This is a genomic window from Streptomyces platensis (genome assembly GCF_008704855.1).
In the GTDB taxonomy this organism is placed as follows: Bacteria; Actinomycetota; Actinomycetes; order Streptomycetales; family Streptomycetaceae; genus Streptomyces; species Streptomyces platensis.
In genome coordinates this window covers 518,266-575,936 of the sequence record NZ_CP023691.1, presented here as the reverse complement: position 1 = coordinate 575,936, position 57,671 = coordinate 518,266, and the positions used below count along the sequence as shown (strand labels likewise).

The window sequence follows — 57,671 nt, the reverse complement described above, 5'->3', positions numbered from 1 at the left end:
GGCGCTCGCCTGACGCGGGTATGGGTGGGGGCGGATGCGGGGGGCCTCAGCAGCACTGCCAGGTGAACATCGCGCGGTCGAAGCGGCGTTCGGCCAGGTCTTCGGGACGTATGAGCCAGTAGAGGGCACCGCAGTCGCCCCACATCATGTCCGCGTCGTTATCCGAGTCGAACTGCGCCAGCAGCACCCATCGGAGGGCCTCCTCCTTGATACGGGGGTCATTCCACGGCGGGTTCCCCAGCGCGCTGTGGGCGACCTCGGTCTCCACCTCGCCCTGCACCGGGTGCGCATGGCCACCGATACGGTGCTCCGTGCCCCCGAAGTGATCCCCCAGGGCCTCCTGGAAGTCCTCGTCCCACACCGGATGGTCGTCGGGCATCGGCGCGAACTCCCGGTAGACCACCGGGTGCCAGAGGTGCGGTGCCGTCGTCTCCACACGTGCCGTCAGCGGTACCTCGGGGTACGGCTGAATGTCCTCCGGCGCCGTCCGCTCGGCAACGGGCACACCCGCAGGTATGTACAGCACGCGCGCTCCCGCCCAACTGTCGGGCTCACCGGGATCGACCACCGCGCAGCCGTCGTCCAGCTGCCCGTCAAAGTAGAAGAAGACCAGCGTGCCGTCCGTCGGCATGGCGATATCGAGGGCGCCCGAGGGGAGCGCGGCACAGTCGAGCGAAGCAACAAAGGCAAGTGGCCCATGCCCCTCCCACACAGGCCACTCCTCACCCTCCGGCAGCCCCGGCAACCCACCGAGCCGACCGACGGCCGAGCCCGCCCCCTCGGCCTTCTCCAGGCGCAGCCCGGGCCGCAGCAGCCCGATCCATCGCTCGGCGATCTCCTGAGGCAAGTACTCGCGCGCGAGTGTGTGCAGTGCATCGACAGTGCTCTGTGTCATGCCAACCATGATGCCGGGGACCACTGACAACGGGCTGTGCTGCTCCTGCCGGCGGCGCCTGGACGCACAGTCATCGTTGTCAGCCTCGGGCGCCCGCGCACGAGGATGCGCCGGGGTGAGGATGAGGGCGAGAGTGGGGGCGCGATGAATACCGCGGAGGCGCCGTTCCTGCTGGTCGTCGAGGACGTCTTCCCCCTGAACCAGGGCAGGTTGGTCCGGGTGGCCGGCCGGATCGAGCGCGGGCGGGTCCGCACAGCCGACGAGGTGCAGATCGTGGGTTTCGGCGCCGGTGCCATCACCCGCGTCTCCCGTATCGACGGGTGCCGGCAACGCGTCGAGGAGGCGCATACGGGCATGAACGTAGGCCTGCTCCTGCCAGGCGCGACGACGGAAGCCATCGAACGGGGCCAGGTGCTCGCAGCCCCGGGCTCGATCGGCGCACACACCGCTTTCGATGCGGACATCGCGCTGCTGCCGGAGGACCAGGGCGGTGCGGAGCTGCGAACCGGCGGGAGCCTGGACTTCTACCTCCACGCCGGCGCCGTGCGGGACGCACAGCTTGGCGGCACCGAACCGCTCGGGCCAATGTCCACCGTCGTGTCACCTCACAACGGGACGAGGGTTCTGTGATGCGGCACTAGCGCCCGGTCGTCCCGTCGATCTGTTCCCGCAAGATATCGGCGTGGCCAGCATGCCGGGCGGTCTCGCTGGTCATGTGAGCAACGACCCACCGCACCGAGAGGAACGTGCCCTCGACCGGTATCGCGACAGGCTCTCCCAGGTCGCCGACGGAACGAATCACGGCGTCGCTGGCCGCGATCGCCGCGTCGTAATCGGCCAGCACCTGCCCGGCACTACGACCGGCCGGCACCTGCATGCCGACCTCCCCGGGATTGTCCGACTCCCGACCGGCCACGTGATACCCGAACCAGAACCGCTCCGCCAGAGTCAGATGATGGACCAGGCCCAGCAGCGTGGTCCCCGACTCCACCAAGCCCCGGCGTAGCTGCTCCTCTGTCAGTCCGTCGGTCTTCTTCACCACGCACTGCCTGGAGAACGACAGGAAAGCCATGGCGGTATCCAGTTCACTGCCGTCATTGCGGGGCACCGGGCGGCGCTGAGTCTCAGCCATGCAGGCGACTTTAGCGGCGCGTGTCCCGCCCGCGCCGCGAATTACCGGGCGAACGTTGCCTGATACGACACCCCCTAGGTGTCGCTCGCCCCCTCGTCAGGCACCCAGCGCAGTACATCGCCGGGCTGGCAGTCGAGTGTGCGGCAGATCGCGTCGAGTGTCGTGAAGCGTACGGCCTTTGCGCGGCCGTTCTTCAGTACGGCGATGTTGGCGGGGGTGATGCCGACGGCATCGGCGAACTCGCCCACCGAGAGGCCGCGTTTGGCGAGCTGGAGGTCGAGGTCGACGATGATCGCCATCAGACCACCTCGGCGATCTCGGTCTGTAGCTCCGTCGCCTTGTGCAAGAGGCTGCGCATGATGACGATGAGCATCGCGAACGCTGCCCCCACGCCGACGCTCGCGATCGCTGCGGCCAGTGCGCCGATGACCTCCATGCCGTCGCTGGGGGAGGGGATGTCGGTGACAGCCAGATGTCCGGTGACACCGATTGCCAGCAGCGTCGCCACGAGCGAGCACCCGATGATGGTGTCGACCCATCGGAACGCCCGCGGCGTGAAGATCGCGTCGCGTTGGACCATGGTGAGCAGCATCCACACGGCGGCGAGCGCCACTTGGATGCAGACGATCCCGACGATCGCCACCGTCACGTAGGGCGCGGCGAACGGGGCGTAGGGAGGGAAGCGGTCGACCTCATCGGCTGCCGTGGTCGGGATGACCACGATCTGGCCGAAGAGTCCGAACAAGATTGCTGCGGCGATGCCGACCCGGAGCGCGGCGATGTAGAAACGATGCATGTATCGATTATCGATTGGTTTCGATCGAAAATCAATCGATGGTGTTTCCGGGCGTGTGTGCGTTGCGCCCCGCCGGCGCCGCCGCCCCACCCCCGCTCCCGTCGGCTGCGCGACGCTTGGTGCGTTTCGGGTAGCGACGGCGGGCATCCGAGCCCCGGCGCCAGTCAGATGCGGCTCATTGCGTTTTCACGCAAGGGGTGACACCTGCGCCGGGCTCGGTGGAGGGAGGAACTTGGCTGCTTTGGCGGTGAGTTGCCGGCGGAGGTAGGGCGCGGCGTCGTCGGGGCGCATGCGGGCGAGGGCGACCAGGCCGGTGATGATGACGTCGGCGACCTCGGCGTGTACGTCCTGCCAGGTGTGGCTGTCGCCCTTGCGGGGGTTGGTGCCGCGGACACCGATGACGGCCTGGGAGGCTTCGCCGGTCTCCTCGGCGATTTTCAGCACCTGGAGGGTCCACTGCTGGGCGGCGTCCAGACCGCGTTGGTCGTCATGGGCGTTGAAGCGTCGGGCCAGGCGGGCGACGGTGTCCCAGGTGTCCCAGGGGTCGCTGTGCATGGTGGTGTCTCCTTTGGTGGGTGGGGGGCAGCGGGTAGGCGTCGTCGATGAAGCGGAGGCGTAGTGGCCGGTGTCGAGCAGTTCGGCGTGGCGGCGGAGCAGGTCGCGGGTCGACGGGGCCATCCGCAGGCGGGGCAGGACCTCTGGCCGGAACCAGTGCAGCATGATGCCCTCGGTCAGTTCCAGGTCAGCGGGGTCACCGGACCACTGACCTGCGAAGATCTGGATGGGGACGGTGGTGCCGTCGCTGCTCCGGGCCTGTTCCACGGTGAAGGGGGCGAGGTCCGGGATGTCGAGGCCGGCCTCTTCCCGTAACTCCCGTCTGATGGTCTCCTCCAGAGACCGGTCGCCCGGTTCCCGGCCGCCGCCGAGCAGGGACCACGATCCGGGCTCCCAGATGCCGGGGATGTCGTCCCGTAGGTGCAGGAGGTAGGCGCCGGACCCGTTGTAGATCAGGGCTGAGGCGTTCGCCCGCGGGAGCGGGAGCGGGAGCGGGAGCGGGAGCGGGAGCGGGGGCTGGGGCCGGCGCTGGTGCGGCGGGACTGAATCGGTCGGTGGAGTCTGGTCGTTCACGGGTGTGCCGTCCTTGGTTCGGGGGCGGAGGGTGCGGACGCGGCCTGGTAGCCGGCTGCCTGGAGGGTGAACATCTGGGCGTAGTCGCCGCCGAGGGACATGAGTTGCTGGTGCGAGCCGGCTTCGGTGATCCGGCCCCCGTCGAAGACGAAGATCCGGTCGCACTCCACGACGCTCGCCAGCCGGTGCGAGATCAGCACGGTGATCTGATCCGTCCGGTTCTTGTTCCGCAACACCGCCTGATATACGGCGTGTTCGGCCTTGGGGTCCATGCTCGCGGTCGGCTCGTCGAGCAGGAGCACAGGAGCGTTCTTGTACAGCCCCCGCGCGACGGCGATCTTGGCCCATTGGCCGGCCGACAGTTCCTGACCGCCCCGGAACCGTTTGGACAGCACCGCCTGCCAGGTTCCCGGCAGACCGGCGATGACCTGCTCGGCACCGGAGGCTCGCGCGGCGTCCCACGCCCGTTGAGGATCGGCCTCCGTGAGCGTGCCGCGCGAGACCGTGAGGTTCGCCAGCGCGCTGAAGGGAAAGTGCACCGGGTCCTGCAACACGGTGGCGACGCGCGCCTGCAGCGACTCGGCGTCCATGTCCCGCACGTCCACCCCGTCCCAGCGCACCGCACCTTCGCCCGCCTCGTACAGCCCGGCGATCAGCCGTGAACAGGTGCTCTTTCCCGAGCCGTTGACGCCCACGAAGGCGACGGTCTCCCCGGCGCGCAACGTCATCGAGATGCCGCTCAGCGCGGGAATCTCCTTGCCGGGGTAGGTGAAGCTGACGTCGTCGAGCGTGAGGGTGGCGACGGTGGCGGGAGCGGTCACCGCACGCCTGCGGGGCTGTAGGCCACGGCAGCGTTCCTGGAACGCCAGGAGGTCATCGACCCACATGGCGTGCTCATAGACCAGATGCGCCACATCCACGAAGCGCGTCAACGCGGTCTGTCCGGTCTGGATCGCCAGCACCGCGCCGGCGCCGGCCGCCAGCGGAAGCCACCCGGCGATCAGCATGGCTCCCAGCGCGATGTAGGTGACGCCGGTCCCGACGCCTCCCACGGCCCGGCCGGCCAGCGTCAGCAGCGCGGAACTCACCCCGAGGTGGGTGTCTTCCTCGGCGATCCGGGCGGTCAGCCGGCGGTGCTCGTCCAGGATGGCGTTCTGGGCGGTGTCGGAGCGCAGTTCGGCGGCGGCGTCCCGCTCCAGCAGCAGCCAGGAGAAGACCCGCACCCGGCGCTGGAGCGCGTTCCATCGCTTGAAGCTGTGGAATCGGGCCCGTGCCGTGCGTACGGCCGCGGCACCCACGGGCAGGACGGACAGCAGGAGCAGTGGGAGGAGAGCGGGGTGCAGAGCGGTGAGGACGCCGGCCGTCCCGATGAGCCCGAGGAGCGTGGAGGCCAGCGAGACGACCTGGCCGACGATCTGTCGGGCGTAGAACAGGCCGCGGTCGGAAGCGCGGTAGGCGTCGTCGTGCCAGTCGGCATCATCGACGACCTCCAGCCGGACGTGCGCGGTCAGCCGTAGGAAGTCACACTCCAGCGCGGTACGGATCTTCGGTGTCACCCGCGCCTGCGCGACGGCGACCCCGGCCTCAAGGAGTGCCCGTGCGGACAGGAAGCCCACCACGAGCAGGATCTGCGGCACCGCGTTGCGGACCTTGTCGGGTGTCGGCCCCTGGCCGAACAGCTCACGCAGCACGCCGACCGAGGCCACCAGCCCGAAGGCCGACATGGCTGCGGACACGAGCTGTAGCACCACAACGGCCAGCGTGGCCGAGCGGTCGGCCTGCCATGCCAGCCGGCCGATCTGCCGGACGATGCGCGGCAGCCGTACCAGGACTTCGCGGACCGTCGACTTGGCCGCGGCGCCGTCGTAGACCGACCAGTACGCCTCTTCCAACTCATCGGCCAGATCCCCGTCCCCCGGCCCCGTGGGCGCAGCCGTCGGTGGCAGTCCCAGTGATTCTCGGCGGGGGCCCGGCACGCCGGCTCGCTCATCCGGTGACGACGCAGCCCCTTGCGCCGCACTCATGCCCACCACCTCGTGGCCATACGGAACGAGCGGTCAACGGGCCATGCGGAAGCGTCAAGCGCGCGCCCGGGGCGAACGGTTGGCAAGAGCCCAGGCTGCCGCCGTTCGAACCCGGCGGGGCCATGCACGAGGAAGGGCACAGGATCCATGACTTCTCCAGGAGGGCGAGTCGTGGGCACAGGTGCTCTAAAGAACGGTCGGTTTGGCTCCCCGTAACGGGTGACGAGGGGGCAGATCGTGGATGCATGTTCTATTGGGTGGCGGAGGGCGGGTGCGGCCTTGATGGCGGGGTCGCGGGGCGGCTCGAACGGTGGTTGTCACCCGTTCGTGGGATTGCGTCGGCCTGGTGGTGGTCCGCCGACCCGGGAGGGTTGCGGGCAGCATGTGCGCTGTGACCAACGTCAGCTGGTGCGGCGTCAACTGCGAATCCCTCGTTCGGAATTCGACTGCACCAGGTGGAGTTGATTGCCCGACGGCATCGCAGTCGTCTCCCGCCATCGCATCGCACTTTTCCGAAGCATTGTTACGTTCTCATCATGTGGCGACAGAAAAACCATTACATGCGGTTCCAAGCATGACCTCATGACCACGCAAACCCCCCTCCGTGGCCCATATCCCCACACCTCTGCGCTCCGCGCTTCCCTCGCCTCGTTAACTGACGTCCGTGTGCTGGCGCCTGTCTCCCTGCGCGCTGGTGGCAATGGTGGCGTGAGGAGCGCAAGCTCCGCCTTCCTTTCCCGCGCTCCGCGCCCCGGCCGGTCCAAGGATCGTGCGGCCCTGAGCGAGGGCGCCTTGGGCGCAATGCTCGATGGACTCCAGCGAAAGCGTCGGTTAACAGGGACGGATGAGCGACAGACCGGATTCATACCCATGGTGAACAAGGGCCGACGAAAGGCCGATACGTGAACACGCTGTGCCTACGTCGTCTACAGATCTTCGTTGCTGTGGTGGAGTGCGGGGGATTTTCCGCCGCCGCGCGGAAGTTGTACATGAGTCAGCCGTCGGTCTCCAACCAGGTGCGGCGCCTGGAAGCCTCTCTTCAAACCACCCTCATCGACCGGTCGGGGGCGCGTATCCGGCTGACCGCCAAGGGTGAGACCTTCATGTCGTATGCCCAGCGCCTCATGCCCCTCGTCGAAGAAGCGCTGACCGCCGTACAACTGACGGTGCCTTCCTCTGAGCCCCGTCTGCGGGTGGCCACCACCAATGACGCGGCCGCCATTCTGGTTCCGGCCGTACTCGCCCGTCTCACCGCCCGGATTCCCGGACTGAGATGGGACATCCACACGGGTGGAATGGAGCAGGTGACGCAGCAGCTTATCGACGGGGTGGCCGGCATGGCGCTGCTCGATGGCGAGCCGAGTGCGCCGGGGCTGGTCATCGAGCCCATTCTGTCCGAACGGCTCGTCCTCGTTGTGGGCAGCGGACATCCGCTGGCCGGCCGTCAGGCCACGGCGGAGGACGTGGCAACGAAGCGGTTGCTGCTGCGGGAAAGCGGTTCCGCAACCCGTCACCTACAGAACACCGCCCTGCGACGCTGGAACATTCAGCCCGTCGACAAGGGAGAGGTGTGGGGGAACGAGGCACTCAAACTCGCGGTGTCCGCCGGACTGGGAGCAAGTCTCATGTCCTGGCACTGCGTGGCGCAAGAAGTGCGTGATGGACGACTTGCGCTGGTCGACCTGGTCCCCGCGCTGCCGAGCCACCCCATCGTGATGGCGCACCTCCTCGGCCGGAAATTCTCCTGTGTGGAAGAGACTTTCGCGCAGCTTCTCTTCGACCTCAAGGAATAGCTGACTCTCCATCCCGCCAAGGGGCCTGATGTGGAAGTGCATTGCGCACCACATGGCGAGGGGACAGGGGAACGCCGTCGGATGTCTCATGGCTTCGGCTATGGGGCCATAGCCAAAACAGGGGTTCTCGGTCAGGGATTGGCTGCTGACAATGGGAACTGTCACACCATCACTGATGACGCGAACACGAGGGGCGTCCCCGAAACGGGTTGTGCAGCGGACGGTGTCGCCTTCGTGAATTTTCGAGAAAGGATCGAGTCACATGAAGAGGCGTAGCAAGGTTCTGCTCGGCCTGGCCACAGTAGCCGGCGCCTGCCTGCCGCTGGGGGCGTTCGCCACCACTGCGTCCGCGGCGGAGGGCACTCACATCCAGATCAAGCAGAACGCCGCGATAGCCGCCACCACCTGCTACACGTTCGTGGGCGCGGAGGACAAGAACTACTGCAACATCTCCCGGCCGATGGGCGATTCGCTCACGGTGGGGGTTCCGGCGAACACCACCCAAGTGGTGATCGACCTCAAGAACTTCCCCTGGGAATCCCCCTCGGACAGCATCACCGTGACCCCCGACAAGAACCGCTGTGTCGAGGTGAGCGGGACCGCTTTCAACTCGAAGCTCCTGGAAGTCGGTTGCTGAAACCGGCAAGTGTCGGCACCTCACACAACCCTTGAGCCATAAGGCTCCCGTTGCCAGAGAAAGCGAAAGCCCCATGACCTTCCGTTACCGGGCAGGAATCGCCGCGGCCGCCTCCGCGATGGCGCTTGCCGTGGCTGCGCCGACGGCATCCGCGGCGTCCCTGCAAGAGATCAACGGCCACACCGACAACTGGCTGAACGAGGGAAGCGCGACCGTCACGTACGACAACGGCACCACGCTGACCCGACAGGCCGATGTTCTGGAAGCACTCCAGCAGTGCGGCAGCCTCTCCGTTTCGTGTGCCTCCACGACGACTCAGGATGCCGGCCAGGTCACCAAATGGTATGACGCGGAGAACCAGGACCTGGGTACCGGACCGATCGACAACTGTGCTCCGAACGGTAATGACATTACCCAGACGATCACCGCACTCCACACCTTCTCCTGGGGCTGGAACATCGGCGCCAGCGTCGACGTCACCCTGGTCAAGGACCGACTGGGAATTGGTGCCAGTGCGGGATTCACCCAGTCCCACACCGAAACCAGCTCCGGTGCTGTGGGAATCACTGTGAAGACCGGCCAAAAGGGAATGCTCAAGATGGGTTACGACATGGACCGCAAGGTCACCGACGTGTCGATCCAGGGCGGAAAGTTTGGCGGCGCAAAGATCACCGGCCTCCGTACCGAGACTCCCCTCCCGGGAGGGAAGCGGGTAGGCCAGGACATTGTCACGTGCGACCAGAAGCTGTTGAACGGTCGCTGAGTTTTCTCCCTCTCAGAAAGGTAATCCTGTGCCAAAGACAAAGCGATCCATGGCCTACGGTGTCGCCACGCTGCTGCTCGCCCTCGGTGGCACGGCCGTAACGGCGTCGCCTGCTGCTGCCCAGGACTCGGGCCACATCGGGTTCTCCAACAAGGGCTGGTTCCTCGCCAAGACCTGCTACAAGTGGCAGGGTTCGGCGACTCCGGACAGCTGCGACGACAACAAGGCCATCGGCCAGGACTGGGGCGTGGACATTCCCGCCGATGCCACCGGCGTCGAGGTCACGGTGCTCGTCCACGGTCAGCAGATCGGCGATCTCGAAGCACCGCAGATCACCGACTTGAAGAGTAACCACTGCTACGAGCTGAGCGGTTACACGTGGGGCCCGTCCATCACCGAGAAGAGCTGCTGACCCTTCTCGGAGACGAGGAAGGGACAAGGAAAGGAATTCCAGCGTGCGCGCTGTCAAGAAGTCGATGACGTTTGCTGCCATGGCGTGCCTGACCCTCATGGGTACGGTCGCCGCGGCACCCACCGCCTCCGCCAGCTCCGGCAACTACATCCAGTTCTCGAACAATTCGGGCTTCCTGGTCGACACCTGCTACCAGTGGAAGGGCCCGGACGGCATCGAGAGCAAGAACTACTGCCACACGTCCAAGCCGGTCGGACAGACGTGGAAGGCGTACTTCCCTGAAGAGGCAACGGGAGCCACGGCAACCGTGACCTTCGCCATGGGCAACGGTGGCGCCAAGGAGTACCTGTACGACCTCAGCGCCGACAAGAACCACTGCTACCAGACCACCGGCCTCTGGCCGAATGGCGGTGAGGTCCTCAGCACCAACTGCTGAGTTCCGAGCCCGGGGCCTGCCGAAACCCCTGTCGGCAGGCCCCATTTGGCATGTCCGGACCGCAGGACAACGCTTGCCCCAGCTCCTGCGCCACGGCAGAGCACGAGCGGTGCTGCAAAGGGTGCCGGAGCTACGTGAGATCACCGTGGACGGGTGCCCGGTCCGTGGCCGGACCGATGACATGGGCCTCCTTGCCACCCGGGCATTCCGGGCCTATCGGAAGTCGACATAGGTGACGTAGGAGATGTGGGAGTGGCGTGCCTGTCCCACCACGCCAGGCCCCGACTCCAGGCCCCGGCGCCCCTCCACGACAGCCATCACCCCGCACGCCGCCCCCCTGCCGAGCGGCCTCCCCGCCGTATATAGGCTCACGTCCCTAACGAGCCTGACGGGGGAGAAGCCGAGTGGAGAGGCTGCGGCAGGACGATCCTGCGCGGATCGGAGATTTTGTGGCGTTGGCACGTCTTGACGCCGAGGGGAGTCGGGGCGTTCCCGAGCGCCGTTATCTGGCCCGCGGTGTCGACGGCGAGCACACCGCCCTGGTCTGCCTGCCGCCGGCCAGTGGTGACCCGGCGCGGTGGGCGGATGAGATGCAGCAGGCGGCCCGGCTGACCCAGCCGGGGTTCTGGCCGGTGGCGCAGCTCGGGGGGACGCCGGCCTTCCCCTGGTATGCCTCCCCCTACCGGCCTGTGCTGCCGTTGCCCGCCGCCCTGGCCGCGTACGGCGGACCGCTGCCCGAACCGCTGGTCCGTACGCTCGGCGGCACCCTCGCCGAAGCCCTGGCCTCGGCCCATGTGCTGGGCCTCGTGCACGGCGGTGTCTGCCCGGCGGGCGTGCTGCTGACCGCCTGCGGGCCGCTGCTGGGCTGCTTCGGTGCGACCCGCGCGCATCCGGTGGCAGCGGCATCCCCCGCGCAGGCCACCGGGCTGGAGACCGGCTGCCTCGCTCCCGAACTCTCGGCGGGCGGTCCGGCGGACCGGTCCGGGGACGTCTACGCCCTGGGTGCCGTGCTGGCGTACGCGGCGACCGGGCACACCGTGCCCGAACGGCAGGAGATCCCGGCCGGACTGCGGGACATCGTCACGGCGTGCCGTTCGCGCGCCCCGGAGGACCGGCCCGAACCGGCAAGAGTATTGGCGGAGTTGCTGCCGGGCGCGGCATACGGCGCGCTGGCCGGTGCCACGGAGCCGGTGTCGCTGCCCGGCCGGATCGTCGAGGCGTTGTCCCGTCAGTCGGCGGAGGTCCTGGCCGCCGCACTCCCCACCCAAGAGCGCTGAGGCCATGATCTCCCCACTTCTGCACGACGACCCGCACGCCGTCGGGCCGTTCCGGATCCTCGCCCGCCTCGGCGGTGGCGGTATGGGCACCGTCTACCTGGCCCGCTCGGCGGGCGGCCGCACGGTCGCGGTGAAGACGCTGCACACCCGTCTCGTCGCGGACACCGCCCTGCGGACCCGCTTCCGGCTGGAGGCGGATGCGGCACGCGTCATCGGCTCCGCGCACGGGGCGGTGGTCGTCGACGCCGATCCGCAGGCACCGATCCCGTGGCTGGCGACGGAGTACGTCCTCGGACCGCCGCTGGACACGGCCGTCGAAGCGGGCGGGCCGCTGCCGGAGGCGGCCGTGCGTGCCCTCGGCGCGGGACTCGCCGCCGGGCTGGAGCAGCTGCACCGGTCGGAGGTGGTCCACCGCGACCTGAAGCCGTCCAACGTCCTGGTGACCGCGCAGGGCCCGCGGATCATCGACTTCGGTATCGCCCGGGCCTTCGGCGACGAGCATCTGACGAGCGTGGGCAGTGCCGTGGGAACGCCGGCGTTCATGTCGCCCGAGCAGGCGGGGGGCCAGGAACACGCCGTGGCGGGCGATGTGTTCGCGCTGGCCGGGGTGCTGGTCTTCGCCGCCACCGGTCGCGGCCCGTTCGGCGGCGGGGCCCCCACCGACCTGCTGTACCGCGTCCGGTTCGGCGAGCCGGACCTGGGCGGGGTGCCTGAGACGCTGCGCTCCCTGCTCGTCCGCTGCCTGGCAAAGGACCCCGCGCACCGCCCGTCCACCACCGAGCTGCGTACCGCGCTGGGCTCCAACGGGCTCGCTCCGGCCGACCGCGGCGGCTTCGCGGAGCTGCTGCCCGACGCGGTGCTGCGGGAGATCGCCCGGCGCAGCGACGAGGTGTGGCGCGAGCCGCCGCACCGCTTGCCGCCACCGGTCCCCGCCGAGATACCGCAGGCCGGGGCCGCCCCCGTGCCGGGCCTCTCGCGGCGGCGGCTGCTGTCCGTGGCCGGGGGCGCCCTCCTGGGCGGCGGACTCCTCGGCGGCGGGGGCTGGGCCCTGCTCGCGGGCTCCGGCGAAGGCGGCGGCGCTACGAAGAAGGACGCCGTCGACCGGCCGAAGCCGCCGGCACCGCTGTGGAGCGCCGGTCTGCGCTGCCCCGACTCCGGGGGCGAGGTGATGCGGGTGGGCCGCAACCTGGCCATGCGCGCGGGGATCGTGCTGTGCGGCATCAACGCCGAGTCGGGCGAGTCGACCTGGCAGGCGAACGTCGCCGACCCCTGGCGCTCGGCCACCGAAGGAAGCCGTATCTACGCCCTGCGGGGGTACAAGGAGGCGGGCGCGGCGCTGACGGTGTGCGAGGTCTCGCAGACCAACGGCGAACTGGGCAAACCCCTGGTGGAACTCTCCGCGTTCACCGGCAAGGAGCAGTACAACCAGCTGCTGTGTGTGGCCGACGGAACCGCCTACCTGGTGGCCCGGGCCGCCTCCGGCAAACGCTGGTACCTGGTCGCGGCCGACCTGGACTCGGGCAAGGAGCGCTGGCGCAGCCTGGTGGAAGGCCCACAGACCGTGGGCACTCCGCCCGCGCTGGGCGGCGCGGTGGCGGGCTCCCGGGTGGTGCTGTGCGGGAGCCCGGGGTTCGGCTCGAAGTTCATCCGCCTCTCCGTGCACGACAAGCGGCACGGCCGCGAACTGTGGAGGCTCTCCGAGACCTTCGCGGGCACCGTGCCGCCCCGGTTGGTCCTCGACGACCGGAACCTCTACATAGGCGCTGAGCACCTCACCGCCCGCCGGCTGGCCGACGGCGAGCTGGAGTGGCTCTTCGGGACCGGCCGTGACGCCGGTGACAGCGCGGGCGAGGAACGGCGCTACGGCGCGCCCACCGTCCACGAGGGAGTCGTCTACTGCACGGAGGCGGACCGCGGGCTGATCGCCGTCGACGCCGCCTCCGGCACGCTGAACTGGCAGGAGAAGGGGCTGTCCGGCAGGAAGAACAAGCGGGACGTGGCCCCGGCCGTCGGCAAGCGGTACGCCTACTGCGCCGACGACACGGGCCTGCGCGCCATCGACCTGCGCGCCCATGAAGCCGTCTGGACGTACGAGACCAACCCGATGGTCCTGACCGCCGACCCCAAGGGCGGCCGGCTGTACGTCCGCCAGGAACAGCGGACCATCGCCCTCCCGCTCGCCTGACGTCCGGCCCGGCCCCGACCCGCACCCTTCCACGCCACGATCCAGGAGACGACCGACTGTGAAACCCCTCGGCCAGGGAGATCCGCTGCGCCTGGGCCCCTACCGCCTGCACGGCGTCCTCGGAGAGGGCGGCATGGGCAAGGTCTACTTCGGCGCGGACGCCTCCGGAAGCCCCGCCGCGGTGAAGGTCCTGCTGCCGGAGCTCGCCCATGACGGGCACCTGGCCGAGCGCTTTCTCCGGGAGGCGCGGACCGCGCAGGCGGTGACCAGTGAGGGCGTGGCGCGCGTCCTGGCCGCCGAACTGGAGGGCGGCAGGCCGTGGATCGCCACGGAGTTCCTGGCCGGCCCGACGCTGGACGACGCCGTCGCGCGCTTCGGTCCCCTCGACGACGCAGCCGTACGGGAGCTGGCGCGGTCCCTGGCCCGCACGCTCCAGGATGTGCACGCCACGGGGCTCGTCCACCGGGACGTGAAGCCGCCCAACGTCGTCCTCACCTTGCGCGGTCCCCGCCTCATCGACTTCGGCATCGCCCGCCCTGAGCACGGCCTGACCCTCACCCGTACCGGGCAGATCCCGGTCACACCGGGGTACGGCGCGCCGGAACAGGTCCTCGGGCAGCGCGTCGGACCGGCGGCCGACGTCTTCTCCCTCGGCGCGGTCCTCGCCTACGCCGCGGGCGGGCGGCCGCCGTACACCGGCGCCGAGGTCACGGCCGTCCTGTACGAGGTCGTACACGGCAGCCCCGACCTGTCGGCCGTTCCGGAGGCCTTGCGCTACCTCATCACGCCCTGCTTCGCCAAGGACCCGGCGGCCCGCCCGCAGCCCACCCAGGTCGCCGACGCCGCGGCGGCCCCGCGGCAGCCCGAACGGCTATGGAAGTCCGGCCCACTGGGGCAGGAGATCCGGCAACGGGAAGCGACCGCCCGCCGCCTGACGGCCCGTCCGGCCGGACCCTCGGCCGTCCCCGACGGCGGCGCGGCACCCCGCCTCACCCGACGGCGGCTGCTGGTCGCGGCCGCCGGCGGCGGAGCGCTCCTGGCCGCGGGCGGCGGCACCGCTTGGTGGCTCACCCGTGCTGACGCCCCGTCCGACCCCTTCGACATCCCCCCGGCCGCGAAGGTGCGGGCCGCACCGCTCGGCTCCGCCGCAGGCTCCCCGGAACCGCTGTGGGGCCCCATCCAGGACGTGGCCGACGCCGCGTCGCCGGCCCCGCTGCCGGTGCGCGACGTGGTGGTGTACGCGGCCTCCGGCGGCGGCATCGCGGCCCGCCGGGTCACCGACGGCCGGGAGCGGTGGCGAGTCGGTGAGGCGAAAGCGGACGCCGGGTACCTGTCGATCGGCGACCGGCTGGTGGCCACCGCCGACGGCGAGGGGACGCTGCGCACCTGGGTGGCCGCCACCGGATCCCCCCGCTGGACGGTGGACGCGGAGGTCGGTGCCCTGCTGGCCGCCGACGCCCACGCCGTCTACCTGCTGACGTCCGACGGCCGGCTGCGCTGCGTGGGGACCGACGGCAAGGTGCGCTGGACCCGGCGGCCACCACTGACGCTGTCGGGCGGCCACCCCGCCGCGGCCCTCGGCGCCGGCCACCTGGTGCTCTGCACGGAGACGGGAGACGTGGCCGCGGTCCGTGCCGACGACGGCTCCCGCGCATGGATTCGCAAGGGGCAGGCCGCAGGACCGCTGCGGCCCGCCATCGACGGCGGAACCGTCTACCTCGGCGGCAACAGCCTGGCAGCGGTGAAGGCCACCGACGGCCACGAGCTATGGGCCCAGAACCCGTTGCGCCCGCCCAAACGGGGCACCGGCGGGTGGGGCCCGCCCACCGTGGCGGGCGGAGTGATCCACGCGCTGGACTGCGAGGCACTGCGCTCCCTGCACGCCGACGGCAGCCAGGCCGCCGACCCGGTGATGATCGCCGGCGTCGCCCCGCCCTGGCGGCCACCGGTCGTCCAGGGAAACAGCGTCTGGATAGTGGAGAGCGGCGACACCGGCGTGAGCGGCCTCCCGCGTGGGGGAGAGGGCCGCCCCCAGACCTACGCCCTCACCGGCGGCGAGGCCCGCTCCCTCGCCGCGGCCGCCAACCGCCTCTTCATCCTCAACCGGGCGACATTGCTGGCGCTGCCGGTTTATTAGGGGGCCGCGGAGTCCGTTTTTCCGGCTGGGGCGGGGCAAAGCCTCCCACCGGCCGAACAGGCAGGCCCATGTGGTGGGGAGCGCCGATGCCGCTGACGAGCCGGGAGTTGAGGCGTACGCGTGGGCCGCGCCTTGGACCTGCCCCGCCCCCGGCCCGTAGCCCGGCCTCCCGCTCACTTACGGCTCTGCCCACGGACCACGTCGAGGAGGTCCGTCGGCGTGAGCCGGGACCCGTACAGCAGACCGACCATGACGAGGCTGACGACGCCGACGACCTGGGCGATAGCGGCATCCGATACGCCAAGTGCGGAGGCTCCGACCGCCGACCCGATGACGGCAACACCGAGGATGACCATGCGTATCCACTCGCGATTGACCGCCCGGGAGGCGCCGCTGAGGTCTTCGGGGTCCAACAGCGCAAGGGTGCGGCCCTGCGCGTAACGCTCGGCGATCTTCGCCAGCATGCGCGCCATGTCCTCGAATACCCGCCCTCGATCGGCAGCAGTGTCCTGCCGGGTCTCCATCATGCGCAACGCCCCCACCACCTCTGCCGCGTGCTCTTTGTGCTGGGCCCGCAGCACACCGCGGATCGCCGTGTGCCGGGTCCGCCACGCCGACCACACCACCCGTTCCGCGTCCGCCAGATGTACCCGCGGCGCCGTCAGCGGGCTACGGATGCGGAGTGACCAGCGGTGATACGACTGGGCGGCCCCCACTCTGGCCAGACAGTTCACCAACACCACCACCGGGCGGTTCTCCCGGTTCGTCCCCACCCGCAGACTCAGCAGCCTCCGGGCCCACGTGAACCGGGTGCGGGGCTCGGCGTAATGCGGACCGTGATCCTGGTAGGAAGGTCTCGCTATCTGCCGGAGCGCGAGCCAGGCGACGCGCGACGCCAACAGCATCATGGCGAGCAGAACGAGGGCAGCGGCCGCAATGAGGGCCTCCATGGGCCTGCCCAATGGGTCGGTGAGTGCCGACAGATGGTGGCCCACCTTCTCCGTGATCGCCGCGCCCACCCTGCGCAGTGCCGCCATCAGCGCGAGGAGTGGGTCCGGCCGGTCGCTCGCACCGCCCTCGCTGGCAGGGTCCGCGGCCGAGCCCCCGGGCGCCCACCACGGCGCATTCGCCTGCTTGCTCTTCTCCCACAGGTGAGTCACTCCGGTCACCCCCTTGGTCACGATGACGCCGATGTTGACCGTGACCAGGAGGAGTACACATGCCTTGATGACATACGCGATGCCCGCCAGCGGCATGGTGCAGTACCAGTCCCACACCGCGGTTCGTACCGCATGGGAACGAGGAAACAGCCGCTCCGCGTCCTGACCGAACCCGCGCCGGGCCCATCGCAGATGACGCGTCGTCCCACGGGCGCCCCACCGCACATACCGGCGCACTGCCGGGCCGACCGTGTGGGCATGCACCCACAACACCAAGTGGAACGTCCGGTCCGCGAGGACGCGTACGCGGGAGCGCCCGGGGGATCGGACCCGCCAGCGGTCCTCGGGATCCATCCTCCGCAAAGTGATGAGCATCCAGAGGAGTCCCGTCAGTACCAAGGCGCCTCCCGCCAGCACCAAGGCGAGCACGATGACGGTCCACAACGTTTCGAGCATTCAGGAAGTCTCCTCGAACTGTCCGTGGGCGATAAACCGTTGCCCTGTGATGCTCCTCTCAGCTGGTGATCTTCAGGAAGTGCCGCCGATCCCGCCTCTGATCCGACGGACCTATGGGCCAGATGGGGACTATCGCGCCAACTTCGTGGAAATCAGTCATATTTACGGAGTTCGGTGCTGCCGCACGCCCGAGTTATATAGGTTCTGGATCGGCTCAGGTGACGCAGGTCACTCGTCCCACGTGGTTCTTTCATTGGAGAGCGGGCGCGTCTTGTCGGGTTTCACGCATGGAACGACGCGGCTGAAGCGCGGCAGGAAGGGGACGGCCCGCCGGAACTGGAGAGGAAGCCTCATGGCGGACATCGATCTCGGACTGGCGACGGACTGGACGGAAGGCGACACCCACGGCCGTATCAAGCTGCGGCAGAACCAGGTCTATCCCACCTCGCCCAAGAAGGACGTCCTGATCAGCTCACCGGTGAGCATCGAGCTGTCGGTGAACACGAACTGCTCCACCTCCCAGGAGGCGGACAAGATCTACTTCACGACCCATCACGGCTCCACGAAGAAGATCATCGCGGTGCTCGACTCCGACGGCAACCTGCACATCGCCGGTCGCCTGATCACGGACCAGAAGGACCTGTCGTACTAGAAGCGAGCCCCGTCCCACCCCGCAGGACAGGCAAACGCCGAGGTGGTCCGCAAGGAACGCCGTAGCTCCAAAGCGGGGCACCGGCCCTCAGGGCCTGCTGTGAAAGTGCTGGTCGCAGCCATTCGTTGAGGGCTGCGACCAGCGCGGTCGCGGCAAAGTGGACGGCGAGCTTGTCGTAACGTGTGGCTCGACGGCCCGGTGATCTGGGGGCTCATGCGCCCAGCACTGTTGGTGGATGTGGACGGACCACTGAATCCGTATCGCCGCGAAGCCGCAGCGACGGCCCGAGGTGCGTTCGCCTGGGTCGGTGACGAGATCACTGCGGCGGATCGCGCCTGCGTGACGGGGCATCACAACGGTCCCGCATTGCTACACCGGGTCGACCCCCGATGCGGCCTTGACGACGACGACTTCGTGGCCCTCACAGCACGGGCGGCGACCGGCCTGCGCTGACCCAGGACGAGTCGACTTTCCGGCCGGCCGGCCGCGCAGCGCAGCGCCCTTTGCGACTGTCGTCTGCGATCGCGCGCCGATCTCCGTGCGAGTGCAACGCTGCCCCCTCCTGCGGGCCTCGCCGGCGCGCATCCAGTCGATGGGTGATGTCGTACCAGCAAACCCAGTCGAGGGCCGGATGGTGAAGGTGCGAGGGGCATGGCTGCGGGCACCTTGCCGGCCCGCTGTGGCACCGCGGAGCACTTCGTTGCGTGAGCCCGGGAGGGCTACGGGACGAACGTCGTCGCCCGCTCCCGGCTGAACCGGTGCCCAGTCACGAACCCTTGTGCTCGTTTCTGTTCTACATGACACTCTCAAGGCACAGAAACGCGCACCACTGAACATGTTCGAACCTTGCGTGACGGTCGGTCGAGTCGAGGAGAGCAGAGATGACGCAGTTCAGCCGGCGTAGATTTGTGAGTGCGGCCGTGGTGGGGGCCGCGTCCGTGGGCGTCGCCCTGGGCGCTGGCCGTACGACCCTGGCGCAGGCCGACAGTCCGCGGGGGCTGACCGTGCGCGGAAACGAATTCCTGCTGGACGGTGAGCCGTTCCGGATCCTCTCGGGGGCCTTCCACTACTTCCGGACACATCCCAAGGACTGGCGCGACCGGTTGCTGCGGATGCGGGCCATGGGCCTCAACACGGTGGAGACCTACGTCGCGTGGAACTTCCACCAACCGCACGAGGGGAAGGCCGACTTCACCGGATGGCGCGATGTCGTGTCCTTCGTACGGATCGCGGACGAGGTCGGGCTCAAGGTGATCGTGCGACCGGGACCGTATATCTGCGCGGAATGGGACTTCGGCGGCCTGCCGGCCTGGCTCCTCAAGGACAAGGACGCGCCGCTGCGCCGCTCCGATCCCGCCTACGAGCGGGCGGTGGACGCCTGGTTCGCGGAACTGCTGCCCCGGTTCGTCGATCTCCAGGCCACGCGTGGCGGGCCCATCATCGCCATGCAGGTCGAGAACGAGTACGGCAGCTATGGCGACGACCATGCGCACCTGGAACATCTGCGGGACGCCATGCGGGCGCAGGGCGTGGACAGCCTGCTGTTCTGCTCCAACGGGGCCAGCCAGGAAATGCTCAGGAACGGCAGCCTCCCCGACCTGCTCTCCACCGTCAACTTCGCCGGGGATCCGACCGGGCCCTTTGCCGAGCTGCGTAAATTCCAGCCGGACAAGCCCCTGTTCTGCACGGAGTTCTGGGATGGCTGGTTCGACCACTGGGGAGAACCGCACCACACCACGGATCCGGCGCAGACCGCCGCCGACGTGCAGAAGCTCCTTGAGGCGGGAGCGTCGATCAACTTCTATATGGCGGTGGGCGGATCGAACTTCGGCTGGTACGCGGGTGCCAACCTGAGCGGCCGTCACTACCAGCCCACCGTCACCAGCTACGACTACGACTCCCCGATCAGCGAATCCGGTGAACTCACCGAGAAATTCCATCAGGTGCGTGATGTGCTGGCCAAGTACACCACCTTGCCGGGCACGCCCCTGCCGGCCACGCCGCGCCGTATGCCGGCCCAGCGGGTCGCCGTCCGCGGGTCGGTGTCGCTGATGGACGCCCTCGACGCGCTGAGCACTCCGATACGGCGTACCGCTCCCGTTCATATGGAGGCGGTCGGGCAGTCGTACGGGCTGATCCACTACCGCACCCGGGTGCGGGGGCCGCAGGGGACCAGGAGTCTGCGGCTCACGGGCCTGGGCGACCGTGCGCTGGTGTTCGGCGACGGCAAGCGGATCGGCACCTTTGACCGTAACCAGCCGGACCACACCGTCGACTTCACCGTGGCCGGTGCGTCCGGCACTCTCGACCTCCTGGTCGATCCCACCGGGCGGATCAACTTCGGGGAGGGACTGAACGACCCCAAGGGCATCAGCGGCAAGGTCCTCCTTGGCGAGAACGAACTGACCGACTGGGAGATCCGCCGGCTGCCTCTCGATGACCTCTCGGCTCTGAAGTTCGGCAGCGGAGACGTGCCGACCGGCCCCGCGTTCCATCGGGCCCGGGTCCATGCCGACACCCCCGCGGACGGCTTCCTCGCCTTTCCGGGCTGGGACAAGGGCATGGTGTGGCTCAACGGGTTCGCGCTCGGCCGGTACTGGTCCCTCGGGCCGCAGGCCACCCTGTACGCGCCGAGCCATCTGTGGCGGCGGGGACGCAATGAGCTCGTCGTGCTGGAGATGGAACGGACGGGGGACCGGATCGAGGTGCGGTCCGAGCCCGACATCGGTTAGGTGCCGGCTCGTTGGCCGGTCGGCGTGGTTGCGTTATCTGCCTGGTTCTGTGTGGTCCGACGAAGCCTCTGCCCGCTCTCCTTCAGCGGACTCGGTGCCGCTCAGGGGGCTGTCCGCTGTGCCGAAACCCCGTAGGCGGGGGACCGGGGAGAGCAGGACCGGTGCCAGCGCGGAGAGGAAGAACACGCCGGCCACCCAGAGGATGGCGCGTGGGCCGGCCAGGCTGCCGAGCCATGCGGTGATCAGGCCGCCGAGGGAGATGCCGCCGAAGACCAGGGCCCGGTAGCCGGCCACGACGCGGCCCATGAGGCTGTCGGGAGTGACGCTCTGCCGCAGGGTCGCGGTGAGGACGCTGAAGACCGCGAGACCGCCGTTCATGAGGACCAGAAGGGCGGTGTCGACGAGAGCGAGGGTGGTGCGTTGCCCCGTGACGGCGGGGATGAGCAGGGCGGGGACGGCGATGGCGGCGGCGGCCGCAAGGTAGGTGACGCCGACGGGGAGGCGCCGGGTGAGCCACGGGGCGCAGGCGGCTCCGGCCAGGCCGCCGGCCGCTCCCACCGCGAGGACGATGCCGACGTTGAACCCGAGAATTTTGTTCATGTAAACGAGGAACGCGGTCTGGAAGATGGCCCACGCCAGGTTGTAGAGGCTCCCGGCAAGGGTCACTGCCCGCATCAAGCGTGAACGTACGAGGAAGCGCAGCCCGTCGTAGAGGTCCTGCCAGGGGGTGCCGACCACTCGGGTGGGGGCGGGCTCCGGTCGCTTGATGAGCAGGAGGGAAAGGACTGACACGAGGTAGGAACCGGCGTTGAGTGCCAGGCAGAGGGGCGCGGTGAGCCACTGGACGAGCAAGCCGAACAGGCCCGGCCCCGCGACCTCCGCCGCCGCCTGGCTCATGGACACCCGCCCGTTGGCCGACAGCAGGTCCTCCGAGGCCACGAACTTCGGGAGGTAGGCCGGGAGGCACAGGTCGAACAGCACGGTGAACGTCCCGATGCCCAAGGCGAGGACCACCAGCCAGGACATGGACAGCCACCCGAGTGCCGCGAGCACCGGGATGACCCCGACGAGCAGGGCACGGGCGCTGTTGGCGATCACCAGCAGCGGGTGGCGCCTGCTCCGGTCGACGAGCACTCCCAAGGGCAGCGCCAGGGCGAGGAACGGGAGGTACTCGACGAAGCGCAGCAGGCCCAGGTCGGCGGCGTCGGCGCCGAGCACGACGAGGGCGGTGAGCGGCAGGGCGAGGAGACTGACCTCGGCGCCGAACAGCGAGATCGTCTCGCCGATCCAGAAGATGTGGAAGTCACGGTTGCGGCGCAGCCCTCCTCGGGGCGGGGACTGCGTCGCCGACGGCATCGTCATGTCATTACCCATCAGTGAGACTTCCCGCTCCAGGTGATTTCGCGTCTGAAGGGGTATCGTGACGGCCCGCCGGCCGGCGACGATGGATATCGGTCATGGTTCGGCCTGAAGGACCCGGGCGAGGAGCCGGGGGGAACTCACCTGATTCCCTGAGCTGTTGTGAGACCGGCCTCGGGCCGTCGCGGTGACACCGTCAGCCGACGGAGACGGTCGAACGCCGCGTCAAGGTAGTCAGGAACCGCGCCGAACGAGAGGCGTACCCGGTCGTCCGTTCCCTGCCAGAAGCCGAGGCCGGGCATCAGACGTACGCCCGCCTCGGCCAGTGCCCGGTCGCAGAACTGCTGGGCGCTCGCGTTCGGGTCGGCCAGCTTCAGCCAGAGGAACAGGCCGCCCGGCGGAGGTGCCGCTTCCTCGAAGAGGTCGAGTGTGGAGAGGGCGTCGAGGGCGATGGCGCGGCGCTCGGCCAGCAGCTCCAGGTTCCCGTCCACCGGCCGTTCCAGCAGAGCCGTCGCTGCTTGTTGCGCCACCAGCGACGGGCCCATGCGCAGGCGCTCGGCCACACCGGTGAGTACTTCGGCGACCGCCGGTGCCGTGGTGATCCAGCCGATGCGGATTCCGGGGCAACCGAACGCCTTCGACACCGAGTTGACCTTCACCACATGGCCGCTGTCGAGCACGGCCTGGTCCTCCCGGGGGCGCGTACCGCTGACGATCAGCTCGTCGTAGACCTGGTCCAGGACGAGCAGTGAGCCGTCGGCGCGCGCCGCCTCGGCGTGCAGGGACAGGGCGCCCTCGGCGAGCACGCGGCCATCGGGGTTCGACGGGCTGTGCAGTAACCGCATTCGTGCCGGACGGGCGCTGTCGGGTTCCGCGTTGAGTGGGACGACCGTGGCGCCGAGGTTTTCGAGGATTTCCCGGTAGAAGAGGAAGCTGGGTGCCTGAACGGCGACCCGGTCACCGGGGTTCAAGAAGGTGTGCGCGAGGAGGAACAGGGCCTCGGTCGCACCGTGCGTCACCACGATGTGGTCCTCGGTCAGCGACAGGCCGTATTTCGCGTTCTCCCGGGCCGCGATGCGGCGCCGGAGTTCCCGTTCCCCTTGTGGATCGGGATAGGTCTCGGCGTGGAAATCGACGCGGCCCGCCGACGACGGGAGACCGCGCAACAGGGCCTCTGAGAGATCCCATGTGGGCTGTCCGTCGTGCCGTGCGGCACGTGCCTGACGCTCGATCAAGGACAGCTCGTGCCACTGCCGACACGTCGAAATCATGGGCACTCCTCGGGTAGCTGATCTGCGGCGGCTCGTGTGGAGCCGGCCGGGGTTCCGCGCCGATGCCCGCGGCGACGACGGCCGCGGGCATCGGCGGTCCTTCAGGTCATGACTGGGGCGGATACGGCGAGGCGGTGCAAGAGCCGGTCCGGCTGTCGGAAGAGGGGCCGTCCGACCTAGAGCCGCAGCTCGATCGGCAGCGCGGCCGGTGTCGTATCGGGCTCCGGCGACGGGGCGTCGAACAGTGCCGTCAGGGTCGCGTACGTCTGGTCGAGGGAGCGAGGTGGTGTCGTGGGCTGGAACAGTCCGGCGGACCGCCAGTGCTCGGGGTCCAGGCCGATCGCCCAGGCGTTGAGCCAGGGGTGCTCGCCGAGATGCGCGCGGCGCTCGGGCATGGTGTCTTCCACGGCGATGAGGAAGATCGCCTGGGCCACCTCTTCGAGCACGGCCATGCTGTGGCGGTGGTCCGCCACGAGGTCGGCCACCGACTTGCCCTCCACGAGGTTGCGTTCGTACGCCTCGTGCAGGAACGGGATTTTGCCGTAGTCGATGAAGCGGAAGTCCCGGCCCCGCCCCGCCTTCTGTTCCCACTGCTTGAACAGGCGCTTGACCTGCACGGTCAGGGCGTAGAGACCCGGGGTCGCGGTGCGCACCGCGGCGGCCTTCTCCTCGTCGAGGAAGATGCCGTTGTAGATCTGCGGGGTCGCCGTGGTCCAGGAGAGCAGGGTGTCCCAGATGAACGACAGGGCCATGATGAGGGGCTCGCCGAAGTACGAGTACGAGCTGTGGATGTTGTACGTGAGCCAGTCGTTCTGACTGAGCATGAAACGGCTCAGCTCGTCGACCCGCTCCGGACGCAGAGCGCCCCGGGCGTCCTCGCCGATCAGTCCGATCAGCCCCGAGTTCTCGAAGGCGATCATGTTGGAGCCGGGGGAGTAGAACGGGTCGGCGAAGGCCGCGGCCTCGCCCAGGCAGCCCCAGCGGTCGGCGGAGAAGACCTGGGAGGAGGTGTAGCTGTAGTCGCGGACCGCGAGGAAGTCGAGAACCTCGTGCTGGGGCAGCGCGGACGCCACCTCCGGCTCGTTCTTCTCCAGCCACTCGACGGCGGTGGGGAGGGTGCTCATACCGTCGATGTCATGGATCTCGCCGGATGTCACGATGCCGACGCTGGTGTTGCCGGAACCCAGCGGGATCAGCCAGACCCAGTACCCGGGGCCCATCAGATGGACCGTGGAGAGCCGGCGGTTGCGGCCCGGCACCCGCTCGTGCCAGTCGGCGTTGTCGTCGGAAACGAAGTCCTCGACATCGAGCCGGCCCGCCACGCGGAACCACACGGCGTTGAACTGGCCCTCGGTGGGGCGCTGAAGCCCCAGTTTGCGCTGGAGGTACCGGGCGCGTCCCATGGCGTCGACCACCCACCGGCAGCGCGCGCTCCGGGGTACCCCCTCCCCGTCGACGTAGTGCACCAGGTGTGAGTCCTCACCGGGGCCCAGGTCGACCTCGCGGACCATGCTGCCGGTGGCGATCTCGACGCCGGCCTCGCAGTTCATCTCGTACAGGTCGTTTTCGAGGACACCGCGGTCGATCTGGTAGGTGCTCCGCCCCGGGAAGCCCGACAGCCCGATCTCCGGGGCCTCGGCGAACGGCCGACCCGCCTGGCCGAAGAAATAGCGCAGGCCCAGCTTGGGGAGGTGCTTGTCGGCCATGTACTCGGCGAGTCCGAGGACCGAGGAGAAGTAGAACCCCGCGATGTCCACCGTCGACTCGCCGACTTTATGAGCCGCCAGCGGCACCGGGTAGGTCTGCCCGTCGATCACCAGGACCGAGGCGTCGGGCTGTTCACGGCGCAGCTGTCGGGCGAAGGTGGCGCCCGCGAGTCCGCCGCCGCAGACCACGACGTCGTACCAGGGAGTCCCGTCGGGGGACGCGGAGTGCTCAGGACTGAACAGTGTCACGGGATTCCTCCGGTTCGCCGGGTACGGCGTCGTAGCCCGGGGTGTCGGTGGCCGGCGAGGACAGTGCCTCGGACCAGAGGGCCATCAGCCGTTCGGCGGAGGCCTCGTCGAGCCGGTCGAGGTCGTGCTCAAGGGTGGCGACGAGCTGGGGGGCGCCGCCGGGAGTCGCCGGTTCGAGCGACACCGCGAGCACCACCGGATGGTGCAGCTGGCCGAGGGCGATGCACTCCTCGACCAGGGTCAGCCGGTCGACGGCCTGGCGGGCGTGATGGAAGTGCACGAAGTTGAACCACCCCGCGATGGCCTCGTCGTCCGCGACATGACCGGCCAGCGGGTATCCCGCGTAGGGCTCCAGAGCTTCGAGCCGGGCCTGGACCGCCGCCGTCGAAGGGGGCCGCGTATCGGCGTCCCAGCGGGAGCTGACCGGCAGGATGTTCCAGAACAGGCCCGTGGTGCCGAGCGGGTCGGTGAGCCGCTCCGACCGGCCGTTGGCGACGATGCCGACCGTCAGCTCCGGTGCGCCGCCATGACGGTGGAGCGCGGAGAGGAAAGCCGAGAGACAGCGCGCCTTGGGGGAGAGGCCCTCGTTCCGGGTGCTCGCGAGGATCGCCTCGACCCGCTCCGGGGGCACGACGACCTCCGTGTAGCCCACCCGCCGGAACTCCCGGCGGCGCGGGGTGGCCAGGCCGTCCGGGAGCGTGGCCAGGGTGTCCGCCCAGAAGCCTTGCGCCTGCGGATCGTTGGCGAGTGTCCGCTCCAGCGCGACGAACTCCCGGTAGGAGTCCACCGTGGGCGCCGCGGTCTCGGGGCGGCCGCCGGCACGGAGGGTTCCGTAGTCCTCCAGGAGTTCGTTGCGCAGCTGGACTCCGCTCCACCCGTCCGTCAGCGCGTGGTGCGCGGACATGACGACATCGACTTCGGTCGCGGAGCGCACCACGAGGTGGAAGCGGGTCCACGGCGCGGCGCCGTCGGTGTCGAACGCCTCGGCGAGATCGGCCTCGACGACGGCGTTCAGCACCGTGTCGGCCGTGTCCTCCGGGTGGGCTTCGACGGTGTCGACGAGGGTGGTGTCCGGCGGCAGCACGCACTGGAGCAGCCGTCCCGAGCCGGCCGCGCGGATGATGGTGGTGCGCAGCGACCGGTGCCGTTCGACCAGGCCGCGCAGGGCCTGCCGCAGCACATCGAGGTCCAGCTCGCCGTCGCGCAGCCGCCACCCCGCGACGCAGCGGTAGGCGTGCAGCGCCCGCAGGTCGGGTTCGGCGGACCACTCGACCATCCGCTCCTGGAGGTGCGTCAGCGGGTAGGCGTCCTCGCACCGCGCGGGAAGCTGCCGCGTCTCGTCGTCGGTGAGGCTCACGGATGCACTCACGGCCGGTGTCACGGACTCGGCGGCGTCGCCGCGTTCGGCCACCATGCCCGCGAGCGCGCGAACCGTCCGCTGCTCGATGATGTCGCTGGTGCGCAGGGTGATGCCCACCTGCTCCGCGGCCTGTACGGCCTGGATCAGCCGGATGGAGTCGCCGCCGAGCTGGAAGAAGTCGTCCTCGGCGTCGATCGCGGGCAGGCCGAGGACTTTCGCCCACCCCTCCAGCAGGCGCGATTCGAGCGGGTTCGCCGGTGCGCTGACCGGGCGCTCGGCCAGCCGCCGCTCGTGCAGGTCCAGGAGGGCGCGACGGTCCACCTTGCCGTGTTCGGTGGTGGGGAAGCTGTCGACGAGGTGCACGGCGCTCGGGACCATATAGGCGGGCAGCGTCCGGGCGAGGTGGTCGGAGAGCTCGTCGACCGGCACGTCGCCGTGCTCCGCGCGCCGGCCGCCCGGCTCGCGGACGAAGGCGACGAGCACCCCGCGGTCGGTATCCGCGGCCACCACGGCATCCTCCACGCGGTCGTGCGTGCGCAGCGCGTTCTCGATCTCGGTGGGTTCGACCCGGAAGCCACGGATCTTCACCTGCTGGTCCCGGCGGCCGGCGAAGACCAACTCCCCGTTCTCGTCCCAGCCGCCGAGGTCGCCGGAGAGGTGCAGCACGCCGCCGTCCGGGCGGAACGGGTGCGGGACGAACCGGCGGGCGCTCTGCTCGGGGTCCCCGATGTACCCGGACGCCACCCCGCGCCCGGAGATCGCGATCTCGCCGATGACATGGCGGGGGAGCAGATTCCGGTCCTGGTCCAGGATGTATACCTGCATGTTCGCGCGCGGCCGGCCGAGCGGCACCCCGTGGTAGTCGCGCTGCGGATCCACCCGGTGCAGCGTCGTGTTCACGCATGCCTCGGTCGGTCCGTAGCCGTTGTAGACCGCGACGCCGCGGGCCGCGTACGCCAGCAGGTCCGCCGTATTCGCCGGCTCCGCCGCCGAGATGAGCACCCGCAGGTCGGTCAGCCGCAACGGGTCGAGGGCACTCAGATAGGAGGGCGTCATAGTGGTCGCCGTGACGGCGTGCCCGGCCATCAGGTCTTCCAGACGGCGCGGATCGGCGAGCTCCTGCTCGTCCGGGAGGACCAGCGCCGCACCGGCGAGATGGGTCATCACGATGTCGAGCAGCGCGCCGTCGAACGAGAGCGCCATGAACGCGAGGTAGCGGTCGCTCGGGCCGAGACCGAGCTCGGTGACGTGGTCGAGCGCGACGTTCACCACGCCGGCGTGGTCGAGGACGATCGTGCGCGGGGTCCCGCCCGAGCCGGAGGTCGTGATGACCGCGGCGGCGTCGCCACCCCGCGGGGCCGGCCAGGTCGGCTCGGCCGGTGATACCGCCGCCGTGCCCGCGGGGAACTGGAGGTCCAGACCGCACACGGTGAGCGTGGGCAGGTCGCTGAGGCGGTGCAGCAGGCTGGAGTGCAGCGCCAGGACCTTGGCCTTCGCGGCGTCGGCGATCTGCGCGATGCGGTCGGTCGGGGCGTGCGGGTCGATCGGGACGTACGCGGTCCCGGCGAGCATGCAGCCCCACAGCGCCACCAGGGTGTCCTCGGCGCGCGAGACCAGGACGGCGACCGCTTCCCCTTCGGCCAGGCTCAGATCGTCGCGGAGGTGATGGGCGAACTGCGCTGCACGGGAGTGCAGTTCGCCGTAACTCACCGCCCGGCCGCCCGTGAGGAGGGCGGTCGCGTCGGGATCGGCGGCCGCCACCGCGCGGAACCGGGTCGCCAGCGAGTCGTCCGGCGTGTAGGCGGGCACGTCGGTGGCGGTGAGCGTGTCGAGTTGGTGGAGGATCTCGTCGTCGTCGAGCAGGTCCAGGTCGGCCACCGCGACGCCGGTGTCGTCGAGATACTCCAGCACCTTTTCGATCAGCCCGACGACATGGTCGGCGAACCATTCCGGGAACCGGCCGTGCCGGTCCTCGACCTCGAAGCTGCCCTCCGCCGTATTGATCCTGATGACCAGTTCGGTGCTGTCGTCGACCGGCACGCTTTCGTGCAGACCGGTCTCGGCGACCACCACACCGGTGTCCGTCGGTCCGTCCGCCTGCGCCCACAGGTCGCGGACCGGAAAGCCCTGGACCGCGTACGAGGTGGCGACCTGGTGGCGCACATGCTCCAGCAGCGACTTGAAGCTGCCCCGCCGCTCCGGGCGGAAGACCAGCGGCACCCGGTCGTCATGCCCGTAGGGGCTGTCGACGCCGTGAAGCAGAGGAGTGGACAGCCAGATCACGTCGTGCGCCGAGGTGCGCTGCACGACGGCCACGAGGGCGGAGAGCAGGACGACGAAGTCGCCCAGCGCCTGACCACCACTCACCGCGGTGACCCGGCGGCGGCTCTCCGGCCCGAGAGCGATCCGGCGCCGCGTCCCCGGGGCTGCCGTCCTGGCCGTGACGACGGAGTCGGCCCAGTGCAAGGCGTCCTCGGCGGACGGCATGGCCGCCAGCCAGGCGGCGCGCTGCTGCTGGTGGGCCGGGCCCTGAAGGGCCTCGATTCGAGAGATGCTCACGACACGCTCCAACGCTTCGCACCGTAGAGCCGCTCGGAGTGGCGGCCCTGCTCACGGCAGGTCTCGACCAGCCGCTTGGCCTCCCGGATCGCGAGGGACTCATCGGTGTACGGGATGCCCAGTAGGGGGTAGAGCCAGGGCTCCTCGCCCATCGCGTACACATAGACCGCCGAGCTGCGGAAGCGCTCGACGACGTCGAGGGCCTCGTCGCACGTGGACGCGCGCCCCCGCCGGCTCTGGTCGTGGTCCCGGTCGAGCGGATGGGCGAAGTACGGGGCGTAGACCCAGCTCGCCGGCGCGCCCTCGCACTCCATGCCCAGGAACAGCAGGTCGACGTCGCCGACCAGGTCGTGCACGCGGTCGTAGAGCGCCGGGTTGACGTTGGCCGTGTCGGCCCCGAACAGTGCCGTCAGGCCGCCGAGGCGGACGTGGTAGGTGGACTTCGACCGGATCGCCAGGTCGTGGTGCTCACCGACGAACGGGATGGCGGTGATCGCCCCGTTGGGGAGGTGGGTGACGTCGAGCTCCCGCACCTCACGGACATCGGGGAAGCCCAGATGCTCGACGACGAGGCGCAGTGAGGGGTCCATGAGCCCGCCGCCGTCGTTGCCGGGCACGATGACCGTCCCCACCTTGTGCCGGATCTGGAGCAGGGTCTCGGGCAGCACATGGTCGTGGTGGGCGTGGGTGATCAGTACGTAGTCGATCCGGTCGGGCAGATCCGCGAAGGAGCGGCGCGGCACGTCGGATGCGTGGTCGTAGGGGAGCACGGGGTCGACGAGGATGCTGACCTCGTCGTCCTCCACCAGCACGCAGGCGTGCCCGAAGTAGGTCACCCGGACCTGGCCCGGCCCGGGCCGCGAGTCCGCGCGCTCGCCCGGCGTCCGCGGGGGAGTGGTGGTGAACAGCTCGCGGAAGCGCGCACGGGCACCGGCGTCCAGGCCCAGCTCGTCGGCGAGCTCGTCCGGATCGACGGGTTCGGTGCGGGCGCGGAACAGGGTGTCCAGCGCCGGCGTGGCGAAGGGCAGGTCGAGTTCCACGGCGCCCTCCCAGGCCGCGCCGTCGGCGTCGTCCGGGTCCTCCACCACGGGCAGGCGGGGAGTGGAGAACGCGAAGGGACGGTCGCCGTCCCGGTCCGTGCGCACCAGCCGCAGACACTGCCCCGACGGGTCGGCCAGCGCATCGGCGTAGAGCAGTCGTTCGTAGAGCCGGCACCGTGCCCGGTTGTGGCGGTCGTACTCCAGCTCCACCAGGCCCTGGAGCGCGGCCGGGACGGAGGGGTACAGCGGTTCCAGCGCGCCACCGGTCATGCTCTCCAGGAGTGTGTCGAGCTCGCCGAACGCCGCCACGAAGTCCTGCTGGCGCTTCGCCTTGGTACGGGTCGCGTCCAGCAGCGCCTGGACCTCGGCGACCTTGGCTCCGCCGAGGTCGAGGAACGGGCCGCTGCGCGTCGCCGGGTTCGCCGCCGCGGCGGCGTGCATCGCGGGGGAGCGGACGTAGGACTCCATCATCCGCAGATGACGCTCCATGGTGACGAACGCGGCCGTCGCCGGGGAGACCAGGTGCACCCACGCATACCAGCGGTCGACCAGCGGCTCGACCTCGACATCCCCGCGGAGGAAGTACCCCGTAGTGGTCTGCGGCTTCGTCATGAGCGGTCTCCCTCGTCGACCCGGGCGTCCAGGTCGGCCAGCGCCGACTCGATCTCCGCGAGGTCCTCGATGACGAAGTACCGGTTCTGGAGCTGGAGGATGTCGAACGTCGCGCGCCGCACCACCTCCGGGTCGAAGGCCTCGGTCGCGGCGGCCGGGTCGAGGCACTGCTGGATCTCGTCGGCCGAGGACAGGATGGCGCCGCCCAGCGCCCGGAGCCCGTCGGGCGTCCGTATCAGACCCGCCTCCAGAGTGGTCCACATGATGCTCTGGAGCAGCGCGAGTTCATCGGGGTGCTCCGCGCAGCGGACCCCGATCCGGCCGAACTCCCGGTACAGATCCGCCGTGCGCGGGTGTGCCAGGAAGGGGCCGTGGCCGAACAAGTCGTGGAACAGGTCGGGCAGTTCGGCGAAGCGGATCTCCGCCGGCTTGCGCATCTGGTTGGTGACGGGGAATCGCCGGTTCAAGAGCATGGCGAAGAAGTCGGCCCCCTTCACCAGGCCGTCCACCGCGACGAACGTCCAGCCGGTGATCGCGCGGGAGCGCTCGTTCACCCGGTCGAGATCGGGCACATGATCGGCGGGGAGGCCGAGCAGGTCGAGCCCCTCCAGGTAGATGGCCGGCGCGGCCAGCGGCACGAGATCCAACTGCTGGCGGTAGAGGTGCCGCCAGACCTCATGGTCGGCCGGCTCATGATGGTGCTGGGCCGACAGTATTTCCTGAGTGTCCACCTCTGCTCCTTTCGGCGGGGACCGCTTCGCACCGGTCCCGGAATCAGCGCTCAGTAGCGCAGCTCGATGGTCAGGGGGGCCGGGGACTCCGCCGGCCGGGCACCCACGGCCTGGTCCAGCGGGGCATCCGCGTGATCGAGGAGCAGCCCCACGATCCGGAGGAAGGCCCGCCCGAGTTCGGCGAGGGTGTCGTCGTCGATGCGGGCACGTGGCGCCACGATCTCGACGTGCAGGGTGTCCGCCTGCTCGGTGATGTCGAACCACAGCGGGGTGTGCGCGCCGAAGACCTCTTCCGTCCAGGCGGCCTCGGTGGTACCCGTCCGGGGCTGGAGAGTCAGACCGATGTCGGCCAGCGGCGCGTCGGCGTCCAGCCCCAGCGCCCGGCCGATGTCCCCCGGCGGGATCCGCCGGTGGGCCAGCGCGTCGACAACCGAGTGGCGTACGGAGTCCAGCAGGGCGCGGAACGGCTCGCGGGGCTCGACATGGTCGCGGAGGGCGACCGTATTGATCAGCGGGCCGAGCTGCTCCTCCAGGACCCGCCCGTCCCGCAACGACACCGGTGACATCACCACGAGGTCGGTCTGCCGGGTCAGGGCGAACAGAAACGCCTTGACGACGGCGTGCAGCCCCGCGAACAGCGTGGTCTGCGCGTCGGAGCAGAGCGTCTGGAGGGCGCGGGTGCGTCCGGCGTCCACCGTCACCCGGTGGCGACGCCCGAGGAAGTCCCGGGGCCCGGACGGGTGGCCGATGCCCAGCGGCGTGAGATCGAGGCGGGTGCGGTGGGCCCCGGTCAACCGCCCGGTCCACCACGCGAGTTCCGCGCGCCCCTCCGGGCTCTGGAGGTAGTCGAGTTGCCGGGCGGCGATATCGCGGAACTGACGCGCCGGACGCCGGGGGGTGACGTCGCCCGCCCGCTGCGCCTGCCGGTCCTGCTGCCACCACCGGGTGAGCACATCGCAGGACATGCCGTCCCACACGATGTGGTGGGCGGTGACGACGGCGAGTGTCGACGTGTCCGGGCGCCGGACCAGATGGAGCCGGAACAGCGGGCCCTCGGTGAGGTCCAGCGGCCGGGCCGCCTCCTCGTCGAGGAGTTTCCGCAGGTCCTCGGCCGTGGGCGGGCGGGACAGGTCGGTCAGCCGGAGCGCGTCCGCATGGCCGTGTGGACGGATCCGCTGCCGGGGGTGTGCGCCGGCCAGCGGGAAATCGGTGCGCAGGATCTCGAAGGACTCGACGAGCCGGGCGAACGCCGCCCGGTCTGCCGCGGGGTCCCACGGGGTGCCCAGGTCCAGGATCTCGGGTGTCGCCGCCGGTGTCCCCGGGGCCCGGAACTGGTCGAGCAGCCAGAACTCCGACTGCGCGGGCGACAACGGGTGGTCGCCGGAGTCCGGTGCCGCGGGGAGCGGTTCCGGTCCGGTGGCGGGCTGCTCCACGGCCGGTGTGCGGCGGGCGTCGATCAGCTCCGCCTGGCCCGCGAGCGTGGCATGCGTCAGCACGTCCTCCAGGCCGAGGACGACGCCCAGGTTCTCCTCCACCCTGGTCACCAGCGCCACGGCCAGCAGGGAATGGCCCCCGACGGTGAAGAAGTTGTCGTCCGGGCCGAGGTCGCAGTGGCCGAGCAGCTCGCCCCACAGCTCCCCCAGCAAGGCCATCGTGTCGGGCGCGCCGCCCGTGGCACCCTGGTCCGTCGCCGTCGGCTCCGGCCGGTCTTCGGCAGGGTCCTGCCGGTCGCCGGAGTACCGGGCGCGGAGCGCGTCCAGGTCCGCCTTCCCGTTGGCCGTGGTCGGCCAGTCGTCAACGGTGACGAAGGACGCGGGGATCATGGGCGCGGGCAGCAGCTCCTGGAGCCGTTGGCGCAGGGCGGGGATCTGCTCCCGGTCGCGGTCGTCGAGGTAGGCCACCATCGTCGGGGTGTCGTGGGGCCCGGTCCGGACGTCGGTCACGGCGTCGCCGGCCAGCAGCCCCGTGCTCAGGATCGCGGAGCGGACCTCTTCGAGTTCCACCCGATAGCCGCGGATCTTGACCTGGCGGTCCCGCCGTCCGACGAACACCAGGTCACCGGAGGGGAGGCGGCGGGCGAGGTCTCCGGAGCGGTACCACCTCCGGGGCGGGCGGCCGTCATGGCCCCCGGCCCCGGGGTCGTCCGCGTGCACCCCGAAGACCCGGGCGGTCTCCTCGGGCCGGCCGAGGTAGCCACGGGCCACCGCGGGCCCGCTGATGACGATCTCTCCGACGCTGCCCTCGGGAACCAGCTTCCCGTCCGTGTCCCGCAGTTCCACGCTCATCGTGCCGATCGGGCGGCCGATGTTCTGCATGTCGGACGGCGGCGCGTCGGCCGCTTCGGGCGCCTCGGAGAGGTCGAGTCGTTTGAAGGTCGTGAAGACGGTGGTCTCGGTGATGCCGTAGCCGTTGACCAGGTCCACCCCGGGCAGGTGCCCGGCGAAGCGCCGGACGGCCCCGGGATTGATCGGCTCGCCGCCGAATATCACGTAGCGCAGGGAGGCCGGCGCCAGTTCCGGGCGGCGGTCGAGGGCGTCCACCGCGCGCTCGAAGGTGCTGGGGACCTGGGACAGCACGGTCACCCGCTCCCGTACGAGGACCGGGAGCAGCTGGCGCGGGTCCCGGCGCGTCGCCTCGGTAATGATCACGACCCGGGCGCCGCGGGAGAGCGGCAGATGGAGTTCCCAGACGGAGAAGTCGAAGGCGAACGAGTGCGTCGATGTCCAGACGTCGTCGTCCCGGAAGTCGAACGGCCAGCCGCCGGCCCACAGCAGCGCGAGGGCGTTCCGGTGCTCCACCACGACACCCTTGGGCGTGCCGGTGCTGCCCGAGGTGTAGATGACGTACGCGGGGTCGTCCGCGCCGGCGGACGGGGTGAGGTCGGCCGCCCCCTCGCCGTCGTCGGACAGCTCGGGTGCGTCATCGAGGGCGAGCACGGGGAGCCACTCCACGCCCTCCGGGCGGCAGCCCTGCTCGTGACGGTCGACGACCAGCAGGACCGGCCGGGCGTCTTCGAGCACGGCGCGGCTGCGCGCCTCGGGATGGGCCGGATCGATCCCCAGGAAGGCGCCGCCCGCCTTGAGGACCGCGAGCTGGATGACGGGCACCCGCTCGGAGCGCTCGACCGCGTAGCCGACGATCTTCCCAGGGGCCACGCCGAATTCGTCGCGCAGCCGGCGGGCGAGCCGGTTCGCCCGGCTGTTGAGTTCCCCGTACGTGAGGACCCGGTCCTCGCACACCACCGCGGTCCGCGCGGGGGTGAGCCGGGCATGGCGCTCCACGGCCGTGTGGAGCAGGACCGGTTCCGTCGGGGCGTCAAGTGCCTTGCGGGCCACGGCGGCCGCGGTAGCGCCGCCGGAGTGCGGGAGCGCCGCGATCGTGCGCGACAGCCCGGTGAGCCAGCGCTCGATCGTCGTGCTCGCGAAGAGGTGGGAGTCGTACTCGATCTCGCCGCGCAGCCCGTCCTCGTCCTCGACAAAGGTGACGATCATGTCGAGCTTGCCGACGCCGCGGTCGACATCGACCCGGCGGGCGCTGGGCTCCCCCCACACGGACTCCGTCCGTGCCCCGGGCGCGTTCTGGAGGACCAGCATCACGTCGAACAGGGCCGAGCGTTCGGGGTCGCGCACCAGGCCGAGGTCCCGTACGAGGAGGTCGAGAGGGTATTCCTCGTGGGCGAACGCCTCCAGGGCGGTCGACCGGACATGGGCGAGGAGCTCCTCGGGCGACGCCTCCGGGTCCACGGCGACCCGGAGCGCCACGCTGTTGACGAAGGAGCCGAGGACATCTTCGAGGTCGAGGTGCGGGCGGCCGGCCACCGGGGTACCGACCACCAGATCGCGCTGGCCGGTGAGCCGGTGCAGCCATGCGGAGGTCGCGGTGAGCAGCGCCATGAACATGGTGGCCCGGTGGCCCCCGGCCCACGACCGCAGCGCGTCGGTGACCTCGGGATCGAGCGCGAAGCGCTGCACGTCGGCGCCGGGGACCTTCGCGGAGCCGCGCGGGGCGTCCAGCGGGAGGCCCAGGGCCGGCAGCGGCCCGGCCAGCTGATCGGTCCAGAAGCCGCGCATCCGCTGCCCCGCCGGACCGGCCAGCCGCGCCTGTTCCCAGGCGGCGTAGTCGCGGTACTGGAGGCGGGCGGGCGGCAGTTCCGCCGGGCCGTCCCCGGCGGCGAGGGCCCGGCACCGGGCCGCCAGCTCGGTGAGCAGCAGCGTCAACGACCAGGTGTCGCTGATCAGATGGTGGATCACCAGGTACAGCACGGTGCCCCGGTCGGGTGTCCGCCCCGCATCGGCCGGGGTGATCAGGCCGAGCCGCAGCAGGGGCCCGGCCTCGGTGTCGAACGGCCGCTCGCTCACCGCCCGCAGATGGCGCGACGGGTCGGCCGCCGCACCGACCTCCACGGGCACCCAGCCGGGTTGCGGGGGCCGGATGCGCTGGACGAGCTCGCCGTCCTCCAGTGCGAACGTGGTGCGCAGAATCTCGTGACGAACGGTCAGTTCGTCCAGCGCCGTGCGCAAGACGGCGGGGTCGGGGACCTCGGCCAGTTCGATGCCGACCGCGATGTTGTACGCCGAGGACGTGGCGTCGAAGCGGCTGGTGATCCAGTGGCGAAGCTGGCTGTGGGACGCCGGGGCCGTCTCGGTCGCAGGCGTGGGCGTAAGGCGGGCGACCCGGCACGAGGCGTGGTCGCAGTCCCGGATCACCGCTGCCTGGGCGCGGATCGTGGGGTGCGCGAAGATGGTGAGCACGTCCAGGCGCCCGCACAGGCTCGCTGCCGCGCGCGTCGCCACCCGAGCGGCGTCCAGCGAGGTGGCACCCCGGGCGATCAGGTCGTCGTCCGGACCGGTCGCCGCACCGTTCAGGACCTCCCGCCACAGGGCGACGAGGGTGTCCTCGACCGATGCGGACGGGGAGGGGAGCGGGCCCGTCGCCGAGTCGCCCGCAAGCGCCGGGGAGGCCGTCGGGAGGGCCTTGACGTCGACCTTGTCGTGCACGGTCCGGGGGAAGGCGTCCAGCACGTGGACGACCTCGGGGACCATGGTGGACGGCAAAAACTCGGCCAGGTGGGTGCGGAGTTCGCCCGGCTCGGGCGGGGCCGATGACGCGTCGTGCGTCACCCAGGCGATCAGCCGCTCGCTGCCCGCCGCCGACGCGCCCTCGCCCACGGTGCGGACGAGGGCGTCGTCCACCGCGGGATGGCGGCGCAGCACGGCCTCGATCTCGGCGGGCGCGATCCGCTGCCCGCGGACCGAAAGCTCGTCGTCGAGCCGCCCCAGGAACTCCAGATTCCCATCGGCGCGCCACCGGACCCGGTCGCCACTGCGGTAGAGCAGCTCCGGTCCCGCGACCGGGCGTTGGACGAATCGTTCGTCGGTCAGCTCGGCGTCGTCGAGGTAGCCGGCGGCCAGGCAGCGGCCGCGGACGAAGAGCTCACCCGGTACCCCGAGTGGCGTGAACCGTCCGTGACGGTCGAGCACGGCGACCCCGGTCCCCGGGATCGGACGGCCGACGGGCACCGGCTCGCGGACCGGTCCGACCGAGCAGTCGAACGAGGTGACATCGACGCAGACCTCGGTCGCGCCCCAGCCGTTGAGCAGATGCGCACCGCCGCGGCGGCCGGCGACCTCCTCGAACAGCTCTACCAGCCAGGGGTGCAGGGTCTCGGCACCGGCCAGCACCCACCGCAGCGACGAGACCGAGGAGAAGAGGCCGAGCGTGGCCACGTGTTCCAGCAGGCTGCGCAAGGGAGAGGGCACCAGGTCCACGACGGTGACGCGCCGGCGCTCGATGGCGTCGAGCACCCGCGCCGGGTCACGCTCGTGGCCGGTGGGCAGGAACCAGACCCGCCCGCCGACCGGCAGCAGACGGAACATCTCGCAGACGGCGGGGTCGAACGACAGCGCCGTGCGCCCGAGCGACACATCCTCCGGGCCGAGGCCGAGGCGGTCGATGAGCCACCGCTGACGGTTGACGAACGACCGGTGGCGGACCAGGACGCCCTTCGGCTTGCCCCGGGAGCCGGAGGTGAACATGAGGTACGCGAGATCGTCGCCGTGCAGCTTCGGGCGGTCCCCGATGGCGTCGGCCGGTCCGAGGTCTTCGAGGACGAGGGTGGGGCGGTCCGCCGTGAGCGCGTCACGCCCGGCCCGGGTGGTGACGACCAGCCGCACCCCGGCCGCCGCCAGGAGTTGTTCCCGGCGGGCGGCCGGCAGTGTGGGGTCGAGCAGGAAGAACGCGCCGCCCGCGGTGAGCACGCCGAGGGCCGCGGTGAGCACCGCGCACGACCGTTCGGCGACGACGGCCACGACCTCGCCCCGTGCGATCCCGTGGGCCAGCACGGCCCCGGCCACCCGGTCGGAGCGCTCCACGAGTTCCCCGTATGTGAGGCTCTCCGCGTCGCAGGCCGCCGCGACCCGCTCGGGGTGCCGGCGGGCCGCGTCCCGGACGAGCTCATGGATCGTGGTCTCCGCCGGTACCGGGGACGGTGCGCCCGTGAGCCGCTGCCGCTGGATATCGGTCTCGTCCGGGGAGAGCACGGGGAGTTCGGCCAGCTCCTGTCCGGGGCGGGCGGTGCCGGCGGCGAGCACGCGGGTGACCGCCTCGTGGAGGCCGGGACCGGACGCGTGCGGGTGGTCGAGGACGAGCGTGGGATCGGCGCCCTGCCGCACGGTGAGTTCGCCCCGGCCCGCGGGCCGGGCACCGGCGCCCGGGTCCAGGGCATCGGGGTCGGCGACCTGGACGGCCCAGCGCCCCGCGGGCCGTGGGGACGGGAGTTGGCCGGCGAGCGTGGCGCGCACCTGCGCGAAGGTGGCCGAGGGGGCACAGTCCACGACGACGCGGTGCACCGCGGGGGTCCCGGGTGCTGCGTCCGCGGCGTCTACCGTGACGTCCAGGGCGAGCTGATCCCGGTCCTCGTACCGCCCGAGCACGACCACGGCGGCCGCGAGAACCTCGTCGACGGAGTGCCGGGCACCGTCACTTTCTGGGGCCTGGACGGAGGGCCCGGAGTGCACCGAGCTCATACCTCGAAGCCCTCCGCGTCTTCGGCCGGCATCTGTGGGGCGGACAGCCGGTCGGACACCGTGGGCACCTCGGTGGGTGCACGGTGCGATTTCGGCCCCCGCAGCGGCGGAGTCGTCCCCGACCGGTACCCCGACGGGCCGTGGTACTCGGAGACCTCGCCCGCCCAGTTGCGCAGGACCGCCCGCTCCGGTGACAGGCTGAGCAGGTAGTTGGGACCGACCGGGATCTTTCCGCCGCCACCGGGGCTGTCGACCACGTAGGTCGGGACCGCGAAGCCGCTGATGTGTCCGCGCAGCCCTTCGATGATCTCGATGCCCTTGGTGACGCTGGTCCGGAAGTGGCCCGCTCCCCGCACCGAGTCACATTGGTACAGGTAGTAGGGGCGCACCCGCATACGGACGAGTTCGGTGCACAGCCGGCGCTGGACCTCGACACTGTCGTTGATCCCGGCGAGCAGGACCGTCTGCGCGCCGAGGGGGACGCCGGCGCTGGAGAGACGGGAGCAGGCCTGGGCGAGTTCCGGGGTGAGTTCGTAGGGGTGGTTGACGTGGATGTTCAGCCAGATCGGGTGATTGTCCGAGAGCAATTTGCAGAGCTCGTCGTCGACGACGAACGGGTTGAAGACCGGGGCCCGGGTGCCTATGCGTACGATCTCGACATGCGGAATCGCCCGGAGTTCGGTGATGATTTCGGCCAGCCGGTTGCGCGCCATCGACAGCGGGTCGCCGCCGGTGATCAGAACATCGCGTACCTGTGGCGAATCCCGGATATACCGAAGTTGCTCTGCCCAGTCCGAGTGGCTGTAGTTCTGCTTTCCGTCGCCGACGAACCGGCTCCGGGTGCAGTAACGGCAGTAGGACGTGCAGGAACTCGTAACGAGCATCACCAGCCGGTCGGGATATTTATGAATGATCCCGCGCACCGGCTCGTGCTCGATCTCCGAGTTGGCATCGGGAAGCCTTCCGTCGAAGGCCTCCATTTCCCGTGAGCTGGGGATGACCTGGAGCCGCAGCGGGCAGTGCGGGTCGTCCCCGTCGATCAGGCTGAGGAAGTACGGGGTGATGTCCACCCGGAAGAGGTCGTCCCCGCCGAGTGCCGCCTCTTCGTCCTCGGTGAGCTTGATGACGTCGCGCAACTGCGAGGGGCGCCGCAGCCGGTGGGTCATCTGCCATCGCGGATCACTCCACTCGGCCTGGGGCACGTCCTCCCATCGCGGGTGACGAGCGCTCGTTCCACTTTCTATGCCGATTGACATCTGAAACCTCCGGGCCGCATCCGGACGAGATTGCCGGCAAGGGGAATTTGCCGGGCAATGGGACTGACGATGATCGTTGCCGTCCCGAGCTCCACCAGAACACAGTCCTGACGGCTGTTCAAGAGCGTCCGAATTATCCTTCAGGCGGTCCGTCAGCTGCCTTTCAGGCATCGTTTAGGTACCGTTTAGGGTGGGCTTTAGATTCCCCTCGGAACACTGGTGCACCGGTGATCTGATCTGTTACACCATCCCTGCACGTTGCTTTTCTTTTCGGTCGGCGGACCGCGGTCAGGCTGTCTGGCCGGTCTCGATTAGAGGTGGAGTGATGTCTGGGAGCACCGAGGAATTGTTCACCTGGAATCCGCGGTCACGCGGAATTGCACACGTCGGGATCGAGGACGACAGTCTGCGGGACGGTTTGCAGGGTGCTTTTGTGCACCATCCCTCCGTCGAAGTGAAGAAATCGCTGGTCGAGTCCGCCGCGGCGATCGGGGTCGAGGCGGCCATGCTCGGGTTTCCGTCGAGCTCATCGGGCGCCCTCGCGGAGGCGGCCGAGCTCGTCGAACACCTCGACCGGCGCGGCCTCCCGATGGTGCCGCGCTTTCTGGCGCTGGCCGACCCGGCGAGCATCGCCCCGATCAGCCGGCTCAACCGGGGCACCGACCGCGACGTGTGGGCCGACTTCTTCGTCGGATGCAGCCCGCTGCGGCGGCGGGTCGAGGGCTGGACCCTCGACAGCGTGCTGGAGCGCATCACGGCCGCGGGGTCGGCGGCCCGGGACGACGGCACGAGGTTCGGCGTCAGCCTGGAGGACGCCACCCGTACGCCGCCCGAGGAACTTGAACAGCTGGTCCATGTGGCGGTCGGTGCGGGCGCGGAGGTGCTCACCGTCTGCGACACGGTCGGGGAGTCGACTCCCGAGGGCGCCGCGCAGATCGTCCGGGCGGTGCGGGCGGCCGTACAGCGCGCGCTGGCCGGCCTGCCGTCCGACAACCACGGCGCGGCGGTGAAGATCTGGTGGCACGGTCATGACGATCGCGGGCTCGCGGTGGCGAACGCCATCGCCGCCGCCGAGGCCGGGGCCGACACCATCAGCGGCGCGTTCCTCGGCCTGGGGGAGCGAGCCGGGAACACCGCGCTCGAATCGGTGCTGATGTACCTCTACCAGGCCGGACACCAGGGCTACCGGATGGACCGGGTGGTCGAGCACTGCCGCCGCCTCGCCGAGGCAACGGGCTCCCCGGTGCGGCGCAACGCCCCCCTGATCGGAGATCAGGCCTTCGCCACGTGCACGGGGACCCATGTCGCGGCCCTGGTGAAGGCCCGGCGCTGGGGGCGGGAGGCGGAGGACCTGGTGTTCTCCAGTGTGCCCGCCGCCGTGCTCGGACGTACCCAGTCGATCATGGTCGGGCCGACGAGCGGGCGGGCCGCCGCCCGTGAGGCGCTCGCCTCGGTCGGGGCCCCGGTCGATGACGTCAACATCGACGCGGTGCTGGCACGGGCGCACGCGCACGACCGCTGGCTCGAACCGTCGGAGATCCGTGAGCTGCTCGAAGTGAGGGGTGTCTCCGCATGATTCCGCAGACCATGACCCACAAGATCCTCGCCCGGGCGGCGGGCCGGGACCATGTCGTCGCCGGGGAGATCGTCGAGGTCGGCATCGACATGGCGTTCACCCACGACCCGGTGTGCGAGGGGCTCCGCCGTGAGTTCCGCGATGCGTTCGGCCCGGACGCGACCGTGTGGGACCCCGAGCGGATCGCCCTCTTCGAGGACCATCTGGTGCCGGCCAAGGACGCCGAGTCGCGCCGACTCGCCGCCGGTATGACCCAGTTCGCCACCGAGCAGGGCATCTCGCACCACTACCCGTACGGCGAGAACTACGGCATCTGCCACGTGATGATGTGCGACGAGGGACTCGTCCAGCCCGGGACGGTGGTGCTCGGCACGGACTCGCACTCGGTGACCTACGGGGCGTTCAACGCCTTCGGCTCCGGCGTCGGCATGATCGACATGGTCAACGCCTTCTACACCGGCGATCTGTGGTTCCGGGTCCCGGAGACCATCGAGGTCCGGATCGAGGGCGAACTCCCGCCGGGCGTCCTGGCCAAGGACGTGATCCTGACCCTGATCGGCGACCTCGGCATGGGCGGTGCCTCGGGCCGGTCGATCGAGTTCACCGGCTCCACCATCGACACGATGTCGGTCGAGGAGCGGATGACGCTGTGCAACATGGTCGTGGAGGCCGGCGCGGTCAACGGCATCATGGCCCTGTCGCCCGCCGCCGCGGACTACCTCGCCGCACGGCCGCGGACCGTCGCGTACGAGCCGGTGACCAGCGACCCCGGTGCCCCGTTCGCGCGCCGCCTGGAATACCGCGCCGAGAAACTGCGCCCCGCCGTCGCCTATCCGCACCGGCCGGACAATGTGCACTCGATCGACGAGGCGATGGCCGACCGCATCCGGGTGGACCAGGTCTACATCGGGTCCTGCACCGGAGCGAAGTTCGACGACATCGAGGTGGCCGCCGCCGAGCTGGCCGGGAAGCGGGTGGCGCCCGGAGTACGGCTCATGATCGTGCCGGCCACCATGGGGATCTACCGCCGGCTGGCCCTGTCCGGAACGATGGCGACGCTTCTCGCCGCCGGAGCGGTCGTCGAGTCGCCCGGCTGCAAGGCGTGTTACGGCGCGCACGGCGGGGTCGTCGGGGACGGCGAGGTCTGCCTGTCCACGACCAACCGCAACTTCCGGGGGCGGATGGGCAACCCCAAGTCGTCCGTCTACCTGGCATCGCCGATCGTTGCCGCGCGCAGTGCGCTCGCCGGCCGGATCACGGAGTAGCCGATGACGCCGACAACGAAACCGACGGTGCTCGTCCTTCCCGGCGAAGGGATCGGGCCGGAGGTCGTGGGCGCCGCCCGCCACGTCCTGGAACACGTCCTCGACCGCGCCGGACTGGACGCCACGATCCGCGAGCACGCGGTGGGTCTCCCGGCGTACGAGCGCACCGGGCAGTGGCTGCCCGACGCGGTGCGCGACGAAATCGACCAGGTCGCGGCGACACCGCACGGTGCGGTTCTGTTCGGTGCGACGGCCGACGAACCGATCGGCGAACTGCGCAGCCGCTACGACCTGTTCGCCAACCTCCGCCCGGCCCGGCCGCTGCGGGCGCTGCGCGATGTCTCGCCCCTCCGGCCGGAGCGTCTCGACGGTGTCGACCTGCTGCTCGTGCGCGAGCTCGTGTCGGGCGTCTACTACGGGCGACGCCGGACGGGGGTCGACGCGGGCCAACGGTGGGCCGGGCAGGAGATGTACTACCGCGAGGACGAGATCCGCCGCATCGTGCGCTGCGCCCTGGAGCACGCCGAGGCCCGGCGCCGCCGCCTCACCCTGGTACACAAGGCGAACGCCATCCCCGACGTCTTCGGACTGTGGCTGGAGGTCCTCGCCGAGGAAGCACCGGCCTTCCCGGACGTCGAGGTCCGGGACATGTACGCCGACACGATGGCGATGCAGATGGTCCTGCGCCCGGCCGACTTCGACGTCATCGTGACCAGCAATCTGCTCGGCGATGTGCTCTCCGAGATCACCGGTGCGGTGTGCGGCTCGCTGGGGCTGCTCCCCTCGGCGACCCTGAGCCCCACCGGCTTCGCGCTGTACGAGCCGGTCGGCGGCACGGCCCCCGACCTCGCCGGCACCGGACACGCCAACCCGCTCGGCACGATCGGTTCGGTGGAGCTGATGCTGCGTCATACCTTCGGCGCCCCACGATGGGCGGACTTCCTGGCCGACGGCGTCGAGCGGGCCGTCGAGTCGTGCCGCACCCCCGACATCGCCGGACCGGGGAGCGCGCCCTGCACCACCAAAGAGATGGCCGCCGCGGTCTGCGACGCGTTCGACGCCGTGGTGGCGGAGGAGGGAACCCAGCGATGACCCCATCCACGCCAGGCGGGCCGGGCGGACCCGCCGCCGACGCACCGCAGGACTACGACGACGCGGTGCGCCGGGCCGACTACCGCGGGGTGTTCGGCCCGGAGACCTCGTTCCTCGGGCTGCCACGGTGCGAACAGAGCCCCGCCGGGTACGCGGGCGCCGATGTGGTGATCCTCGGAGCGCCCTTCGACGGCACCACGTCCCACCGGCCGGGCACACGGTTCGGCCCGCAGGCCATCCGCCGGACCGACTACCTGCCGCACGTCCCGTACCGGCCCCATCTCGGCCTCGGAGTCGACCCGTTCACCGAGCTCAAGATCGTGGACGCCGGGGACGTGCCCACCCCTCCGGGGGAGACCGAGCGGGCCCACCAGCTCCTTGAGCGCACGGTGAGCGAGGTCGTGGCCGCGGGGGCCATCCCCTTCACACTCGGCGGGGACCACAGCATCGCCTGGCCGACGATGCGCGGGATCGCCGGCCGGCGCGGCCCCGGGACCTTCTCGGTGGTCCACTTCGACGCCCACGCCGACATCGGGGACACCAGCGACTTCGGAGCGGAGTACGGCCACGGCACCGTCATGCGCCGGCTCCTGGAGTCCGGCACCGTACCGGGCGACCGGTTCACCCAGATCGGGCTGCGCGGGTACTGGCCCGGGCCGCGCACGCTCCAATGGGCGGCCGGGCTCGGGGTGCGCTCGATCACGATGTCGGAGCTGCGCTCCCGCGGCCTCGACACCTGCCTGGACGACGTCCTCGACCAGATCGGGCCCGGCCCGCTGTATCTGACGATCGATATCGATGTCGTCGACCCGGGCATGGCCCCGGCGACGGGGACGCCCGAACCGGGCGGACTGACCAGCCGCGAGCTGCTTGACGCCGTCCGGACCTGCGCGCAGCGTGTGGACCTCGTCGGCGCGGAGATCGTCGAGCTCTCGCCGCCCTACGACGGGCCGGGGGAGATCACGGCCTATCTCGCGAACCGGATTGTGCTGGAGGTGCTGTCGGGGATGGCGTGGAAACGTCGCGCCGCGTCGGCCGGGAACGAAGGGTTGCCGTCATGATCATCAGTGGCCTCGCCTACGGGGTGGGGGACTTCGTGGACACCGACGTGATGAGCCCGGGACGTTACGAGCCCTACGACGGGCCGGATCAGCTCGCCCGGATCGCACTCGTCGACTATCCGGCAAAGACGCCGTTCGTCGACCCGGACACGGGCACCTCCCCGTTCAAAGTGATCTTCGCCGGGACGGAGTTCGGCTGCGGTTCCAGCCGGGAGACCGCCCCGCAGGCGCTGCACTACGCCGGCGCCCGCGTCGTGATCGCCAAGTCCTTCGGCAACATCTTCTTCCGCAACTGCGTCAACATGGGCCTGCTGCTTCCCGTCGTCATCGACCACGGCTTCGACGAGTCGATCACCGGTGCACCGGTCCGTGTGGACGTCGCCCGCCGGGTCGTGACCTGCGCGGACCGACAGATGGAGTTCGCCGACCTCGGAGCCCTTCAGGGCATCGTCGACGGCGGCGGCCTCACCCCCTACACCCTCGACCGAGTCCGGGCCGGACAGGGAAGGCGCGTCCGATGAATACGATCCCGAACTTCCGGCAGCCCGTCTCGCTGCGCTCCGATGTCGTGGTCGAGCCACTGATCGACCACTGGTACGCCTGGTCGCACCTGCTCTCGCCGGGCACCGCGGCCCGCAATATCGCCCGCCGTCAGATGCCGATCATGACGTCGTACCTGGAGGCGCCGGCGGTGCACCAGCGGTCCTCCCGGACGCCTGCGCTGGCCGGCGGCCCGTTCATGGACCTCGGCGGGGACCGCTCGGCGGACGTCGAAGCCCTGATCGCGGCCACCCGGCGGCGGGCCGCGCGGCTGCTCGAATTCGACACCGCGGTGGACACGCTTCAGGACCTGCTCGCGAAGGCCGCCCCGGGCGTGCCGCTCGAAGAGCTCTACCCCCTCGTGCCGGAGCCGCTCCAGGGCTATGTGGAGCTGGTCTACGACCTCCAGGACAACGCCTCGTTCCGGCTGATCGAGGCCCTGCTCTACCGCAGCGACTACGCCTCGACGGACGGTCAGTCCCTCGCGCTGGAACCCCTCCGGGCCGACCGCCGCCCCTTCGCCCTCTCCACCCCCCGTCTCGACACCGACGAGCGGACCGTGCTGCCGGTGGCCTTCCACCACCCCGGCGTCGACGTCATGTTCTCGACGCTGCGCACCCCGCGGCCGTTCGGTGAAGTTGCGGACGCCCTGGAGCTCACATCCGACACCGCCCGCAAGCTGGCGCCCTACTTCACCGCGGCCGACGCCCCCGCGAAGGCCACCCGCAGGGAGCCCGTCAAGGAGCCGCGTATCCGCTACCTCGGACACGCCTGCGTCCTGGCCGAGAACGACCAGGGCGCGATCCTGGTGGACCCGCTGCTGCCGCCTGCGTTCCCGGGCGCCGGGCCCCGCCTGGTCGACAGCGATCTGCCCGACTACATCGACCACGTCCTGATCACCCACGGCCACCAGGACCACCTGGTACTGGAATCGCTCCTCCGCCTGCGCACCCGGATCGGCACGATCGTCGTGCCCCGGTCGGACGCGGGGTCGCTTCAGGACCCGTCGCTGCGGCTGGCGCTGGAGGCCGCGGGCTTCCCCCGGGTGATCGAGCTCGGCGAGCTCCAGCAGATCGAGACGGCGATGGGCCGGCTCACCGCCGTCCCCTTCTTCGGTGAGCACGGCGACCTCGCCATCTCCAAGTCCGCATGGCTGTTGGAGTCCGACGGCCGGACCGTCCTCTTTGCCGCCGACACCTCCACGATCGACCCCGTGGCGTATGCGCACGTGCGGCGGGCCATCGGCAAGGTCGATGTGCTCTTCCTCGGCATGGAGTGCGAGGGCGCCCCGCTGACCTGGCTCTACGGGCCCCTGTTCACCCACGAGCCCGCACGTGAGATGGCCGTGCGCCGCCGCCTGAACGGCAATGACGACATCGGCGCCATGGCGCTCGCCGAGGCCCTCGGGTGCGACCGGGCCTACGTCTACGCCATGGGCCACGAGCCATGGGTGTGGTACCTGACGACAACGACCTTCGACGAGAACGCGGCGCCGGTGCAGGCGGCCGAGCGGTTCGTGGCGGCCTGCCGCACCCGGGGAATCGAGGCACAGCGCCTGCACGGTTCCTGCGACCTGCCGTGGTGAGCGGGCGCTCCTTCTCCCGCCCCGCCCCGCGGATCTGACCCGTCGGTGAAAACGGACCGTCCGTGCCCGGCCCGGATCGTCGTGGAGACCGATCCGAGGCACGCACCCACAGAAAGGAGTGCTCGTGACTTCTCTCGAAACCTCTCTGGAGCCACTCGTGGCCGAGCGGCTCATCCGTGGCCGGCGCGCGGTCCGTGCCTACCGGCCCGATCCGGTCCCCGACACCGTCATCACCGCGGTCTTCGACCTGGCGGCCTCGGCCCCGTCACACTCGAACACCCAGCCCTGGTCGGTCGACGTCGTCAGCGCCGGGGCCCGCCAACGGCTCGGCGAAGCACTGGTCCAAGCCGCCGAATCGGGGAAGCCGAGCCCCGATTTCCCGCTGCACCCCTACACCGGGGCCGCCGCGGAACGCAGTTATGCGGCCGGCGCGATCATGCACGAAGCGCGGGGAATCGCGCGGGGCGACCGTGCCGGGCGGCGGCGGGCGTTCCTGGAGGGACTGCGCTTCTACGGCGCGCCCCACGTGGCCCTGCTCTCGGTCCCCGCCGACGCGGACGAGCGCATGACCGCCGACCTCGGCATCTACGCCCAGACCCTGATGCTCGCCATGACGGCCCACGGCGTCGCCAGCTGCCCGCAAGGCGTCCTCGGCTTCTACGCCGACGCCGTACGCTCCGTCCTCGGCCCTTCCACGGACAAGCTGCTGTTCGGCATCTCCTTCGGCTACCCCGAGCCGGGGGCGGCGGCCTCCATGCCGGCCATCCCCCGCGCGCCGCTGGCAGAGACGACGCGCTTCCACGAGTGAGGGGCCGGCCTTTGGCGATGTCGGCCGGCGGTTGCCGGCACGAGCCCACCGTCCCGTGTCAGGTAGGAAGGCTGTGCCGGCCCGGTTATCCGCGGTGGTTGACCGTTTCGTTACTGCTGCTCGCGCGTGGCGGACTGTTTGGCGACCTCGGTCTTGACCGTCTCGCGCAGCTCATCTGACGTGAAGCCGAGGTTGCGCAGGATCTGCGCGGCGGGGCTCTCCTCGGCGCGGATCAGGCCCAGCAGGGTGTGTTCCGTGCCGACCCAGTCGTGGCCGAGGTCGGCCGACGCGCGGCGTGCCTGCTCGATGGCCTCCTTGCTCTCCGGCCGGAACGCGATGTGCCCCCGCAGCGCCTTCTCGCCGGCCGGCGGCAGCGCTTCCTCGATTGCGTCGCGGATGCGCTGCTCCGACCCGGCTTTCGCGACCAGCACCTCGTAGGCCAGGCCCCGTGGTTCGCCGAGCAGGCCGAGCAGCAGGTGTTCGGTGCCGATGAAGTCGTGTTTGTGCGTTCGGGCGGCCTCCTGCGCCAGCACGATGCTGTGCCGGTTCAGGTCGGTATACCGCTCGAAAGGGCCGGGTGCGTGGCGTTGCTGGGCGGCCTGCTTGGACACCCCGATGGCGTCGCCGATCTCGGTCCACGACGCGCCGGTCTGCTTGGCCTTGCTGACGTAGTGGTCGATGAGCTGGTCACCGAGGTCGGACAGGGTCTGGGCGCGCAGTCGCGCCTCGCTGATGCGGGCCAGTTCGCTGGCTTCGGGGAGCTCCTCGTCGAGACGGGCGATCAGGTCGGCGAGGCTGATGTCGAGTGGGCTCATGCGTCAACTTTAAGTTGACGATCGAGGGTCGTCAAGTAGTAGTTGACGCTCGTGGTGTCCCCCTGGAGGTGGCGAACTACGGTCGCCCCGCCTGAGGTTGCTCCCGCTCCTCGCCCTGCGCAGTGGGCACCGGTACCCGTGCTCCGACCGTTCCCTCGTCCTTCATCGACGAGCCGAGGCTGAAGCGCAGCAGCGGTCCCGAGGCGACCGTGGTCACGACGGCCATCACGACCATCAGCGAGTAGAGGTCGGGATCGAGGAGCCCCATGGAGAGGCCAACCATCAGCAGCACCAGCTCGGTCAGGCCGCGCACGTTCATCAGCGTGGCGAGCCCCAGGGCCGACCGGTGGTCGAGGCGGGCGGCCCGGGCGCCGCTGTAGACGCCGAGAAGCTTTCCGCCGCACGCGACGAGCAGGATCAGCAACAGCTCGCCGATCGCACCGGCATCGAGGTGAGAGAGGTCCACGCGGAAGCCGGCGACCACGAAGTAGATCGGCATGAGGAAGGACGCCAGCGGCTCGACCGAGGTGCCCAGCCCCTCCCGGAAGCCACCGCGCAGCCTGGTGCGGGGGACGACGAGGCCGAACAGGAAGGCCCCGAAGATCAGGTGCAGCCCCATCCACTCGGTCGCGGCGCCGGAGGCGAGCACGCCGGCCATCACGAGCAGCACGGTCGCGCGCTGCGGGAGCCGGTTCACGAGCCGGCTGCTCAGCAGCCGCGGGACCACGAACACCATGATCGCGGCGTAGGGGAGGAGCAGTAGCAGCCGCCAGGAATGCCCGTCCGCTCCGACGACGGCCACGACGACGGCGAGCACCGTCCAGGCGATCACATCGCCCACCGCCGCCAGCGCCAGGGCGAGTCCGCCGACCCGGCTGTTGAGCAGGCCGTGGTCGACGATGATCCGTGCGAGGACGGGGAAGGCGGTGACGGCCATGGCCGTGCCGAGGAACACGACGAACGCCGTCGGCTGCCGGCTCGGGTGCGCGCCGAGCAGCCACAGCGCGAACAGCGCCCCGAGCCCGAACGGCACCACGAGCGCCCCGACGCCCAGCCAGCCCATCGTGCCCGCCTGCTGGCGTATGACGCGCCGGTCGAACTCCAGCCCCACCAGGAACATGAACAGCGCCACGCCGACGCTCGCGAACGCGCCGAGCAGCGGACGGATATCGGTCGGGAAGAGCGTGTCGGTGAGCCGGCCCCCGAAGAGGGTGGGGCCGAGGAGCACACCGCCGACGATCTCCCCGACCACCGAGGGCTGGCCCAGGCGGCGCGCGAGGGCCGCCATCCCCTGGCAGACGAGGACGAGGGCGGCGAGAGCGAGCAGCATCGAGCTCGCGTCCGGGGCGCTCATGGGGCCGCCGGAACAGTGCGGAGGGGAAAGGTGACCACGGTTTCTCTTTCCTGTGCGCGAGGCCGGCGCAGCGGAAAAGGCTGAGCGGCGCTCTCAACTGAGGGCCGGTGGCCCCGGAAAAATATTGCCGGTGTCGAACTCATCAACAGAAGGAGGAGGGCGCCGGCGCTCCCGAAGGCCGTAGGTCGCTGACGCGTGACGCCACGGCGGACGCAATGACCCGCTTGGCTCGGCTGACGTCGTCGGACAGGACGATGTCCTGCATCATCCGGAGATCTCCGCCCGGATTGATACCGAGTTCGCCGGCGAGCGTCTGACGGGCCCGATGGAAAATCCGGAGGGATTGGGCGCGATGGCGCGACAAGAAGAACGCCAGCATCAACTGCTGGTACAAGATCTCGTTCAGCGGATACCGCGTCAGATGCAGGGAAAGGAAGTCGATCACCTCGTGGCACAGGCCGGCACTGAGCTGTGACCATGCGGTCAGCTCGATGCAGTCCGTGCGTGACTGCTCCAGCCACGAGTCGAAGCTGCCGAGGATGGGCCCGGCGTAGGCCCCGCCGAGCAGGGTGCCCCGGCAGAGGGAGAGCCCGGATTTCCAGTCGCGGGCCGCGGCTTGGTAGTCACCATTCACCATGTTGCGGTGTCCGTCGATCCGGTGGCGATGAAACAACTGGAGGTCCAGTTGCTCGCCATGGAGGCGCATCAGATAGCCCGGGAATTGACTCCATATCACGTCGTCCTGGGACTTGTTGCCGAGTTGCTGGCGCAGTTTGGAGATGTGCACGTAGATCGCGTCGCGCGCCCGTTGGGGCGGCTGAGCCCATACCTCGCCGATGAGGTCGTCGACGGTGACGATACTTCCCGCCTTCACGAGGAGAGTGGCCAGAATAATCGATAAGTTCCGGGATCGAATGGGTCGAGGTTCACCATTAATGACCAGGCGGAGCGGCCCGAGAATTGCATAGTGCACGGAACTGGACCCTTCACATCACATGCCCGACGATCATGGGGAATCGGCACTGAAGAGGCGCTTGTTGACATCGCGTCAGCGCCGGAGGGCTGATCTGTATGCTGCCAGGGGGACGCCGGCGGACGGCCGTGGACCTCCTACGGGTGCCCTCCTGGGAGACGCGCTACCTTGACCGGCCGGGTCGCCGTCGAGACCGGCGTCGCCGGCGGGACCCGCGGCCAACCTGGCCACCGGGGCCCACGCGGCCCGCCTGCCCCAGGTCGTCGACCTCGCCCGTCCATGACCGCAACCCTAGGCAGGCCACAGCCGCTTGCGGGACTCCGGAGGGGGGCCGTGCGACACCTAGGGTCGCGGGATTCACAAGCAATCGGTTCCGCATCCGACCGATACTCCTTCTCCGTTGCGAGACGGCCTTGGTGAAGGTCTGTCCAGCGGGTGACCGCGAAGGCGCCGGCACCGCGGGCTCCGACCAAGGCCTCCCGTTCGGGGGTGGTTTCCGATCACCGGCATCCTGCGGCATCCCCCTTGCCGCGCCCTGGTCGGGACGCTGCCGGATTCCTGCCACTTCCTGAGAGGAATTTGGCCATCCTGGCCGAAATTCCTGCGGGTACCTTGCCGTTCGCTCCTTGGCGACGGCGAAGATCTTGGAACGCCTCATCCTCTGTGTAAGGCTCCGGTTCGGACGGGTACCGGCCGCACTGCGCCACTCGCCCGTCAGCACGATCGCGCGTGCGAGAACGATTGGGACCGATATGCCTTCATCCCTGACGCCGAAGCACCCCACCCCGGCTCCCGAGGCCGAGCCGCACGAAACCCCCCTCCTACTGAGCGTTCTGGGCCCCATGTCGGCGCGCCACGACGGCCGCGACCTCCCCCTCGGTCCGCCACGCCGCAGGGCCCTGCTCGCCCTGCTCCTCATACGCCTGGGGCGGGTGGTGCCTACGGAGCTGCTCATCGAGGAGCTGTGGGGCGAGGAACCCCCGCGTCAGTCCGTCGCCACGCTCCAGAGCCACATCTCCCACCTGCGCCGCGTACTCCAGCCGGCGTCCGGGCCGGACCGCCTCACCGTGCTGCGCCACCGCGCGCACGGCTACGTCCTGGAACTCACCCCCGAACAGATCGACGCCTGCCGCTTCGAGCGCCTGGTCGCCGAAGGGCGACTGCTGCTGGAACGAGGCGACCCACGCGCCGCGCGCGACCGGTTCACGGCAGCCCTGTCACTGTGGCGGGGCTCGCCCTATGCGGAGTTCGACGGCCACCCTCCGCTCAGCGACGAGAGTTCGCGTCTCGAAGACGTCCGGCTCACCGCCGTGGAGTCCTGCGCAGAGGCCCAACTCGCCCTCGGAGAAGCCCAGGAAGTAGCCGCGGACCTCGACCGCGAGGCGCGCCTCCACCCGGCGCGCGAACGCCTGGTCGGCCACTTGATGACGGCCCTGTCCCGGCTCGGGCGGCAAGCCGAGGCGCTCGAAGCGTACGAACGGACCCGCGTCCACCTGGACGAGGAGTTCGGCGTGGGCACCGCCGCCGAACTCCGCCGGGTCCGGACCGCGATCCTGCGCCAGGAGCCGGGGGCGGGCGGACCCACGGCCGGGCCCATGACCGGGCCCATGACCGGGCCCATGACCGGGCCCATGACCAGATCCATGACCAGATCCATGACAGAGCCCACCGCCGGGCCGCGCCCCGGTCGCCCCGGACCTGCCGGGCCCGCGCTGCCGGCCACGGCGCCCGGGGGCGCCACGGCGAACGACGGCGAAGGTACACAGGGAGCGGAGGAGCGCCCACCATGTGCGGCGGACGAGCCCGAGCGGCTGGCGGCGGCCGAGCGGTCCGGTGGGATCGGCGGGGCAGCAGCCGCTCGGGACGAACTCTCCGCAGCCGAACGCGGTGGCGCCGCTCCCCAGGACGACACGCTGTCCGCGAGATCGGGAGAGGCCGGAGGAAGCCCTGCCGCGGACGGGGCGCGGGTGGCCGGGACGGCCGGGGCGCAGGCGGACGGGCCTGCCGGGGGACCGGGACACGGCCGCCGGCCGACGACAATCACCGCGCACTCACAGCCGACTACCACGCCGCCAACTACCGCGCCGCCGACTACCACGCACGCGCGGTCGGCCCCCGGGAACTCGCGCCCGACCAACAAGAACTCGCGCCCGACCAGCGAGAATTGGCAGTCGACCACCGAGAACTGGCTTTCAGCCACCGAGAATTGGCAGTCGACCACTAAGAACAAGAACGGGCACCCGCCCACCGCCCATGCGGATGAGGGCCCACGTCCGACGACGCCGGATGCCAAGACCCCCGAGTACGACCCCCACACCGAGACCTCCCGCCCCGTGTGCGGCAGTCCGGGCGCCCAGTCGCCGTTCACCGGCCGTAGCGAGGAGTTGCAGCGCCTGACCGCCGCGGCGGCGAGCGCGCTCGCCGGGCACGGTCATGTTGCGGGCGTCCTCGGCCCCGCCGGCGTCGGCAAAACCCGGCTGCTCCTTGAATTCGCACTCCGGCTGGGAACCCCCCAAGCAGGCCGGAAGGGCGCCGGCGAGGACGCTGCCGGCCTGGAGGTGATCTGGAGCCACTGTTTCCTGGGCGAGGGCGTGCCGCCGTACTGGCTGTGGACCCAGATCCTCAGACGACTGTCCACCACCCGCCCGGACGCCTTCCGCGCGGCGGCGGAACCGTTCGGCACCCTGCTCGCCCCGCTGCTGCCCGAGCGCGCGGCCCGGCCAGGCGGCCCGGCCCCGGAATCCGACTGGGGCCGGGCCCGGTTCCTCACCCACGACGCGGTCTGCGAAGTCCTGCTCGCCCTCGCCGCCCAGCGGCCCCTCGTCCTGCTCATGGAGGACCTGCACTGGGCCGACACCGCCTCCCTCGACCTCCTCAGACTGCTGAGCACCCGCAGCCAGGGCCATCCGCTCGGCATCGTCCTGACCGCCCGTGAGTACGAGATCGAGTCCGACGCCACGCTGCGCCGCATGCTCTCCGAGGTCCTGCGCGGACCCCGGACCGAGACCCTGCGGCTCGGCGGCCTGTCCCGCCACGCCGTCGCCGCCCTCGTCGGGCCCGGTGTCGACGCGGGGGTCGTCGAGGTGCTGCACCGGCGCAGCGAAGGCAACCCGTACTTCGTCATGCAGCTCCTCTCCCTCCTGGGCGACGCGCGGAGCCTGCGGCGGCCCGACGCGGTGGATGTGCTCCTCACCCGTGTCCCGACGGGCGTCCGCGAGGCCCTGCACCAGCGCTTCGCCACCCTCCCCGAGACGGTGCTGCGCGTGCTGCGGCTGTGCGCCGTCATCGGCACCGAGGTCGACACCGACCTGCTGGAACGCACGGCCACCGAGGATGAACCGGTCACCAAGGCACTGGAGCTGGCGATCCGGGCCGGGCTGCTCGGCGAGGACCGCCACCACCCGGAACGGCTCCACTTCACCCACGCCCTGGTCCAGGAGACGCTCATCGACGAGCTCGCCCGCGAGGACCGGCAGCGGCTGCACGCGAGAGTCGTCGAGGGGATCTCGACCCGCAGACTCGGGCAGCTGGCGGACGAGGAGATCGAGCGGATCGCCCACCACGCCTGGCACGCCAAGAGCGCACTGCCGGCGGCCGACACGCTTCCCCTGCTGCTGCGCGCCGCCGAGCAGGCGGAACAGCAACTCGCCTACGAACAGGTGGAGACCTGGCTGCGCCGCGCGGTCCACCTGGTCGGCCTGCTGCCGCCCGGCGACCCCTCGGCCGCGTCCCTGAACCAGCGGCTGCACATTCAACTCGGCCAGGTGCTGGCCACCACCCGGGGCTACGGCCACGCCGAGGCCGAGACGGCACTCGCCCGCGGCTGGGCCCTCAGCGCGGCCGCCCGCTCTCCCGAAGACCCGTCGGTGCTCTGGGCCCTGTGCGCGGCGTACATCGTCACCGGCCGCTACGACGCCTCACGCCAGTTCTCGCACCTGCTCCGGGACCTCGCCGACCGGACCGGCCAGCCCGTCGCGGTGCTCGGCGCGGCCTACGGCGAGGGCATCGTTCTCCACGTCCGCGGCCAGTTACGGCAGGCGCTCGCCGAACTGGAGTACGGCGTCGCCATGGCGGACGGGTACGCCAACGAGGGCCACTCCCTGGCCCGCACCTTCCAGCACGACCCCCGCGTCTCCTGCCGCTCCTACGACACCTTCACCCGCTGGCTCATGGGCGACCGCAAGACCGCCACGGCACGCCGCCGCGAATTACTGCGCCTCACCGAGTACGACAGCAGGCCCTCCGACCGCTGCTTCGCCCTCTACGTGGACGCGGTCGTGGCGGCCTGGGAAGACGATGCACGCACGGCCCGCTCCTCCGGCGCCGAAGGAGTCCGCCTGGCCGACGCACACGGACTGCTCTACTGGAAGGGCATGCTCGGCGTGCTGGAAGGCTGGGGCCGCACCCACTCCGGACAGGAGGACGGCCTCCCCCTCATGCACTCCTCGATGGCCGAACTCCGCAACTCCAGAACCCACTTGCGCCGCCCTCTCCACCTGGGCCTCCTCGCCCAGGCCCAGCACCACGCCGGACGGACCGAGGACGCGAAGACCACCTTCCGCGCCCTCCTCGCAGCCGTCGGCCAGAGCAACGAACACGTCTACCTCCACACCGAACTCCCCGCCACCCGCCTCCTCCACGACCTCCTGGGCCGTGGCGCCGCGGAGTCGGTGGCGACCGGGTGAGCTGCCCACGCCGGCCCGGGCCGGGCCGGCCCGCCACCGTCCAGCCGTCGGCGTAGCGGCAGGTGCCTTCGGCCAGGGGAGCGGGCTCAGGCGCCCGGCGTGGGGCGGCCGAACGTCACCGGGACACCGGGGGAGTACAGCACACTGACCGGCTGCCCCAGCGGCGTGGACAGGCCCGCTGCCGCGATCACGTTCTCGTCGAGGTGCAGCAGCTCTGCCCGGTGCAGCGGCCAGCGCGGATGGGCGTTGTGCAGATACGACGGCCGTCCGTGAACCGTGTGGTGCAGGCCCCAGCGCGCGGTCAGAAAGTGTTCGAGTGCGGTGGGCGCTGCCACGGGAGCGCCCTTCCGCACGGTGATCCGGCAGTGTGCCCCGCGCGGACCGGGCCAGCGCCGGGTGCTGGCGTAGCTGACGGTGTCGCCGTCGTGCCGGACGGACATCCGGGACCACAGATACGGCAGCCGGACCACGGCGCGCGCGAAGGCCACCGGTATCAGCCGGGAGGCGTCCAGAGACCGGAAGACCACCCCGCGCCGTCCGCTGCTGTCCACCGAGTAGAGACGGACATTCGTCTCCGGAAAGGTGCCGAGGTAGGGGATACCCGGAAGCTTGAACCATCCGACCCGATGCATCCGGAACGCCACCAGCCCGACGTAGGTGGCTCCGTCGAAGGTGTCCGGAACCGTCCCGGCCGGCAGCAGGGGAGCCACCTCCGCCGGATCAACGGCCCAGTGCAGGAACGCCAGATCGAGCCAGCTCTGGGTGAGCAGGACCGGCGCGAGCGAGTACGGCGGCTCGGCGGTCACGGGCTCCGGCGCAGCGAGTTCGGACAGCACGGCGCCATCGTGGCAGACCCTTCGGCGCGGACCGCCCCCGGGCTACGCACCCAGGCCCGACCGACGGCCGTACGTCCGGTGACACAGCGCCGCCGCCACCCGCGGTCTCTTCGCGCCTCGGACTCGACCTCGCCACGACAATCGCGGCGAGGCCGGCTGTACGCTCGACGTTCGGACGATGAGGTCAGCTGGTATCCGTCGTTGCCAGCACGGAAGGTGGTCTTCCCATGTCGGCGCCGAGCTTGCTCGCGGTCTTCGCGCACCCGGACGACGAGTCGTTGTCGGCGGGCGGAGCGCTCGCCCGTCACGCAGCTGACGGCGCGCGTACCGCAGTCGTCACGGCGACCTGGGCCCACGGCACTCATCGTGCTGAGGAGTTGGCCGAGGCGCTGCGGATCCTCGGCGCGGGCAAGCCGCGGCTGCTCGGCTACGCCGATGCGCGGGTGCCGCACTCGGCCCCGGGCTGTGTCCGGTTCTGCGAGGCGCCGCTCGACGAGGCGGTGGGGCGGATGGTGACGCACATCCGGGATTTCCGCCCGGACATCATGGTCACTCACGACGCCTATGGCGGGCTGCCCGGCCATCCGGACCACGTACACACCCACCGGGTGACCATGCTGGCTGCCCAGGCGGCCGGACTCGCTCAGCTCTATCCGGACGCCGGTGCCCCCTGGCAGCCCCGCGCCCTCTACTTGGCCACGCACCCGCACTCGGCCGTGCCGGCGCTGAGAGACGTGATCGGTACGCGCAAGGCGGTGTACAGCGTTCCGGACGAACAGGTCACCGCAACCGTCGACGTCGGCCCTTGGATCGAGCAGAAGATCGCCGCCGTACTGGCCCATCGCTCCGAGGTGGAGCGGGGCGCCCTACCGGGTCTGATCGCCGCCCTGCCGCCGGATGCACGAGAGCGGCTCTTCGCCACCGAGTGGTACATCCGCCACACCCCCATGACTGTGGCGGCACCCCAAACGGCGCTGACCGTCTGACGGGCATCCCAGCAACGCGACGAAGGCGGCAGTGATTCCCGAGCTCATCGGGCATCGCCTGCTCCCCGCGCCGCCGACGAGGCCGCCCGGACCGCCGTCGCGCCCTGGCGGGAGACGCTGGGCGAGGGCCGGCACACCGCGCCCCGTTCGTCCGAACGGCCAATGGCGAACGGCCAGTGGCGAACGGCCGGTTTGATAGCGTCACCCGTGCGGCGAAGATCCGTTTGTTCCGTCCGCGCAGCGCGTTTCCGGTGGGGGATGTCGGCTCGAGAGGCGGAGTTCAGGTGAGGTCAGGCACTGTCCGCGACGCTG

At 70.4% G+C, this 57,671-nt stretch carries 42 protein-coding genes (2 of these 42 only partly in view); 22 read left to right on the top strand and 20 right to left on the bottom strand.

The window, feature by feature from the left end; translation table 11 throughout:
* Window positions 1-13: the 3' end of a hypothetical protein gene (locus CP981_RS02465; RefSeq protein WP_085923036.1), read on the top strand. It extends 314 nt beyond the left edge of the window; 13 of the gene's 327 nt are visible here — the last part of the coding sequence; its start codon lies beyond the left edge, outside the window; the stop codon is at window positions 11-13.
* A gap of 33 nt (window positions 14-46) precedes the next feature.
* Here CP981_RS02465 and CP981_RS02460 read toward each other — a convergent pair whose 3' ends face one another.
* On the bottom strand, window positions 47-895 hold the full coding sequence (locus CP981_RS02460) for a YwqG family protein (protein WP_085923195.1): 849 nt from the start codon (window positions 893-895) through the stop codon (window positions 47-49).
* A gap of 144 nt (window positions 896-1,039) precedes the next feature.
* Between CP981_RS02460 and CP981_RS02455 the strand changes: the two genes are divergently transcribed.
* The gene (locus tag CP981_RS02455; protein WP_085923037.1) at window positions 1,040-1,525 is read left to right on the top strand and encodes an EF-Tu/IF-2/RF-3 family GTPase; all 486 of its coding nucleotides are present in this window, start codon (window positions 1,040-1,042) and stop codon (window positions 1,523-1,525) included.
* A gap of 7 nt (window positions 1,526-1,532) precedes the next feature.
* Here the strand turns inward: CP981_RS02455 and CP981_RS02450 are convergent, their stop codons facing one another.
* The 5 genes from CP981_RS02450 to CP981_RS02425 all read right to left on the bottom strand — a co-directional run bounded on the left by CP981_RS02450 (window position 1,533) and on the right by CP981_RS02425 (window position 5,927).
* Window positions 1,533-2,027 carry a DinB family protein gene (locus CP981_RS02450; RefSeq protein ID WP_085923038.1) on the bottom strand — a complete coding sequence of 165 codons (495 nt, stop codon included), beginning with the start codon at window positions 2,025-2,027 and terminating at the stop codon, window positions 1,533-1,535.
* 74 nt (window positions 2,028-2,101) lie between these two features.
* Window positions 2,102-2,326: a helix-turn-helix domain-containing protein gene (locus CP981_RS02445; RefSeq protein ID WP_085923039.1), complete on the bottom strand. Its 225-nt coding sequence runs from the start codon at window positions 2,324-2,326 to the stop codon at window positions 2,102-2,104.
* Entirely contained in the window at window positions 2,326-2,823 is a 498-nt protein-coding gene (locus CP981_RS02440) for a DUF2975 domain-containing protein (RefSeq protein WP_085923040.1), read from the bottom strand. The genes CP981_RS02445 and CP981_RS02440 overlap by 1 nt, the downstream gene beginning before the upstream one ends.
* A gap of 186 nt (window positions 2,824-3,009) precedes the next feature.
* Window positions 3,010-3,951 carry an NUDIX domain-containing protein gene (locus CP981_RS39330; protein WP_341873667.1) on the bottom strand — a complete coding sequence of 314 codons (942 nt, stop codon included), beginning with the start codon at window positions 3,949-3,951 and terminating at the stop codon, window positions 3,010-3,012.
* Complete coding sequence (locus CP981_RS02425; RefSeq protein ID WP_244329506.1) at window positions 3,948-5,927, bottom strand: ABC transporter ATP-binding protein; 1,980 nt, start codon at window positions 5,925-5,927, stop codon at window positions 3,948-3,950. The genes CP981_RS39330 and CP981_RS02425 overlap by 4 nt, the downstream gene beginning before the upstream one ends.
* A gap of 950 nt (window positions 5,928-6,877) precedes the next feature.
* Here CP981_RS02425 and CP981_RS02420 point away from each other — a divergent pair.
* The 8 genes from CP981_RS02420 to CP981_RS02385 all read left to right on the top strand — a co-directional run bounded on the left by CP981_RS02420 (window position 6,878) and on the right by CP981_RS02385 (window position 15,615).
* Window positions 6,878-7,768: a LysR family transcriptional regulator gene (locus CP981_RS02420; protein ID WP_085923042.1), complete on the top strand. Its 891-nt coding sequence runs from the start codon at window positions 6,878-6,880 to the stop codon at window positions 7,766-7,768.
* A gap of 262 nt (window positions 7,769-8,030) precedes the next feature.
* The gene (locus tag CP981_RS02415) at window positions 8,031-8,405 is read left to right on the top strand and encodes a hypothetical protein (RefSeq protein WP_085923043.1); all 375 of its coding nucleotides are present in this window, start codon (window positions 8,031-8,033) and stop codon (window positions 8,403-8,405) included.
* A gap of 73 nt (window positions 8,406-8,478) precedes the next feature.
* Entirely contained in the window at window positions 8,479-9,168 is a 690-nt protein-coding gene (locus CP981_RS02410) for a hypothetical protein (protein WP_085923044.1), read from the top strand.
* 49 nt (window positions 9,169-9,217) lie between these two features.
* The gene (locus tag CP981_RS02405) at window positions 9,218-9,580 is read left to right on the top strand and encodes a hypothetical protein (RefSeq protein WP_085923045.1); all 363 of its coding nucleotides are present in this window, start codon (window positions 9,218-9,220) and stop codon (window positions 9,578-9,580) included.
* A gap of 43 nt (window positions 9,581-9,623) precedes the next feature.
* A complete protein-coding gene (locus CP981_RS02400) occupies window positions 9,624-10,016 on the top strand; it encodes a hypothetical protein (RefSeq protein WP_143658823.1) in 393 nt (130 codons plus the stop codon).
* Window positions 10,017-10,465: 449 nt separating this feature from the next.
* The gene (locus CP981_RS02395) at window positions 10,466-11,293 is read left to right on the top strand and encodes a protein kinase family protein (protein WP_244329505.1); all 828 of its coding nucleotides are present in this window, start codon (window positions 10,466-10,468) and stop codon (window positions 11,291-11,293) included.
* 4 nt (window positions 11,294-11,297) lie between these two features.
* On the top strand, window positions 11,298-13,478 hold the full coding sequence (locus tag CP981_RS02390) for a protein kinase domain-containing protein (protein ID WP_085923048.1): 2,181 nt from the start codon (window positions 11,298-11,300) through the stop codon (window positions 13,476-13,478).
* A gap of 58 nt (window positions 13,479-13,536) precedes the next feature.
* On the top strand, window positions 13,537-15,615 hold the full coding sequence (locus tag CP981_RS02385) for a protein kinase domain-containing protein (RefSeq protein ID WP_085923049.1): 2,079 nt from the start codon (window positions 13,537-13,539) through the stop codon (window positions 15,613-15,615).
* Between the two features lie 173 nt (window positions 15,616-15,788).
* Here the strand turns inward: CP981_RS02385 and CP981_RS02380 are convergent, their stop codons facing one another.
* On the bottom strand, window positions 15,789-17,231 hold the full coding sequence (locus tag CP981_RS02380; RefSeq protein WP_085923050.1) for a hypothetical protein: 1,443 nt from the start codon (window positions 17,229-17,231) through the stop codon (window positions 15,789-15,791).
* A 352-nt stretch (window positions 17,232-17,583) separates the two neighbouring features.
* Here CP981_RS02380 and CP981_RS02375 point away from each other — a divergent pair, with 352 nt between their 5' ends.
* The 3 genes from CP981_RS02375 to CP981_RS02365 all read left to right on the top strand — a co-directional run bounded on the left by CP981_RS02375 (window position 17,584) and on the right by CP981_RS02365 (window position 20,615).
* The gene (locus CP981_RS02375) at window positions 17,584-17,883 is read left to right on the top strand and encodes a DUF6342 family protein (protein WP_085923051.1); all 300 of its coding nucleotides are present in this window, start codon (window positions 17,584-17,586) and stop codon (window positions 17,881-17,883) included.
* A 180-nt stretch (window positions 17,884-18,063) separates the two neighbouring features.
* Window positions 18,064-18,336 carry a hypothetical protein gene (locus tag CP981_RS02370; RefSeq protein WP_107429502.1) on the top strand — a complete coding sequence of 91 codons (273 nt, stop codon included), beginning with the start codon at window positions 18,064-18,066 and terminating at the stop codon, window positions 18,334-18,336.
* A gap of 428 nt (window positions 18,337-18,764) precedes the next feature.
* Window positions 18,765-20,615 (top strand): glycoside hydrolase family 35 protein, encoded by a 1,851-nt coding sequence (locus CP981_RS02365; protein ID WP_085923052.1) that lies wholly within the window; start codon window positions 18,765-18,767, stop codon window positions 20,613-20,615.
* Window positions 20,616-20,648: 33 nt separating this feature from the next.
* Here the strand turns inward: CP981_RS02365 and CP981_RS02360 are convergent, their stop codons facing one another.
* The 8 genes from CP981_RS02360 to CP981_RS02325 all read right to left on the bottom strand — a co-directional run bounded on the left by CP981_RS02360 (window position 20,649) and on the right by CP981_RS02325 (window position 39,729).
* The gene (locus CP981_RS02360) at window positions 20,649-21,989 is read right to left on the bottom strand and encodes an MFS transporter (RefSeq protein WP_085923053.1); all 1,341 of its coding nucleotides are present in this window, start codon (window positions 21,987-21,989) and stop codon (window positions 20,649-20,651) included.
* Window positions 21,990-22,114: 125 nt separating this feature from the next.
* Window positions 22,115-23,245 (bottom strand): pyridoxal phosphate-dependent aminotransferase, encoded by a 1,131-nt coding sequence (locus CP981_RS02355; RefSeq protein ID WP_085923054.1) that lies wholly within the window; start codon window positions 23,243-23,245, stop codon window positions 22,115-22,117.
* 176 nt (window positions 23,246-23,421) lie between these two features.
* Complete coding sequence (locus tag CP981_RS02350) at window positions 23,422-25,200, bottom strand: NAD(P)/FAD-dependent oxidoreductase (RefSeq protein ID WP_085923055.1); 1,779 nt, start codon at window positions 25,198-25,200, stop codon at window positions 23,422-23,424.
* Window positions 25,181-29,119 (bottom strand): non-ribosomal peptide synthetase, encoded by a 3,939-nt coding sequence (locus CP981_RS02345; RefSeq protein WP_085923056.1) that lies wholly within the window; start codon window positions 29,117-29,119, stop codon window positions 25,181-25,183. Before CP981_RS02345 ends, CP981_RS02350 begins: the two co-directional genes overlap by 20 nt.
* Complete coding sequence (locus tag CP981_RS02340) at window positions 29,116-30,771, bottom strand: MBL fold metallo-hydrolase (RefSeq protein ID WP_085923057.1); 1,656 nt, start codon at window positions 30,769-30,771, stop codon at window positions 29,116-29,118. Before CP981_RS02340 ends, CP981_RS02345 begins: the two co-directional genes overlap by 4 nt.
* Entirely contained in the window at window positions 30,768-31,502 is a 735-nt protein-coding gene (locus CP981_RS02335) for a phenylalanine 4-monooxygenase (protein ID WP_158092617.1), read from the bottom strand. Before CP981_RS02335 ends, CP981_RS02340 begins: the two co-directional genes overlap by 4 nt.
* Before the next feature lie 50 nt (window positions 31,503-31,552).
* Window positions 31,553-38,527 (bottom strand): non-ribosomal peptide synthetase, encoded by a 6,975-nt coding sequence (locus tag CP981_RS02330; protein ID WP_085923059.1) that lies wholly within the window; start codon window positions 38,525-38,527, stop codon window positions 31,553-31,555.
* The gene (locus CP981_RS02325) at window positions 38,524-39,729 is read right to left on the bottom strand and encodes a KamA family radical SAM protein (RefSeq protein WP_244329504.1); all 1,206 of its coding nucleotides are present in this window, start codon (window positions 39,727-39,729) and stop codon (window positions 38,524-38,526) included. Before CP981_RS02325 ends, CP981_RS02330 begins: the two co-directional genes overlap by 4 nt.
* A 379-nt stretch (window positions 39,730-40,108) precedes the next feature.
* Between CP981_RS02325 and CP981_RS02320 the strand changes: the two genes are divergently transcribed.
* From CP981_RS02320 to CP981_RS02290, 7 genes are all read left to right on the top strand, one after another.
* A complete protein-coding gene (locus CP981_RS02320; RefSeq protein WP_085923061.1) occupies window positions 40,109-41,359 on the top strand; it encodes a hypothetical protein in 1,251 nt (416 codons plus the stop codon).
* Complete coding sequence (locus CP981_RS02315; RefSeq protein ID WP_085923062.1) at window positions 41,356-42,624, top strand: 3-isopropylmalate dehydratase large subunit; 1,269 nt, start codon at window positions 41,356-41,358, stop codon at window positions 42,622-42,624. Before CP981_RS02320 ends, CP981_RS02315 begins: the two co-directional genes overlap by 4 nt.
* Window positions 42,625-42,627: 3 nt before the next feature.
* On the top strand, window positions 42,628-43,716 hold the full coding sequence (locus CP981_RS02310; protein ID WP_085923063.1) for an isocitrate/isopropylmalate dehydrogenase family protein: 1,089 nt from the start codon (window positions 42,628-42,630) through the stop codon (window positions 43,714-43,716).
* On the top strand, window positions 43,713-44,777 hold the full coding sequence (gene speB / locus CP981_RS02305; protein WP_085923064.1) for an agmatinase: 1,065 nt from the start codon (window positions 43,713-43,715) through the stop codon (window positions 44,775-44,777). The genes CP981_RS02310 and speB overlap by 4 nt, the downstream gene beginning before the upstream one ends.
* Entirely contained in the window at window positions 44,774-45,298 is a 525-nt protein-coding gene (locus tag CP981_RS02300) for a 3-isopropylmalate dehydratase small subunit (protein ID WP_085923065.1), read from the top strand. The genes speB and CP981_RS02300 overlap by 4 nt, the downstream gene beginning before the upstream one ends.
* Entirely contained in the window at window positions 45,295-46,902 is a 1,608-nt protein-coding gene (locus CP981_RS02295) for an MBL fold metallo-hydrolase (RefSeq protein ID WP_085923066.1), read from the top strand. The genes CP981_RS02300 and CP981_RS02295 overlap by 4 nt, the downstream gene beginning before the upstream one ends.
* Window positions 46,903-47,026: 124 nt before the next feature.
* Window positions 47,027-47,710 (top strand): nitroreductase, encoded by a 684-nt coding sequence (locus tag CP981_RS02290; RefSeq protein ID WP_229894156.1) that lies wholly within the window; start codon window positions 47,027-47,029, stop codon window positions 47,708-47,710.
* A gap of 110 nt (window positions 47,711-47,820) precedes the next feature.
* Here CP981_RS02290 and CP981_RS02285 read toward each other — a convergent pair whose 3' ends face one another.
* From CP981_RS02285 to CP981_RS02275, 3 genes are all read right to left on the bottom strand, one after another.
* Window positions 47,821-48,525 carry a Clp protease N-terminal domain-containing protein gene (locus CP981_RS02285; protein ID WP_085923067.1) on the bottom strand — a complete coding sequence of 235 codons (705 nt, stop codon included), beginning with the start codon at window positions 48,523-48,525 and terminating at the stop codon, window positions 47,821-47,823.
* A 76-nt stretch (window positions 48,526-48,601) separates the two neighbouring features.
* Window positions 48,602-49,879 carry a cation:proton antiporter gene (locus CP981_RS02280; protein WP_085923068.1) on the bottom strand — a complete coding sequence of 426 codons (1,278 nt, stop codon included), beginning with the start codon at window positions 49,877-49,879 and terminating at the stop codon, window positions 48,602-48,604.
* Between the two features lie 142 nt (window positions 49,880-50,021).
* The gene (locus tag CP981_RS02275; protein ID WP_085923069.1) at window positions 50,022-50,852 is read right to left on the bottom strand and encodes an AfsR/SARP family transcriptional regulator; all 831 of its coding nucleotides are present in this window, start codon (window positions 50,850-50,852) and stop codon (window positions 50,022-50,024) included.
* A 752-nt stretch (window positions 50,853-51,604) separates the two neighbouring features.
* On the opposite strand from CP981_RS02275, the gene CP981_RS02270 reads away from it, so the two are divergent.
* On the top strand, window positions 51,605-55,537 hold the full coding sequence (locus CP981_RS02270; protein WP_085923070.1) for an ATP-binding protein: 3,933 nt from the start codon (window positions 51,605-51,607) through the stop codon (window positions 55,535-55,537).
* Window positions 55,538-55,623: 86 nt separating this feature from the next.
* Here CP981_RS02270 and CP981_RS02265 read toward each other — a convergent pair whose 3' ends face one another.
* Window positions 55,624-56,373 carry a YqjF family protein gene (locus tag CP981_RS02265; protein ID WP_085923071.1) on the bottom strand — a complete coding sequence of 250 codons (750 nt, stop codon included), beginning with the start codon at window positions 56,371-56,373 and terminating at the stop codon, window positions 55,624-55,626.
* Between the two features lie 227 nt (window positions 56,374-56,600).
* Here CP981_RS02265 and CP981_RS02260 point away from each other — a divergent pair, with 227 nt between their 5' ends.
* Entirely contained in the window at window positions 56,601-57,359 is a 759-nt protein-coding gene (locus tag CP981_RS02260) for a PIG-L family deacetylase (RefSeq protein ID WP_085923072.1), read from the top strand.
* Window positions 57,360-57,649: 290 nt separating this feature from the next.
* On the opposite strand, the gene CP981_RS02255 is transcribed toward CP981_RS02260, so the two are convergent.
* Window positions 57,650-57,671: the 3' portion of a MarR family winged helix-turn-helix transcriptional regulator gene (locus CP981_RS02255; protein ID WP_085923073.1), read on the bottom strand. Its footprint extends 488 nt past the window's final position; 22 of the gene's 510 nt are visible here — the last part of the coding sequence; its start codon lies off the right edge, out of view; its stop codon occupies window positions 57,650-57,652.

Coding starts and splice junctions, on each gene's coding strand:
- CP981_RS02280 (WP_085923068.1), bottom strand. CDS start 49,879: ATGAGCGCCCCGGACGCGAGCTCGATGCTGCTCGCTCTCGCCGCCCTC.
- CP981_RS02415 (WP_085923043.1), top strand. CDS start 8,031: ATGAAGAGGCGTAGCAAGGTTCTGCTCGGCCTGGCCACAGTAGCCGGC.
- CP981_RS02270 (WP_085923070.1), top strand. CDS start 51,605: ATGCCTTCATCCCTGACGCCGAAGCACCCCACCCCGGCTCCCGAGGCC.
- CP981_RS02300 (WP_085923065.1), top strand. CDS start 44,774: ATGATCATCAGTGGCCTCGCCTACGGGGTGGGGGACTTCGTGGACACC.
- CP981_RS02320 (WP_085923061.1), top strand. CDS start 40,109: ATGTCTGGGAGCACCGAGGAATTGTTCACCTGGAATCCGCGGTCACGC.
- CP981_RS02460 (WP_085923195.1), bottom strand. CDS start 895: ATGACACAGAGCACTGTCGATGCACTGCACACACTCGCGCGCGAGTAC.
- CP981_RS02355 (WP_085923054.1), bottom strand. CDS start 23,245: ATGATTTCGACGTGTCGGCAGTGGCACGAGCTGTCCTTGATCGAGCGT.
- CP981_RS02375 (WP_085923051.1), top strand. CDS start 17,584: ATGGCGGACATCGATCTCGGACTGGCGACGGACTGGACGGAAGGCGAC.
- CP981_RS02285 (WP_085923067.1), bottom strand. CDS start 48,525: ATGAGCCCACTCGACATCAGCCTCGCCGACCTGATCGCCCGTCTCGAC.
- CP981_RS02455 (WP_085923037.1), top strand. CDS start 1,040: ATGAATACCGCGGAGGCGCCGTTCCTGCTGGTCGTCGAGGACGTCTTC.
- CP981_RS02360 (WP_085923053.1), bottom strand. CDS start 21,989: ATGGGTAATGACATGACGATGCCGTCGGCGACGCAGTCCCCGCCCCGA.
- CP981_RS02445 (WP_085923039.1), bottom strand. CDS start 2,326: ATGGCGATCATCGTCGACCTCGACCTCCAGCTCGCCAAACGCGGCCTC.
- CP981_RS02405 (WP_085923045.1), top strand. CDS start 9,218: ATGGCCTACGGTGTCGCCACGCTGCTGCTCGCCCTCGGTGGCACGGCC.
- CP981_RS02260 (WP_085923072.1), top strand. CDS start 56,601: ATGTCGGCGCCGAGCTTGCTCGCGGTCTTCGCGCACCCGGACGACGAG.
- CP981_RS02390 (WP_085923048.1), top strand. CDS start 11,298: ATGATCTCCCCACTTCTGCACGACGACCCGCACGCCGTCGGGCCGTTC.
- CP981_RS02365 (WP_085923052.1), top strand. CDS start 18,765: ATGACGCAGTTCAGCCGGCGTAGATTTGTGAGTGCGGCCGTGGTGGGG.
- CP981_RS02440 (WP_085923040.1), bottom strand. CDS start 2,823: ATGCATCGTTTCTACATCGCCGCGCTCCGGGTCGGCATCGCCGCAGCA.
- speB (WP_085923064.1), top strand. CDS start 43,713: ATGACCCCATCCACGCCAGGCGGGCCGGGCGGACCCGCCGCCGACGCA.
- CP981_RS02380 (WP_085923050.1), bottom strand. CDS start 17,231: ATGCTCGAAACGTTGTGGACCGTCATCGTGCTCGCCTTGGTGCTGGCG.
- CP981_RS02330 (WP_085923059.1), bottom strand. CDS start 38,527: ATGAGCTCGGTGCACTCCGGGCCCTCCGTCCAGGCCCCAGAAAGTGAC.
- CP981_RS02340 (WP_085923057.1), bottom strand. CDS start 30,771: ATGACGAAGCCGCAGACCACTACGGGGTACTTCCTCCGCGGGGATGTC.
- CP981_RS02315 (WP_085923062.1), top strand. CDS start 41,356: ATGATTCCGCAGACCATGACCCACAAGATCCTCGCCCGGGCGGCGGGC.
- CP981_RS02310 (WP_085923063.1), top strand. CDS start 42,628: ATGACGCCGACAACGAAACCGACGGTGCTCGTCCTTCCCGGCGAAGGG.
- CP981_RS02410 (WP_085923044.1), top strand. CDS start 8,479: ATGACCTTCCGTTACCGGGCAGGAATCGCCGCGGCCGCCTCCGCGATG.
- CP981_RS02450 (WP_085923038.1), bottom strand. CDS start 2,027: ATGGCTGAGACTCAGCGCCGCCCGGTGCCCCGCAATGACGGCAGTGAA.
- CP981_RS02295 (WP_085923066.1), top strand. CDS start 45,295: ATGAATACGATCCCGAACTTCCGGCAGCCCGTCTCGCTGCGCTCCGAT.